Genomic DNA, 54,868 nt, shown 5'->3' with positions numbered 1-54,868 from the left:
CCCCAAGGTGCTGGCCACGCTCAAGAAGTACGACGTCAAGGCCACCTTCTGCATGATCGGCCCGCAGGCCGCGGCCCACCCGGACCTGGTCGAGCAGGTGGCGGCGGCCGGCCACAAGCTCTGCGACCACACCATCAGCCACAACACCGGCATGGACCACCGGCCCGAGGCGTACCAGTCGAAGCAGATACTCGACGCGCAGCAGATGATCGAGAAGGCGGCCGGCGGCCCGCGGGTCGACTACTACCGGGCGCCGGGCGGCGCGTTCACCCCGTACAGCAGGAAGCTGGCGGCGGAGCGGGGGATGCGCCCGCTCGGCTGGAACGTGGACAGCAAGGACTTCGAGCGGCCGGGCACCGACGCGATCGTGCGCACGGTGCGCAAGGAACTGCGCAACGGGCCGACCGTCCTCTTCCACGACGGCGGCGGCGACCGCAGCCAGACGGTCGCGGCGCTGGACCGGCTGCTGCCGTGGATGAAGCAGCAGGGCTACGGATTCGGGTTCCCGAAGCGCTGACGGGTGACGGGGAGCGGCGTCGGGGCCCCGGACACGGGGCCGGGGTCCGGGCGCCGGACAGGCCGGGGGCCGGGGTGCGGGCACCGGGCGGGCCGGAGGCCGGGCGCCGCTCCTCAGACGTCGCCGAGCAGTTCCGCGAGGCCCCGGTCCACGTCGAGGAGCTCCCGGCCCGCGGGCACGGCCTGGTACGTACGGTCCAGGAAGCGGCGCAGGTCGGCGGTGTCGACCTGCACCATCGCGACGCCGTCCTCGACGTGGAACTCCAGCACCGTGCGGCCCCGGCCCACCGGACGCACCCGTACGTCACCGGTGCCCGCCGGGGCCTGCAGACCCTCGGCGAGGAGTTCGCGGGCGAAGGCCCAGTCGACCGCGGCGCCGTCCAGCGAGATCTCCGGCGGGAAGGTGATCCGCACCGCGAGCGGGTCGGCCGGGTGGTAGTGCAGCACCGCGGGCACGGTCCGGGAGCCGGGCGCGGTCGCGATGAGACGTACCTGGACGGCTTGGTCGATGACACTCTGCACCGCGGCTGCTCCCTTGCGGATGTCGGGTCGGGACGTGGCTTTCACCGTGTAGGACGGTGTGCCCGCCCGAGCCGTGCACGTGACAGGGGTGTGATTTATGTCATGTCCAGGTCGTCATGGTTGGTGGGTAACGCGTGGGTTGACAAGGGTTTGTGATCAGCTCCGGTGCCGGCCGGTGCGCGACTCCGCGGGGCCGTGGGTCAAGAACTCCTCCAGGATCCCGGGTGCCGCGGCCGCCGCCAGGGCCGGAGCGTCGGCCGCCGGAATGTCGCGTAGGTGATAACCGTCCTCGCCCGCGGCGACCGCGGCGGTGAGAGTGACCAGACCGGCCCGCCGGCTGAACGGCGTACTGGAGAACGTCCAGGCCGCGACCGCCTCGCGCTGGAGCACCACGGTGTCCCGGCTGAACGTGCCGGAACGCGCGATCAGGTACCGCCCGTCGAGCCCGTGCCCCAGGTTGCGGTACGCGTCCCGGGCCAGCCACAGCACCACCGGCACCGACACCAGCGCGAACACCCAGGCGCAGTGCAGCAGTACGGGAGTCAGGAGAGCGCCCAGGACCGCGAGGGTGAGGGTGCCCGGGAGCGTCACCAGGAGCAGCCCGCGCGTCCGGCGGCGGCGCAGGGCCGCTCGCGGATGCCCGCGGAGACCGGCGTCCGGGAATCCGGCGCGGAGCGTCCCCGACGCGGTGCGCACTGCCTCGGCCCGCGGTGCGGGCGGCAGGATCACGCTGCGCTTGCGGTTCTCCTCCTTGTTGCCAAGACCGCCCGCGACCGCTCGGACGGTGGCCCCGCCCCCTGCCCGCAGCAGCAGCGGCTCGCGCAGGACCACGCCACGCAGCCGGGCCCGCTCGATGGTCACCGACCGGGTGGTGAGCAGGCCGTGATGCACCCGCAGCGTGCGCGCGTCGGTCCATTCGAGGCGGAACTTCCACCAGTCCTCGACGTAGAGAACGAGCGCGCCGATCGTGCCGAGAGCGACGACGGCCAGCAGCGCGAGCGGAATCGTCACCCAGAGCGCGCGGGCGCCGAACTCGTCGAACGCGCCGCGCACGATGCTCAGCTTCCACGGCTCGATACCGGCGCCGTCCAGGACGCGGTAGACGCCGCCGGCCGCGGCGAAGACCCCGCCGATCACCCAGAAGGTGAGCGGCGCGTAGCGCAGCCAGCGCCAGTTGATACGGGAGACGACCGGGTCCTCGTCCGTCGCCCGGACACCGGCGCGGGCGAGCAGTACGGTCCGCAGCCGCTCCGCGTCGGCCGCCGTCAGCGCCTCCAGCGAAAGTTCGCCGCCGCCGTCCGCCGAGCCCGCGGTACCGGCCCGCAGGACGGTGACGCCGAGCAGCCGGTGCAGCGGTGAGGCCGTCAGATCCACCGTACGGATGCGGTGCAGCGGCACGGACTTCAGCCGCCGGGTCAGCACCCCGCTGCGTACCTCGAAGGAGTCGTGGGTGACGCGGTAGTCCGTACGCGCCCAGCGGACCGACCCGATCGCGGTCAGGACCGCGAAGCTCGCCGCGATCGCGGCCAGCGTGATCCAGGCACCGGCCCCGATCCGGCCGCCGGTGGCCAGCGCGGTCAGCGCGAACGAGCCCAGCGGGGCGGCCAGCCAGCCGCAGTGCACCAGGAGGGTGCGCCGGTCCAGCCGGTGCCACCGGGGCGGCGCGCCGGTGACGGCAGGCGTGGTGGTGGTCATGCGGCATCACCCGGCACGGCCTGCGCGGCCTCGCCGATGCGCCGCGACAGCTCCTCGGCGTCCGCGTCGGACAGCCCGGCTATCTTCACGTCGCCCGCGGTGGAGGCGGTGGTGACGGTGACCGTCGCGAGCCCGAACCGCTGCTGTACCGGGCCGCGCACGGTGTCCACGGTCTGCACCCGCGACAGCGGCGCGATCCGCCGCGTCTGCCGGAACCAGCCGCTCGCCGCGTACACCGCGCGGCCGCCCAGCTCCCAGGCGTGCACGGAGTACCGCCACCGCGGCATGACCAGCGCGTAGCCGAGCGCCGGCAGGACCAGCGCGACCAGCAGGAGCGGCGCGAGCCAGGGCAGGGCGCCGGGGAAGAACAGCACCGAGCAGATTGCCAGGGCGAGCGCGGTGAGCAGCGCCGGACCGCTGACCGTCAGCAGCGCCTGGACGGTCCACCAGCGGCGGGCGCGGGGATCGACCCGGTTGCGGGGCGGCCGCAGCAGGGGAGTGGCGGGTGCGGACATGAGGGTTCCCCGTTCTTCGGCTTTGGCAAGTCACGTGTATTGAGTAGCGGTACGTTATAACGGTACGAGCGACTTGTAAAAAGAAGGCGAGGCCACGGTCACGTGCCGAAGAAGGTGGACCACGAAGCGCGGCGCCGGGAGATCTCCCAGGCGCTGTGGCGGATCGCGAGCACCCGGGGCCTGGAGGGCGCGAGCCTGCGGGACGTCGCCGCCGAGGCGGGCATCTCCCTCGGGCGGCTCCAGCACTACTTCCGCACCAAGGACGAGATGCTCGTCTTCGCGCTCCGCCACATCGAGACCCTGGCCCAGCAGCGCATCCGCGCCCGCATCGAAGCGCTGGACGGCGAGCCCACCCCGCGCGACATCCTGCGCGCCTGCCTGACGGGGATGCTGCCCCTGGACGAGCAGAGCCGCATCGGCTTCCTGGTGGGCGTGGCCCACTTCCACCGGGCCGTCCACGACCCCGCCCTGCGCACCGACATCCGCGACGGCATCCCCCAGCTGCGGGGCTTCTTCGCCGATCAGCTGCGGCAGGCGACGGAACGCGGCGAGGTGCGCCCCGGCCGGGACGCCGACGACGAGGCGATGGTGCTGATCAGCCTGGTCGACGGACTCTCGACGTACATCCTGCTGGACGTCCACACCCCCGAGAAGGCCGTCCAGCTTTTGGACATGCAGCTGGACCAGCTGTTCGACGGGCCGGGGCGGAGCGACGCCCGTACCTGCGAGTAGCGATGCGGTACGGCGCCGATGTGCATCCCCGTCAGGTGTGCATCCCCGTCAGGTGGAAGGCGCCCCGGCCGGTTCACCAGGGGGCGCGGGCGCCGGGCTGTGTCGGCGGGAGAAGCGCTGGGCCAACGGCCGTTCGACGAACCGGTGTGCCAGCAGGGCCGTGCCCTGCGCCAGGAGGGCACAGGCCGTGACAAGAACCAGCCCGGCGGGAACGCCGAAGGCGCGGTCCTCCCCCAGCAGCTGCCGGACGGTCAGCAGCAGGGGCCAGTGGAGGATGTACAGGGCGTACGAGGCTTCGCCCAGCCTGATCAGGGCCGGGCGGGCCGCCAGGCCGGACCGGCCCTCGGCGTCGGCACGCGCCAAGTGGGCGATCAGCAGGGTCAGGGGCACGGCTCCGAGGGCCCCGAAGCGGAACGGCGCCGGAAGGAACGGGGTCAGAGCGGCGGCCGCAGCGCAGGACAGCAGGAGCACGGTGCGCGGCACCCGCGGCCACCGGCCGGCGCGGAGCAGGCGTGCGGTGACGATGCCGAGCGCGAATTCCGCCAGCCGCGCCGGAGGGAAGAAGTAGCACAGCCAGACGCTCTCGGCCGACAAGGGGATGTCCCTGCCGAGAACGGGGCCGCCGACCGCCAGGGCGGGCAGGGGCAGTGACAGGACGGCGACCGCCAGGACCGTCCAGACCGCTCCGAGACGCCTGGCAGGGAGACGGCGCGCCGCGGCGATCAGCAAGGGGAACAGCGCGTAGAAGAACACCTCGCAGGAGATGGACCACGAGGGAGAGTTGAAGCACGCGTTCAGTGCCAGGTGCGGGGCCCAGCCCTGGAGGAGAAGGAGGCTGACCGCGCTGAATCCCGGTCCGCAGTGCAGCGGCAGGCCGTTCGGGAGCGCGGAGTCCGCGGCCAGGACGGCGAATGCCACCGCCCCCAGCCAGCCCAGCGCATGTGCGGGGCCGATGCGCCACAGGCGGCGGCGCCAGAACGCACCGGCCGGTTCGCCCGGCCGGTGCGTCCAGGCCAGCACGAACCCGGACAGGACGAAAAAGCCGCTGACCGCGCAGGCCGCGAGGGGATCCAGCGGAAGCACCGCCGTACGCAGACCGGGGTCGGCGAAGAACGCCGCGTCGATGAAGAGGTGGGTCGCCAGCACCGAGGCGGCCAGGAAGAACCGCAGGCCCGTCAACGACGGCAGCCGTTGCCCCGTCTCCACCATGTCCCTCCCCGGCCCCTCCGCCACCGTCCCTGCCGGGAACATGCCCACGTCGGTGCCGCCCGGGCACCGACGGAGCGGTGGTGCGACCCGAACGAGTGAACGCGTCCGCGGCGCCGGAGGGCGGCCTCAGTAACGGGTGCCCTCGGCCGCAGGCAGGGCGTCCAGCTCCGCCAGGGCGGCGGGCGGCAGGACGAGGTCCGCCGCGCCGACGTTGTCCGCCAGGTACTTCGGGGTCTTGGTGCCGGGGATCGGGACGACGTACCGCCCCTGGGCGAGCACCCACGCGAGGGCGACCTGCGCGGGGGAGGCGCCGTGCTGCCCGGCGATGGCGCGGACCTTGCCCACCAGCTCCAGGTTGGCCTTGAGCGCGTCCTGCTGGAAGCGCGGCAGGCGGCGGCGGAAGTCGTTACGCGGCAGCTCGTCGAAGGAGGTGATGCCGCCGGTCAGGAAGCCGCGGCCGAGCGGCGAGAACGGCAGGAAGGCGATGCCCTGCGCCTCGCAGTACGGCACGACCTCGTCCAGCGCCTCACGGGTCCACAGCGACAGTTCGGACTGCACGGAGGCGACCGGGTGCACGGCCTGCGCGCGCCGGATCTCCTCGACGGTCGTCTCCGACAGACCGATGTGCCGGGCCTTGCCCGCCTGGACGGCCTCGGCCAGCGCGCCCCAGCTCTCCTCGACCGGCACGTCCGGGTCCACCCGGTGCAGCTGGTAGAGGTCCACGTGATCGGTGCCGAGGCGGCGCAGGCTCGCGTCGATGGAGCGGCGGATGTGCTCGGGGCGGCCGTTGCGCACCAGCGCGGTGTGATCGCCCGGCTTGTCCGGCGAGCTCTCCAGCCCGACCTTCGTGGCCAGCACCACCCGCTCCCGGTACCCGCCCGCCAGCGCCCGGCCCACCAGTTCCTCGTTGGTGTACGGGCCGTAGACGTCGGCGGTGTCGATGAGCGTCGACCCGAGGTCGACCGCCTGCCGGAGCACGTCGACGGAGGTCGCCTCGTCGCGGCCGTCCGGGTCGTAGGCATGAGTCATGCCCATGCAGCCGAGGCCGACGACGCCGATCTCCGGTCCGGTGCTGCCGAGCGTGGTGGTGCGCATGACGGGGCTCCTCGGGACGAGTGCTGGATCGTTTCGCCGATCACTCTTCCTGTTGAAGCGCACTTGAAGTCAAGCGGGACGCTGGAGCGGGCGTCCGTCCGTGGGGAGGCAGGAGCGGACGGCGTCTTCGTGCCAGGGGTCGTGGACCCCCGCGACCGTACGGGAACCGGCCGCGGGCATTGCCCTCCCGTCGAACGTGATGGCGGGCCCCGGCGCGCCGACCGTCGCCGAACTCGGCGCGCCGGGCGCCGCCCGGGTCAGTGCCGGCTCGGGCATCGCGCAGGCTGCGCACGCCCTGGTGCGCGCCGCGGCCCGCGGACTGCTGACCACCGGCACGTACGGCACGCTGGCGGACGGTCTGGCACACGGCGAGCTGAACACCCTGCTCGGGCGTGACTGAGGCAGGACGGCCGCTCCCGGCGGTCTACGCCTCGCGCAGCAGGGCCGCGAGGTCGCCCTCGACGTCGAGGTGGCGGGCCTCGGCGCCCAGGGGCACCACGCCGTACGACCGCATCAGGAACCGGCGCAGGTCACGGGCCGGGAACTGCACCATGGCCAGGCCGTCGGCGGTGTGGAACTCCAGCATCGTGTGGTCCGGGCCGCACGGCCAGATGTGCACGTCACCCTGGCCGGACGGCTCCCGCAGGCCGTCCGCCAGCAGGTCGCGCGCGAAGGTCCACCCGACCTCCGCCCCGTCCAGCGACGCCACCGGCGGGAAGACGACGTGCACCGCCAGCGGGTCCTGGCTGTCGTAGCGCAGCCGGGCGGGGACCTTCCGCGACCGGGGCACGGTCGCGATCAGTCGGGCGTGTACGGCTTGGTCGATGACGTGGGGCATCGCCGGCTCCCTGGGTGCTCGTGCGGACGGGTCTCTGCCTCTACGACCCGTAGGACGCGCCGCGTATTACGCCAGTGCACCGAATCGCCGCGTGAGGTGCGTCACGAACTTTGATCGTGGCGATATGTGCTCCTTACGCTTGCGCAATCCAAGCAAGGCCGTCAGAACCGGAATGGGTCTGCCCGCGATTGAGAGCCTGTGACCGGACCAGGGCGCCCGGCCAGAGGCGCGGCGCAAGCTCCGGCGCTGGGGGGTGACACGTCAGGGGTTGGCCGTTCATGTCCGAAGCATCCTCAGGGTCCCCGGCGTCGGCTGCGGACGACTACACCCGGCTCTACGAGCGTGAGCACCCGCGCCTGGTCGCCTACGCACGGTCGCTGACGACCAGCGCCTGGCTCGCCGAGGACCTCGTCGCGGAAGCGCACTTCCGGGTCTGGCGCCGCATCCGGTCCGGGCACCGCATCGACAACGTCCCGGCCTACCTCCGCACCACCGTCCGCCACCTCGCCTCGGCCGTCGGCGCGGCCAACGCCCGGGAGATACCGCAGGACCCCGAGGACGGCCAGGTGTGGCCCGGCACCGGTCCGGCGGCCGAGCACGCCGACCCGGCGCAGCGCGTCGCCTACGTCGATCTGCTCGCCCGCGTCATGGGACGGCTCCCGCAGCGCTGGGTGACGGCGCTGTGGCTGGCGGAGGCCGAGGACCAGCCGCTGGAGGCGGTCGGCAAGGCGATCGGGGCGGGCAAGGGCGCGACGGCCGTGCTGCTGCACCGGGCCAGGGAGGGCATGCGGCAGGCGTTCCTCGGCTCGGTGCCCGGCGCCCCGGACGACCCGGCGTGCGAGGTGCACTGGCAGCGGATGCCCGCGTACGTACGGGGCGAGGCCACCGTGAAACAGGCCGACGGGGTCACGGGCCACCTCGCGGACTGCCCCGACTGCCGGGCCCGGATGGCGCTGCTCACCCGGGCCAACGACCGGCTGCCCGCGCTCACCGGCCCCGCGCTGCTGGTGCTGCTGGCGGGCGGTTCGGCGAAGTTCCTGCTGCCGCTCGCGGGGGCCGGGGCCGCCGCGGCCGGAGGCGCCCACGCGGCCGGGAGCGGCGCGGCCGCGTCCGTGCAGAATGCGCTCACCGCGGTTCAGAGATCCGTACGGCATCTGCTGCGCGGCCAGGTCGGGCAGGCCGGGCCGGTGGCCGCCACCGCCGCGGGCGTCGGCGTCGCAGTGGTCGCCGGGGTGGCGGTCGCCGCGGGCATCGCGCTGACCGGCGGCGAAGCGGCGCCGACGGCCGAGCGGACGGCGGCGGCGCCGGACGGGGCCGGGGGCGGCGCGCAGCCGGGCGACGCCGCGGGCCGGACGATGCCCGGTGCCACCGCGGAGCGGTCGGCGACCTCCGTACCCACCGGCGTTCCGGCCGCTCCGACGGCACCGGCGGAGCGCGGCACGGCGGGCGCGTCCCCGGCGCCCCGGGCGGGCGGGCCGGCCGCCTCGCCGGCTCCCGCGCCGTCGGGGCCGCCCGCACCCACGCCGACCCGCACGGGACCGGCGACGGGCCCCGCTCCGGACCCGACGGCGTCCGGACCGACCGCCACCCCCACGCCCGGACCGACCGCCACCCCCACGCCCGGACCGACCGGCAGCCCCACGCCCGGACCGACCGCCACCCCCACGGCACGGCCCACCCCCGTACCCACCCCCACCCGCACACCGCTTCCGACGGTCACGCCCACTCCGACGGTCACGCCCACTCCGACGTTCACGCCCACCCCCACTCCCGGCCCGACCCCGCCCGAGCACTGCCACTGGATCTGGCGCTGGGGCCCGGTCCGGGTCTGCCGTGTCGGCTGACGCCGCCGCGGCTTCAGTCCGTGACCGTGCTGCGGTTCTCGTAGGCGAGGTCGCCGTACTCGGGGTGCCGCGCCATCCAGCCCGCGACGAACGGGCACACGGCCAGCACCCGCAGCCCGTCCGCCCGCGCCGCGTCCAGCGCGTGCCGGGTCAGCGCCGAACCGACGCCGTTGCCCTCGTACACCGGGTCCACCTCGGTGTGCACGAGCGCGATGAGCCCTTCGGCGCGCAGATAGGCCGCCACGCCCGCCACTTCGCCGCCGAGCCTGGCCTCGTAGCGGTTCGCGGCGCGGTCGTCGGTCACCGTCACCGGGGCCGGCGCGTTCATGAGCGGATCTCCTGCCGGTCCATCGCCGTCTCCTCCCGCTTCGCCCCCCGGACGCTTGCGCACCCCCTGTTCAGCACAGTAGGAGCGGTGCCGGGCCGGCGCGAGGCGAGACGCGTACGCAGGCTCGTACGGGAATGTCTGGACGGGGCGTCCCGGCTGGGCTAGCTTCCAGCGTCATGAGGGTCATGGGGAAGCCGGGACAGCCAGGACAGCCGGGGCGCGGGAGACGTGGGCGCGGAGTGTGGGCGGTGGCCTGCGCCGCGGTGATCGGCGTCGCGGGCGCGGCTCCCGTATCGGCACAGCCGTCCGCCGCCGCACGGACCGCCACGGGGGCGCTGACGGTGTCCGGGGTGCTGGGCGGCGGCTGGGACGAGAAGGACAGCGACAGCGACGCGCGCTTCCGCGGCCTGGCCGCCGTCAGCCGCAGTACCGCCTGGGTCGCGGGCACGAACGGGACCGTGCTGCGCACCCGCGACGGCGGCGACCACTGGCGGGACGTCTCGCCGCCGGGCGCCGGGAAGCTGGAATTCCGCGACATCGAGGCGTTCGACGCGCGGCACGCCGTGGTGCTGTCGGCCGGCGAGGGCGCGGCGTCCCGGGTCTTCCGTACGGACGACGGCGGCGCCACCTGGACGGAGAGCTTCCGCAACACCGACCCGCGCGCCTTTTACGACTGCATGACGTTCTTCGACAGCAGCCACGGCATCGCGCTCGCCGACCCCGTCGACGGCACGTACCGCATCCTGTCCACCGCCGACGGCGGCCGGAACTGGCGGGTGCTGCCCACCCGCGGCATGCCGCCCGCCCAGCCCGGCGAGGCGTCCTTCGCGGCCAGCGGCCAGTGCCTGGTCAGCTCCGGCGCGTACGACGCGTGGTTCGCCACCGGCGGCGCGGCGAAGAGCCGCGTCCTGTACTCCCCGGACCGCGGCCGCAGCTGGACCGTCTCCGAGACGCCGGTCCCGGCGGGCGACCCGGCGCGCGGCGTCTTCGGCCTGGCCTTCCGCGACCGTACGCACGGGCTCGCGGTCGGCGGCGACCACCGCAGCGGCAGGCCCTCGCCCAAGGCCGCCGCGGTGAGCGCGGACGGCGGCGCGTCCTGGCAGGCGGCCGCCCGGCCGCCGAAGCGCTACCGGTCCGGTGTGGCCTGGTTCCCCCGCACCACGCGCGTCGCCCTGGCCGTCGGGCCGACGGGCAGCGACGTCACGCTCGACGGCGGCCGGTCCTGGCACACCTTCGACGACGAGTCGTACGACACCGTCGACTGCTCCGCCGACGTCGGCTGCTGGGCGGCGGGGGAGGACGGGCGCATCGCCCGCCTGGAGCCGTGACGTACCGGCGGACGGGTGCCCTGAGGCCGTCGTTCCCGGCCTCAGGGCACCCGCGCCGACACCGCCACGACGTGCGGCGCCGCCAGGTAGCGCGTGAACAGTGACGCGCTGCCCTCGGCGGCGGTGCGCGGCAGCTGCCAGGCGATGCCGGTGAAACCGGCCTCCGTCAGGGCCCGTTCGTGCGCTTCGCGGGACCAGTAGTAGGCAGTCACCTGGAACGTCTCCTCCTGGGCCCGGCCGTGCAGCCCGACGGGGTCGCCGTCCCGCAGGTGGGCGTCGGCCACGGTGAGGTCGAAGCCGTAGGGCCGGTAGTAGTGCGGGACCGTCGCGAGGTCCGGGTTGAGCGTGGCGGCCACGAAGCGGCCGCCCGGGACGAGTGTGTCGCGGGCGGCGGCGCACAGCCGGGTGAGCGCCGCCGGAGTGGCGGCGTGGGACAGCGCGTAGACGGCCACGGTCACGTCGAACGCCCCGTCGAGGGCGTCGGTGGTCGCCGTGTCGAGAACGCGGTACGACACGCCGAGGGGCTCCACCTCCTCCCGGTGCCGGGCGTGCGCGATCAGTCCGGGCGACCGGTCGACACCGAGCACCCGGCCCGCCCCGTTCCGGGCGAAGAAGCGGGTGTAGTGCCCCGTGCCGCAGCCGAGGTCCAGGACCCGCCGCCCCTCGACGCCGTCCGCCGCGGCGAGGACGGAGGGCATTTCGATGTGCCGTCGGAAGGGCAGCTCGTCGATGCTGCGCTCGTGCAGCGCGGCCATACCGTCGAAGGGGGAAGTCATGACACTGCCTCAGGGCTGCGGGTCGCCGGGCGACGGGGCGGGCGGTGGACGGGCGGGCCCGGGAGGCCCGCGGCCTGCGGAACGCATCATTCCGCAGTCGGCGGGCGTTCCCGGGGAGGCACCGGGCGAACGGCCGGTGCGCCACTCGCCCTGCCCAGACGGCGTACGGGGCCCGTGAGGCGCAGGGCGTGCGGAGGCCCGGGGTGCGCAGGGCGTACGGGTGGCGTCCTCGGGCGTACGGACAGCGCGCGGCCGGTGTGCCGCTCGGCGTCCCCCTCGCTTCTCCGCCCCTCGCCCCTGCGCCCTCTCGCGGCCGTCAGTCCAGCAGGCTCCCGAGCCGCCCCTCCAGCAGGACCAGCAACTCGGCCAGCCCCTCGGACAGTTCGGTCCGCCGTCTGCCGTCGATGCCCTCCAGCAGACCGGCCTCGTAGCGCAGTTGTTCGGGCAGCAGCCGGTCGATGACCGCCCGGCCCTCGTCGGTGAGCGAGAGGTGCGAGACCCGCCGGTCCCGCTCGTCGGGCCGTCGCGCGAGCAGCCCGCGGGTCTCCAACTGCCGTACCCGCTTGGTGACCGCGGCCCCGGAGGCGAACGTCTCGCGCGCGATCCGGCCCGGCGTCAGCTCGCGGTCCATCCGCCGCAGCGTCCCGAGGATGTCGAACTCCGGGCGGGTCAGGCCCTCCCGGCGCAGCGGCGCGTCGGCGGCCTGCTGGAGCAGCGCGGAGCAGCGGTTGAGCCGTCCGATCACCGCCATCGGGCCGGTGTCCAGCCCCGGGTGGACCTGCTGCCACTGCCGCAGCACCCCCGCGACGATGTCCTCGGTCACGCGCACCTCTACTTCCCGGGCTCTCCCGGCCCCCGTCGGCGTCCTGATTCGCGCACGGCGTGCCGCGGACCGCCGTACGGGCCCCGCGCCGCGCCGCGCCCGGCCAATTCTGCCTGGTGCCGCTTCCGGCGGCAGGGCGGGGCGGCACGGGTACGGGGACGGGCCGGACCAGGTACGGGCCGGACGGCGGGGGAGCGGCACGCGGCTGCGTGGGGGCACGGGGACGTGGGGTGCACGGCTACGCGGCCAGCGCCGGAGCGGACAGCCGGCGGACGAGCCGGGCCAGCGTGCGGTGCCCCTGCCGCTCGGCCAGGGCGACGCGCTCCTCGGGGACGGCGCGCTGCCACCACTCGCCGGCCGACACCTCCACCGCTTCCCGCAGCTCGACCAGGCCCGCGGCCAGGCGGTCGCGCGCCCAGCCCGTCTCGCGCGCGTCGTCGCCCCGGAGCCCCTCCGCCCGTACCCGTTCCGCCTCCGGATCGCCGTCGCCGTCCAGCAGCCGGAGCGCGGCGGCCTCGGCGGCCGCCACCCGGTCCAGTGCCGCTTCGATGCGGTCGGCGGCGCGGCGGTTGGTGACCAGGACGCAGCAGGCCAGGCCCACGGCCGCGCCCACGACGGTGTCGGTCCAGCGGTCGGTGACCAGCGTCCGGGCGGGCAGGTGGCTGCCGAACTCGGTCAGCAGCAGGGCCATCGGGGTGACCCAGACCGACCCGAGCCAGTAGTTGCGGGTGATGCTCGCCTCCGCGCAGAACTGGAAGGTGAGCGCCAGCAGGATCATCGCGAGGTGGCCGGTGTGGATGACCGGCAGCAGCGCGGTGAAGAGCAGCAGCCCGAGGAGGTTGCCGATGGTGCGTTGCAAGGCCCGCTGCCACGAGAGGGTGGTGTTGGCCTGGTAGATGGAGGCCGCGGTGACCACGGCCCAGTACGGGTGGCCGACACCGACTGCCATCGAGCCCCAGCCCGCCAGCGCGCAGCCGGCGGCCACCCGGGCGCCGATGGGCAGCAGCGGCGAGCCGGGCGCCAGACGGTGGAGCACGGCGCGGAAGCCGTGCGGGTGGCCGGGCGCGGGGCGGCGCGGCTCCAGGCCCGCGGCCCGTGCGTGGTGAACGCTCCCTTCACGGTCCGCGTGTTCCGCGGCGACCCCGGCCAGCTCACCGGCCTGTGCTCCGGTGAGCGCGACCTCCGGCAGCGCCCGGCCCCGCCGCAGATCGCGCGCCCACGCCGTGCAGCGCTCCGCCTCCTCCTCGTCGGCCTTCTTCGCGGCGAGGGCCGACTCGGCCCGTACTAGCAGCCGCTCCAGCCCCGAACGGTCGGCGGCCGCGGCAGGGGTGCGGCCCGGGACCTGGAAGAGCGTGTGCCAGGCGGCGTTCACGGCGGCGGCGGTGGCGTGCCGCGCGCGGTCCGGTGCGGCGGGGGAGCCGCCGGGCTCCGGGCCGGTGCGCAGCAGTGCGGCGGCGGCCTCCAGGGCCCGCGCCGTGGCGATGCGCTCCGGCCCGCGCGGCCGGAGCAGCGCGGGGGCCATGCACACCAGCCAGGCGAGCGCGCCGGCGCCCAGGGCCAAGGACAGATGAAAGGGCACCTGGCCGATCCGCTGCGGCACGAAGAAGGCGGACGCCGAGATGAAGGTGAAGATCAGGTTTCCCGGCGGCCCGACCCGTGTCGCGTCGCAGACCGTCTTGTGTACGGCTGCGACCAGTGAGGCGAGCAGGACGAGCAGCGGGACCGACGTGGTGAGTGAGGCGGCGGTCAGGGCGGCACCGAGGCTGGCGACCATGCCGAGCACCACCCATGCCAGCGTGCGCGCGCGGGCCGCGTACGGCAGGCCGTGCGCGTACAGGGCGCACATCGCGCCGGCCGAGGTGTACAGGACCAGGTCCAGACGGCCCAGCGCGAACAGGACGAACTCGGGGATGCCGAGGGCGACGACCGCGCTGAGCGCGGGCTTGTGCCAGATGTCCACAGGGCGGCGCAGCAGGACCGTGCTCCTGAGGGGCAGCGGGCGCGCGCGGACCGCGCCGGCGCTCCCGGAGAGGGCCGTTGCCTGCTTTCCCGTCGGTCTGGCGTGTTTCCCCATACCAAAAGCTTAACAGGTGTTTTACTCGTAAAGGATTCGCGTTCGTGTGCTCGGTGCGCTCACCGGCCCGGTGCGGGGGAGGCGAGCACCCGGGCCCGGCACTCCGCGGGCGTGCCCCAGGCGCCGCGCAGTGCCCGCGCCTTGCGTATCCACAGGGAGAGGTCCAGCTCGTCGGTGTAGCCCAGGGCGCCGTGCAGCTGAAGCGCGGCCCGCGCCGCGGCATGGGCGGCCTCGCTCGCGGCCACCTTTGCCATCGCGATGCCGGTGCCCGCCCCGGCCGGGCCCTCGCCGCCGTCCGCCGTCCCGCCCGCGAGTTCCACCGCGGCCCCGAGGACGAGCGGCCCGGCGAACTCCAGCGCCACCAGCACATCCGCCAGCCGGTGCTTCACCGCCTGGAACGAGCCGATCGCGACACCGAACTGGGTGCGCTGCCCGACGTACGCCACGGTGTCGTCCAGCAGCCGCCGGCCGACGCCGAGCGCCTGCGCCGCGGTGAGCAGCCGCGCGGTGTCCGCCGCGTACGCGGCAGCATCTCGCACGGCCGGCCCGCTCGCCAGGACGTCCCCGCCGTCCACCGTGCACCGGGACAGCAGCCGGGCCGGATCGACCGACGGCTGGGCCGCTCCGCCCCTGCCGGGCCTCCACAGCGTGTCGCCGCTCACGGCGAAGGCGGCGTCGGCGGCCGCCGCGTCGAGGGCGTACGGCCCGCGCGCCAGATCCGCGTACGACACCATCGCGTCCCCGGCCGCGACGGCGGGCAGCCAGTCCTCGGCCGTGACGGCGGGCAGCCGGCCCCCGGTCGCGCCCGCGTCGCCGAGCCGGTCGAGCAGTACGGCCGCGGCGGCCGTTTCCACCAGCGGCCCCGGGACGGCGTGCCGCCCCGCCTCGACGTACGCCACGACCAGTTCGACCGGCAAGAACCCCGAGCCCCCGTACTTCTCCGGTACGGCCAGCCCGAACACCCCGGCCTCTCCGAGCCGCCGCCACACCGTGCGCCCCGGACCCCGGTTCCCGGCGCCCCAGGCCCGTACGGCGGCCGGGGTGTCCGCCGTCGCCAGCATCCGGCCGAGCGTCCGGCCGAACTCCCGCTGCTCGTCGTCCAGAAGGAACCGCATCCCTCAACTCCCTCGCCACGCCCCTCACCGAACGCGCTCGCCGGTACGGGTCAGCGCCGCCCCTTCGGGAGGCCCAGCAGCCGTTCGGCGATGATGTCGCGCTGGATCTCGTTCGTACCGGCGTAGACCGGACCGGCCAGCGCGAAGATCCAGCCGTCGGCCCAGCTCCCGTGGTCCGGAGCCTCGGCGGCGTCAGCGGCCAGCTCGCCGTACGGGCCGAGGAGGTCGAGCGCCGTCTCGTGCAGGGCGATGTCCAGCTCGGACCAGAAGACCTTGGTGAGACTGGCCTCGGCGCCGGGGGTGCCGCCCGCCGCCCCCGACGCGCCGCCCGCCGCGAGCCGTGCGGCGTCGGCGTAGGCGGCCAGCTGGTAGGCGCGGGCGCCGATGACCGCGTCGGCCACCCGGTCGCGCAGCGCGGTGTCGGCCGGGTCGGCGGTGTCCCGCCACAGGGCGGCGAGGCGGGCGGCGGCGGCCGTGAAGCGCCCCGGACTGCGCAGCGTCAGCCCCCGTTCGTTGCCCGCCGTGCTCATCGCGACCCGCCAGCCCCGGCCCGGTTCGCCGATCACGTCCGCGTCCGGCACGAACACGTCGTCCAGGAACAGCTCGGCGAAGGCCGGCTTCCCGTCGAGACGGCCGATCGGCCGCACCGTCACGCCCGGCGCGGCCAGGTCGAACATCAGGTACGTGAGTCCGTGGTGCGGCCGGTCCGCGCCGGGATGGCTGCGGAACAGTCCGAAGGCCCGGTCCGCGAAGGCCGCCCGGGAGGACCACGTCTTGTGCCCGCGCAGCAGCCAGCCGCCCTCGGTCCGTACGGCGGCCGACCGCAGCGCGGCGAGATCGGAACCGGCGCCGGGCTCGGACCACGCCTGCGCCCAGACGGTCGCGCCGCTCGCCATCGCGGGCAGCACGCGCGCCAGCTGCTCGCCCGTACCGTGCTCGAAGAGGGTGGGGGCCAGCAGGCTGATGCCGTTCTGGGAGACCCGGCCGGGCGCCCGTGCCGCGTGGTACTCCTCCTCGAAGAGCAGCCGGCGGACCAGGGAGGCGCCGCGCCCGCCGTACTCCTCGGGCCAGGACACCACCGACCAGCGCCCTGAGTGCAGTTCGCGTTCCCACGCGCGGTGGGCGGCGAAACCCTCCGCCGTCTCCAGGGAGGGCAGGGGTACGGCGGGTACGTGGGCGGTCAGCCAGTCCCGTGCCGCGCGCCGGAACTCCTCGTCGTCCGCGCTGAGTTCGAGATCCATCGACGAGCGGCCTCCCCGGTGGCGGCGGGCTCCTGCGGGACCGTTCCCTAACAAGTGTTTGGTAGGTTAGCGTACCGCCATGACGCCCGAGAAGCCTCCGACGGCGCACCCGGCACCCCCGTACGTCCCCGGACACGGCCTGCTCGCCGGCCGCACGGCCGTCGTCACCGCCGCGGCGGGCACCGGCATCGGCGGCGCCACCGCGCGCAGGCTCCTGGAGGAAGGCGCGGACGTCCTCCTCTCCGACGCGCACGCCCGGCGCCTGAAGGAGTACGGGGCCGCGCTCGCCGCCGAGTTTGGCGCCGGGCGGGTCGCCGCGCAGCCCTGTGACGTCACCGACGAGGCGCAGGTCACCGCCCTCTTCGAGCACGCCGAGCGGCTGCACGGGCGGCTGGACGTCGTCGTCAACAACGCCGGACTCGGCGGCAGCGCCGACCTGGTGGCGATGACCGACGACCAGTGGACCGCCGTCCTCGACGTCACCCTCAACGGCACCTTCCGCTGCACCCGCGCCGCACTGCGCCGGATGCGCGCGGCCGGCCGGGGCGGCGTCGTCGTCAACAACGCCTCGGTGGTGGGCTGGCGCGCCCAGCGCGGCCAGGCGCACTACGCCGCAGCCAAGGCCGGGGTGATGGCACTGACCCGCTGCGCCGCCGTGGAGGCCGCCGCGTACGGGGTCCGGGTCAACGCCGTCTCGCCCAGCCTCGCCGTCCATCCGCACCTGGCGAAGGTCACCGGCGAGGAACTGCTGACCGAACTGACCGGCCGGGAGGCGTTCGGGCGCTCCGCCGAGCCGTGGGAGGTCGCCAACGTCATCGTCTTCCTCGCCAGCGACTACGCCTCGTACATGACCGGCGAGACGGTCCCGGTCAGCAGTCAGCGCGCGTGACCGGGGAGGGACAATGAGCCCGTGTCCACCGCAAAGAAGACCGCGAAACCGGCCGCCGTGACCCCGCCGCCACCCGCCCGCCGCCGTGCCCTGCTCGCCACCGCGGCCGAGGTGTTCGCCGCCCACGGCTACGACGCGACGACCGTACGCCGGATCGCCGACGAGGCCGGGCTGCTCGCGGGCAGCCTCTACTACCACTTCGACTCCAAGGAATCGATGCTGGACGAGATCCTCAGCACCTTCCTGGGCGAGCTGTGGGCCGGGTACGACGCGGTGCTCGCCGCCGGGCTCGGCCCACGGGAGACCATCGAGGCCCTGGTCACCGAGTCCTTCCGGGAGATCGACCGGCACCGGCCCGCGGTGGCCATCTACCAGAAGGAGTCCCAGCAGCTCGCCGGACGGCCCCGCTTCGGCTATCTCGCCGACTCGCAGCAGAAGTTCGAGAAGGCCTGGCTCGGCACGCTGGAACGCGGCGTCGCCGACGGCGTCTTCCGCCCCGACCTCGACGTCCGGCTCACCTACCGGTTCGTCCGCGACACCGTCTGGGTGGCCGCGAGCTGGTACCGGCCGGGCGGCCACCACGGCCCGGAGGAGATCGCCCGCCAGTACCTGTCGATGGTGCTGGACGGCATCGCGGTACGGGACTGACGCACCGCCGCGCCCCCGCACCGCCGTACCGAGCGCCGCCCCAGTACCGCGCACCGCACCCCGCACGCTCCGCCCGTCCCGACGACCCAGGAGCCGGCATGGCCGAGGCATACATCATCGACGCGCTGCGCACTCCGGTCGGCAGGCGCGGCGGCGGGCTCGCCGCCGCGCACCCGGCCGACCTCGGCGCGCACGTCCTCAAAGCGCTGATGGCGCGTACGGGCGTGGACCCGGCGGCCGTGGACGACGTGGTCTTCGGCTGCCTGGACGCCGTCGGCCCGCAGGCCGGGGACATCGCCCGTACCAGCTGGCTGGCGGCCGGACTCCCCGAGGAGGTGCCGGGCGTCACCGTCGACCGGCAGTGCGGCTCCTCCCAGCAAGCCGTCCACTTCGCCGCGCAGGCCGTGCTCTCCGGCACCCAGGACCTGGTCGTCGCGGGCGGCACCCAGAACATGTCGATGATCCCCATCGCCTTCGCGAGCCGCCGGGCCGCCGAGCCGCTCGGGCTGACCGAGGGGCCGTTCGCGGGGAGCGAGGGCTGGCGCGCCCGGTACGGCGACCAGCCGGTGGACCAGTTCCACGGCGCCGAACTGATCGCGGACAAGTGGGGCATCTCCCGTACGGACATGGAGGAGTACGCGCTGCGCTCGCACCGGCGGGCCGTCCGCGCCGCCGACGAGGGGCGCTTCGCGCGCGAGCTGGTCCCGTACGGGGACATGACGGCCGACGAGGGCCCGCGCCGTGACACCTCGGCGGCGAAGTTGGCCGCCCTCGCGCCGGTGGTGCCCGGCGGCCGGCTCACGGCCGCCGTCTCCTCCCAGGTGTCCGACGGCGCCGCGGCCCTGCTGCTGGCGGGCGAGCGAGCCGTACGGGACCACGGGCTGACGCCGCGCGCCCGCGTCCACCACCTGTCCGTACGCGGCGAGGACCCGGTCCGGATGCTGTCCGCGCCGATCCCGGCCACCGCCCACGCGCTGAAGAAGACCGGGCTCGGCATCGACGCCGTCGACCTGGTGGAGATCAACGAGGCGTTCGCGCCGGTGGTCCTCGCCTGGCTGGAGGAGACCGGCGCCGATCCCGCCCGGGTCAACGTCAACGGCGGCGCCATCGCCCTCGGCCACCCGCTCGGCGCGACCGGTTGCAGGCTCATGACCACGCTGCTGCACGAGCTGGAGCGCACCGGCGGACGCTACGGGCTCCAGACGATGTGCGAGGGCGGCGGCCAGGCCAATGTGACCGTGATCGAACGGCTGTGAGGCGGGCCGGGTGCCGGGCCCCCGGGACCGGCACCCGGCCCGGTGTCAGCAGGCCCGGTTCTTCACGTACAGGGCGCGCGGGCCCCGGTCCGTGCCGTACCGGACGTCCTTGGTCGTGCCCTTGGCGAGCCGGCCGTTCACCGCGGGCCGGGCCGGCACGACGATCGTGTAGCAGGCGGTGCGCTGCGCGCAGAGGTTCTTCAGGCGGACGAACCGCTTGTGGTCCTTGGTGAAGTACTTCATCACCTTGGCGCACTGCGGCGCCCGCGGGGCCGCCGCGGCCTGCGAGGCCGTGGCCAGGCCCAGTGTCGTGCTGAGCGCCGTCGCCGCGACGGCCGTGGCGAGGAACTTACGCATGTGATCTCCCCCGACGGAAACCTCCGCCCGCGGCGGGAGCCGGGGCGGCCTACAGTGTTCGGCCTCCACCGTAGTGGACGACATCCGGACCGGTGTTCGGGTCCTGCTCCGGTCCGGCCCGCTCACCCGGTGCCGCCCCGCTCCAGCCGGTCCAGCGTCGCCGCCGCCTCGGCCATGATCCGGCCGACCAGTTCCGCGCACGTCGGCAGGTCCTCGATGACCCCGGCCACCTGCCCGGACGCCATCACCCCGGCGTCCGTACGGCCCTCCACCAGCGCGGCCCGCAGCATCATCGGCGTGTTCGCGGCCAGCAGCACCTGGCTCCAGGTCAGCCCGGTGCCCCGTCTCATGGCCAGCCCGTCGCGCACCATACGGGCCCAGCCCGCCCCCGCCTCCTTCCGGAACGCGGCGGCGTGCCGAACGGCCCGCAGCAGCGCCGCCGGGCGCCCGGACCGCTCCAGGGCGGCCACCAGATCCGTCCGCAGCATCCGGTGCGGCAGCCCGTCCACCGCGCGCGTCACGGTGACATCCCCGACCGAGGCCGCCAGGTAACGCGCCTTGACCGCCTCCGGGACGGTGCTGTCGGACGTGAGCAGGAAGCGCGTCCCCATGGCCACGCCGGCCGCCCCGAAGGCCAGGGCGGCCACCAGCCCGCGCCCGTCGTGGAAGCCGCCGGCCGCCACGACCGGGATGTCCACCGCGTCCACGACCTGCGGCAGCAGCACGCTGGTCGCCACCTCGCCGGTGTGCCCGCCGCCTTCCGCCCCCTGGACGATCACCGCGTCGGCACCCCACGCGGCGACCTTCTCCGCGTGCCGCCGAGCCCCCACTGTCGGGATGACGACGACCCCCGCGTCCTTGAGGCGGGCGATCAGCTCCCGCGAGGGCGCCAGGGCGAACGAGGCGACCCGTACGCCCTCCTCCACGATGATGCGCACCCGCTCGGCCGCGTCCCCGGCGTCCGCCCGCAGATTGACGCCGAAGGGCCGGTCCGTACGGGAGGCGACCTCGCGGACCGCGGCCCGCAGCCGCTCGGCCGGCAGGGTGGCGGACGCCAGGATGCCGAGCGCCCCCGCCTCGGCGGTGGCGGAGACCAGGCGCGGCCCGGCGACCCACCCCATGCCGGTCTGCACGACGGGGTGGCGGACGCCCGTCAGCGCGGTGAGCGCGGTGGTCAGGGGCCGCACGGCGGCACCTCGCGGTCGCGCAGCCCGCCCGGGTCGACGACTTCGCGGAGCAGCCGCAGCTCGTCGGCGGCCGGTTCACGGGTGTACGGAACATCTCCGTCCGGCAGGCGCAGTGCGAACCCCGTCGCCGCGCGGACGTCCGCGAGCCGTACGCCAGGATGCAGCGACCGGACGCGCAGGGTGCGATCGGGCGTCTCGAAGTCGAACACGCCGAGGTCGCTGACGACCTCCGCGACGCGGTGGTAGCGGGTGGCGGACGGCCCGGCCGCCGCGGCCCGGTCGTACCCGACGCCGCACACCATGTCGACCCGCTCGACGAAGGTCCGAGGCGAGTGCTTCGGCACCCAGTAGCTGGTCGGGTTGTTGAGGGTGTTGACCGGAGCGCCCCGCACCCCGAGCAACTGGCGGGACGGGCGGGCCCAGTCCCCGATGCAGGAGATGTTCTGGTTGCCGTACCGGTCGATCTGGCTCGCGCCCATCATGACGTGGCGGCGGCCGGTGGCGACCAGTGCCAGGTGCCGGCGGTACGGGAGCCAGCCCTCGGGCAAGGCCGGCGGCGCCCCTGCCGTCGGTTCGCCGCCGACGAGCATCGCCTCGCCGTCCGTCAGCAGGAGGTCGGGGGAGAAGGTCAGCTTCGCCAGCCGCGCGCCGAGGGCGGGGACCGTGCCCATGGGGGAGGCGAGCACCTCGCCCGCGCCGCGCCACACCTCGGCGCAGGCGATCACGCAGTATTCGGCGCGGGTGACGGTCGTGGGCCCGGGGCGGACGGTCATCGGCGCTCCTCAGTGGCCGCAGTGGTCGCAGTGGTCGCTGCGGACTCTCTGCCCTCTCTGCTTCCGGCCTCTTCGGTGAAGGCCGCCACCGCCGCCCGGTAGTCGTCCTCGTCGCCCGACAGGAAGCGCTCGACGAACGCCGCCCAGGCGTCCGGGTCCGCCGCCGCCCGGACGTACGCCCGCTGGAACGCCTCGTCCCGCCCGTAGTCCGGCGCACAGGACGTGAAGTGGGCACCGAGCGGCGCCTCCACGACACCGCTGACGAACATCCGGCTGACCAGCAGCGTCTGCGGGCAGCCCACCCGTGCCAGCTCTTCGCCGTCCACGACGCGTTCGCACGAGACGTACGCCGTGTCCGCCGCCTCGCAGAAGAGGTCGTCGAAGTACGGGTCGGGCCCCAGATACTGGGCGTTGCCCCGGGCGTCCGCCCGGTTGAGGTGCACCAGCGCCGCGTCCAGCCGCAGCGCCGGGGCGGCGGCCAGCACCTCACCGTCGTCGTACGGCGAAGTGACCGTACGCAGCTGGGGGTTGACCCGCAGTACGTCGGAGCCGAGTCCGGCCCGTACCGGCATGAACGGCAGCCGCTGGCCCGCCGCGGTCAGCCCCCACAGGAACATCGCCTCGTCCAGCTCGGTCAGTTCCAGGGTGCCGCGCTCGCGGGCGGCGCGGAAGTGCGGTTCCAGGGGGACCGAGTCCAGCGTGACGAAGGGCGTGACCAGCCGGCGGATCTTCCCGGCGGCCGCCAGCAGGCCGACGTCGGGGCCGCCGCAGGAGACGACGGTCAGATCCGTCAGGCCGGACCGCAGCAGGGCGCGGACCAGCGCCATCGGCTTGCGGCGCGATCCCCAGCCGCCGATGCCGAGCGTCATTCCGCTCTCCAGCCGCGCCACCACGCCGTCGGCGGTCATCCTCTTGTCGCTCAACTCGGCTTCCCTCCGGGGGCGTCGGTTCCGGGCGTGTCGGCTCGGGGTGGGTGGGCTCCGGGTGTGCCGGCTCCGGTTGTGCTGGTCCCGGGCGTGTCGGCACTGCGTCCGCGCTCCGGTCCGTCCGCCGGCGTGCTGTTCCGCCGGTTCCCCCTGTTCCGCGCGAAGGCGTCCCGGTGCCGGTCGGCGACGCCGCTGAGGTTGGCCTCGAACGTGAAGCCCTGTTCGAAGCGGTAGCTGCGGTGCACGTCGACCGGGTCGATGCCGTTGATGGCGGCCTTGGCCAGCCGCAGCAGGTAGCCGTCCTTCGCGGCGATCTCCCCGGCCAGCGCCAGCGCCGTGGTCAGCACCTCGTCGCGCGGCACCACGGCCCAGACGGAGCCGTGCCGGTGGAGTTCGGCGGCGGTCACGGTGCGCGAGGTGTAGTAGAGGGTGCGCATCAGGTGCGGCGGGACGAGCCGGGCGAGGTGGGTGGCCGCGCCGAGCGCGCCGCGGTCCAGTTCGGGCAGGCCGAACGTCGCGTCGTCACTCGCCACGATTGCGTCCGCGTTGCCCACCAGCCCGATGCCGCCGCCCAGGCAGTGACCCTGTACAGCGGCGACGACCGGCACCTCGCAGTCGTAGACGGCCGCAAACGCCTCGTAGCAGCCCCGGTTGGCGCCCAGTAGCGCGGCGTGCCCCGGCGTCCGCCGCATCTCCTTGATGTCCACGCCCGCGTTGAAGCCGCGGCCCGCCGCGGCGAGCACCACACAGCGGACGCCGGGGTCGCGGCCGGCCGCGCGGACCGCGTCGGCCAGGTCGAACCAGTCCTGTACGGGCAGGGCGTTGACCGGCGGCCGGTCGACGGTGACCAGCGCGGTGCCGTCCTCGGGGCGGGACACGGTGACGGTGGTGGAGACACCCATGGGCGGATCAGCTACCTTTCCACCAAACGTTTGTTAGGTGCAGGCTGTTTGCGAAGGTAGCAGCGCGCGGCCCGCAACGGGAGGGCGGAGGTGGCCTTTTGGCACTCGACATCGACCTGTCCGGGCGCGTCGCGGTCGTCACGGGCGGCACCCGGGGCGTCGGCGCCGGTGTCGTCCGGGCCCTGCTCGCGGCCGGAGCCGAGGTCGTCGCCTGCGCCCGCCGCCCGCCGGAACGGCCGGTCACGGCGGCGGACGGGCGCGCAGCCGCCTTCGTACCGGTGGACGTGCGCGACCCCGAAGCGGTCGCCGCCTGCTTCGACCGGGTACGGGCCCGCCACGGACGCCTCGACATCCTCGTCAACAACGCGGGCGGCACCCCGTACCGGCTCCTCGACGACTCCTCGCCGCAGCAGGCCGCCCGGGTCGTCGAACTGAACCTCGTCGCGCCGCTGACCGCCTCCCTCGCCGCGCGGGCCGTCATGGCGCGGCAGCCGGGCGGCGGCTCGATCATCATGATCGGCAGCGTCAGCGGCACCCGGCCGTCCCCCGGTTCCGCCGCCTACGGGGCAGCGAAGGCCGGCCTGGAGAACCTCGCCCGCACCATGGCCGTCGAATGGGCGCCGCACATCCGCGTCAACACCCTCGTCGTCGGCATGGTCCGTACCGAACTCTCCCACCTGCACTACGGCGACGAGGCGGGCGTCGCCGCCGTCGGCCGTACCGTCCCGCTCGGCAGGCTCGCGACCCCCGACGAGATCGGCGAACTCTGCGCCTTTCTCGCCTGCGACCGGTGCGCCTACGTGAGCGGGGCGAGCCTGGCCGTCCACGGCGGGGGCGAACGGCCGGCCTTCCTGGAGGCGTCCGGACAACCGCCCGTCGCACCGGACCCGTCCCCGTCCCCACTCCCGTCTTCGGCGGCCGGTACGGCCGCCACCGCCGACCCGGAGGGCAGCGATGACCGATGACCACCCGACCGGAAGCGCCGATGCCCGCCCGACCGGGAGCACCGCCGCCGGTCTCTGCGCCGGCCGTGTGGTGGCCGTCACCGGCGCGGGCCGCGGTCTCGGCCGTGCCCACGCCTTGGCGTTCGCCGCCGAAGGCGCCCGGGTCGTCGTCAACGACCTGGGGGTACGGCCGGACGGCAGCCCGGCCGAGGACGCCGAAGGCCCCGCCGACGCGGTGGCCGCGGAGATCCGCGCGGCGGGCGGCGAAGCGGTCGCCCTCGGCGGTGACGTCGCCACGCCCGCCGGGGCCGCCTCGCTCGTCGCCACCGCGCTGGGCACGTACGGGCGCCTGGACACCCTGGTCAACAACGCGGGCTTCGTACGCGACCGGATGCTGGTGAACCTGACGGAGGACGAGTGGGACACCGTCCTGCGCGTCCACCTCAAAGGCCACTTCCTGCCGCTCCAGCACGCGGCGGCGCACTGGCGCGCGCAGGCCAAGGCGGGCACTCCGCCGCGGGCCCGCGTCATCAACACCAGCTCGGGGGCGGGGCTGCTGGGCAGCGTCGGCCAGGCCAACTACTCCGCCGCGAAGGCAGGTGTCCTGGGCCTCACCCTCGTGGCCGCCGCCGAACTGGGCCGGTACGGCGTACAGGTCAACGCCGTCGCCCCGGCCGCCCGTACCAGGATGACCGAACGGACCTTCGCCGAGACCATGGCGGCACCGGCGGACGGCGCCTTCGACGCGATGGCCCCCGAGAACGTCTCCCCGCTCGTCGTCTGGCTCGGCTCCGCCGCCTCCGAAGGCGTCACCGGCCGGGTCTTCGCGGCCGAAGGCGGGCGCATCACGGTCATGGAGGGCTGGCGCCCGGGCCCCACCGCCGACCGGCAGGCCCGCTTCACCCCGGCCGAGGCGGGCGACGCGGCGCGCGGACTGCTCGAAGAGGCGACCGCGCCGGAACCGGTGTACGGGGCACCGAGGTAGGTTGGCGACGCACCACCCACTGATCGCCACGCCCGGCGCATCGGTACGCCCGGCGCATCGTCAGGCCCGCCGAACCGTCAGCCTGGCGCATCGTCGGGTCCGGCGCATCGACTGGATGGGCGTATCGCTTGGCTTGGCGCGTCGTCTGGCTCGGCGTCTGGCGCGTCGTCTGGCTCGGCGCGTCGGCCGGATTGGCGTATCGCCTGGCGCGGCGCGTCGACTGGCTCGGCGCGTCGTCGGCCCGGCGACCCGTCATGTCCGTCGCGTCGTCGGCCTTGCGGTCCGTCACGTCCGTCGCGTCGTCAGGCCCGGTGATCGCCATGCTCGCGATCCGCGAGGCCCGCCGAGTCGTCGTGCCTGCCGCATCGCCCTGCCCGCCGAGGAGCACTCCATGTCGTCGTCGTCCCGTACCTGCCTCGTCACCGGAGCGGCCTCCGGCATAGGCAAGGCCACTGCCGCCCGCCTCCGCGCGCAGGGCTGCACCGTGATCGGAGCCGACCTCGACGGCGCCGACATCCGCGCGGACCTGGCCACTCCCGAAGGCCGTTCGGAACTGGTGGAGCGGGCCCGGGAACTGACCGGCGGCCGGCTCGACGCGGTGATCGCCTGTGCCGGAGTCGCCGGCTTCGACCCGCTGACCGTGAAGGTGAACTACTTCGGGGCAGTGGCCACCCTGGAGGGCCTGCGCCCGCTGCTCGCCGCGGGCACCGACCCGCGCGCGGTCGTCGTCTCCTCGGTGGCGTCCGTGCACCCCTGCGACACCGCCGTCGTCGACGCCGCGCTGGCCGGTGACGAGCCCGCCGCGGTCGCCGCCGCTCAGGCGGCCGTCGACCGCGGCGAGGGCTACCTCCTGTACGGGTCCTCGAAGGCCGCCGTCGCGCGCTGGGTCCGCAGCAACGCCACGACCGCCGACTGGGCGGGCGCCGGCATCCCGCTCAACGCCGTCGCACCGGGCACCGTCGTCACCCCCATGACCGCGCCCATGCTCGCCGACCCGGAGACGCGCCGGGTCGTGGACACGAGCGTGCCGATGCCGCTGCACGGCCACGCCCGCCCGGAACAGGTTGCCCCGCTCCTCACCTGGCTGACGTCACCCGAGAACACGCACGTCACCGGCCAGGTCGTCTTCCTCGACGGCGGCGCCGACGCCGTACTGCGCGGTGACCGTACCTGGTGAGGCGGCGTCAGCCCGCCACCGGAGCGGCCCGGCGCGGCCGGGTCCGGTAAGTGCCGCCGGGCCGGGCGCCGTCGGGCCGGGGGCGGCCGGCCCGGGTGCCGTCGGACCGCGCGCCGTCGGACCGCGCGCCGTCGGACCGCGCGCCGCCGGGCCGGGTGCCGCCGGGCCGGGTGCCGTCGGGCCGCGCGCCACCGGACCGGGCGCGGCCGGACCGGGGGTGCCGCCTGACCGCGCGCCGCCGGACCGGGGCCGTTACGGTTCGGGGCCGTTACGGTTCGGGGGACTCGGCGGGCTCCCACACCGAACCGTCGTGGGCGAACATCACCCGCCGCGGCTCGAACGCGCTGAGCCGCTCCAGCCACGGCGGGTGACCGGGCAGCGGGGCGGCGACCCCTTCGAGGGCGGCGTGCCGGGCCAGCTGGTTCGATGCGAAGTCCGAGGCGAAGTCACAGGCCTGGCCCGCCAGGACCACCGTGCCGTCCGGCTGCTCCACCACCAGGGACTGGTGCCCCGCGGTGTGCCCCGGCGTGGGGACGATGTGGACGCCGGGCCACACCTCGGCCTCGCCGCGCAGCTCCTCGTACACGACGCCCGGGAAGTCGACCAGGGCGTCCACCGTGTACCCGCCCGCGCGGGCTTCGGCCAGCTCCGTCTCCTGGACCAGGACGGGCCGCCCCGCGAGCAGCGGATTGCCGCCGCAGTGGTCGAAGTGCAGATGACAGTTGACCACCACGGACACGTCGTCGAGCCGGTGCCCAGCGGCGGCCAGCGCGGCTTCCAAGGGCCGGCGCCGGGGACGGTAGTGCGCCTCGGTCTCCGGATCGGCGTCCCCTATCCCCGTGTCGAACAGCAGTAACCCGGCGTCGTGCCGCACCAGGTACGCGAGCACCGGCTCCACCCGCGGCTCCGGCCCACCGGTCTCCGACGTGGGACGCACGAAGTAGCCGAGATCGATCCTGCGCACGCTCCGCACGGGAGAGTGGTGCGCCGTACGCCTGTTGACCTTCACCTTCTGATCCAGAGCATCCATCGGGCCATCGTGACAGTGGCCGCCGGACGCCGCCAGGTGCCGATCACGCCGGGGTGCGCGCGACGGCGTGCCGGACGGCGCGCCAACGCGGGGTCCGGAGCACGGCGCGCCAGGTGCAGGGCCGGATGGGGTCGGGGGATGGGGTCGGGGGTGGGTGTGCCTGATGTGTGGCTCGGCGTGCGGGGGCGCGACCTGCCGTGCGGGAGGCGTCGGGTGCGACCCGCCGGACGGGAGGCGCGAGGCGCGGCTTCGGACGCGCGGCTTCGCACACGCGGCTTCGCACACGCGGCTTCGGACGCGCTGCTCCGCACACGCGGCTTCGCACACGCGGCTTCGGACGCGCGCCGGAGGATCTTCGCGTGGCTGCCGGTCAGTCGTCGGCGGCGGGCCGGGCGGCCACCACGCGCAGGCCCCGCTCGCCGAACTCCCGCCGGACGGCCTCCCGCGCGCCACTGTCCGTGATGAGGGTGTCGAAGACGTCCGCGCCGCCGACCCGGGCGAAGCAGCGCGCGCCGATCTTCGAGGAGTCCGCGACGACCACGGCGCGCCGCGCCCGTTCGGCCATCAGCCGGTTGATCCGGGCCTCCGCCTCGTCGTGCACGGTCGCCCCCATCACCGGTTCTATGCCGTTGGCGCCGATGAAGGCGATGTCCACGGAGATCTGCTGGAGGACCAGCTCACTGAACGGACCGACCAGTTCGAACGACCTGGAGTGCGCCACACCGCCGGTCAGCACGATCTTGATCTGCGGCCGTACGGCCAGTTCGTTGGCGATGTTCAGTGAGTTGGTGACGATGGTCAGATGCGGCTGCGGTCCCGCCTCGGCGAACTCCGGCCGGGTGGCCAGCACCCGGGCGATCTCCGTGGTCGTGGTGCCGCCGCTGAGGCCGACCACGTCACCGCGCTCGACCAGCTTCGCCGCGGCCTGGGCCACCGCTTCCTTCTCCGCGGCGTGGTGCGCCCGCTTGTAACGGATGGGCAGGTCGTACGCCACCGAACTGAGCACCGCGCCGCCCCGGGTGCGGGTCAGCAGCTGCTGGTCGGCCAGGGCGTCCATGTCGCGCCGCATCGTCGCGGCCGACACCTCCAGCTGGGACGCGGCCTCCTCGACCTCCACCCGGCCGCGTTCGCCGAGCAGCTCAAGGAGGGCGTTCATCCGTTCATGGCGGTTCATGGCGCGAGCCTAAGTCCTCTCCGGCGGCCTGCGTGATATCGGGAAGCCCTTCGGCGGCCGGGGGCGAGGGAGCCAGGCGCCACGTACACCCCCTGGTGGGAGGGTACGCAAGCGTTTTCGCGACCGTCGCCGAGGGGACCCCGCCCGGCGCCGCCCACCCACCGGAGCACACACCGCATCGGAGCACACACTCCGTCGGCACTCCGCCGGAGCCGCGCGCCCCCGACGCACGCGTCTCACTGCTGCACGGGTCACTTCTGACACGGATCACTTCTGCACGGGCGCCTCCGCGGCTGCCGACTGGCCCGGTACCGCGGCCGGAGCGCCGAGCAGTGCCAGGAGCCGGGCGGCCTCCTGGGCCACGGCCTCGCGTGCCGGTTTCACGTACTTGCGCGAGTCGACGAGGGTGAGGTCGGCGTCCAGGGTGTCCCGGATGCTGCGGGTGAAGACGGAGACCAGATGGGTGGAGATGTTGATCTTCGTCATGCCGGCCGCGACGGCCCGGCGCAGTTCGTCGTCGGGCACGCCGGAGGAGCCGTGCAGCACCAGCGGCACCGGCAGCTTCCCGGCCAGCGCCCCGATCAGCTCCTTGTCCAGGACAGCGGTGCGTTCGTGCATCGCGTGGGAGGAGCCGACGGCGACGGCCAGCGCGTCCACCCCGGTCGACCGGACGAACGCCAGCGCCTCGTCGGGGTCTGTACGGGCACCGGGCGCGTGCACACCGTCCTTGCCCCCGACCTCGCCCAGCTCGGCCTCGACATAGGCGCCGCGCTGGTGACACCAGGCGGTCAGCTCCGCCGTGGCGGCGACGTTCTCCTCGTACGGCAGGGCCGAGGCGTCCACCATCACCGACCGCACCCCGGCCTCGACCCCCGCCCGCACCAGGTCCGGTTCGGTGATGTGGTCCAGGTGCACGGCGACCCGGGCGGGGGACGCCTCGGCCAGCGCGAGGGTGGCGCGGACGATGGGCAGCAGGCTGCCGTGGTAGCGGATGCAGTTCTCGCTGATGCCGAGGATGACCGGGAAGCCGCTGCGCTCGGCGGCCGTGACGAGCGCCTCGGCGGTCTCCAGGTGGATGACGTTGAACGCCGCGGCGCCGGCCCGCGCCTCACGGGCGGCGGTGACGATCGACGAGGTGGGGACGAGGGGCATGGGGTCCTGACTCCCTTGCGGAACACGGAACACGGAACACGGAACACGGAACACGGAAGGCGGAACACGGAAGGCGGAACACGGAAGGCGGAACGGAACGCGGGGCACGGCCGTTTCCGGCGGTTCGTGGACGGGACGGGTGCGGGCGTGCACGGTGCGGGGTGGCGAAGGCGGAGGGCAGGGGAGCGGGTGGGCGGGCCCCGGACTCCCGGGCGGAACCCGCACGGTGCATCCGGCCCGTACAGCCACCCGCCCCGCTGTCCGGCCTCCTGCCCCGCAACCTGGCCTCCCGCCCCGCTACCTGGCCTCCCGCCCCGCAACCTGGCCTCCCGCCCCGCTACCTGGCCACCTGCCCCGCTACCCGGCCGCCGGTTCCGGCGCCGTGAGCATCACCGACCGGGTCAGGCTGCGCGGGTTGTCGGGGTCCAGGCCGCGGGCGCGGGCCCGCTCCAGGGCGATCCGCTGCACCAGCACCAGATCGGCCAGCGGGTCGCGCCCGTGCCGCACGAACCCGGCGCCGGTCCGGGCGACCTCCGCCTCCAGGCCTTCCGGCACCGGGCCGAACACCCAGGTCACGCGGCCCGGTGCCGCTATGGAGATGGGGCCGTGGCGGTACTCCATCGCGGGGTAGGACTCCGTCCAGCTCTGCGAGGCCTCCCGCATCTTCAGCGCCGCCTCGTTGGCCAGCCCGTACGTCCAGCCCGTGCCGAGGAAGGAGAACTGCTCGGCGTCCAGCCACTCCTTCTCCACGGGCGCGGTCAGCGCCTCCTCCGCGTCGCGCACCGCGCCGGACAGGTCCTCGCCGAGGTGGGCCCGCAGCAGCGCGAGCGCGGTCGTCGCGAACCGGGTCTGCACCACGGACTGCTCGTCGGCGAACGGCAGGGTGACCGTCGCGTCCGACAGCGCGGTCGCCGGGGTGTCGGGGTCACCGAGCACGGTCACCGTCGGGATGCGCCCCTTCACCTGTTCCAGCAGGCGCAGCACCTCGGTCGTGGTCCCGGAGCGGGTGATCGCCACGACGGCGTCGTAGCCCCGGTCGGCGCCGAGGAACGCCTCCGAGGCGGCGAAGGCGTCCGTCACTCCCAGCCCGGCATCCTCCCGCAGGGCGGCGTACGCCTGCGCCATGAACCAGGAGGTGCCGCAGCCCACCACCGCGACCCGCTCGCCGGCGCCGGGCAGCGGGGTGTCCGCGCCGCCGATCCGTGCCGCCTCCCGCCAGGTGTCCGGCTGGCTGCGCAGCTCCTGCTCCATGTACGAGGTCCCGCTCACGACGCCCTCCAGTTGTCTGCGTGAACTTGCAACATCATGCTCGATTGCAAGCAACTCTACGCACGCACTGCGGCGTAATCCATCCCTCGAAAGGGTGGGCGTGCCCGTATGGCGGGAAGGGATAGGCAGTGAACTGGCGCTCCGTACAGGAGGTATGCGAGGGACCCGGCCGCCCCCGGTGACTGTTGACACATGACTGAAGGGAGTCGAATACTCGCAAGATCACTCATGCAGCCGCAGTGGAGCGGCGGCCGTCGGACAGTGCTGCCGGCGCCGGCTCCGGGCGGTACGCCCGCTCACCGGCCGTCCACCGGCAGCTGCCGCGGTGATCGTCACGCAGCAAGGCCGTTCCGCCGACAGTCGTCACAAAGGACTCCCCATGTCCGTTGCAACGCGCTCCACGCAGTCACCGTCCTCGCCGCCGGGCCCCGAGGGCCCGCCACCCCGGCGCACCGGCCGGCTCTTCGCCCTCACCGGAGCCGTCGTCGGCGTCATCTACGGCTACGACACCGGCAGCATCTCCGGTGCCCTGGTGTTCCTGAGCGAGGACTTCCACCTCAGCGACACCGAGAAGGGCCTGGTCAACAGCATCCTGGTGCTGGGGTCGATCCTGGGCGCGCTGATCGGCGGCAAGCTGGCCGACGCGCTGGGCCGCAAGGCCGCCATGCTGATCGTCGCCGGGTCCTACACGGTCTTCGTGGCGCTCTCCGCGCTCGCCCCGAACGTCGTCGTCCTGGACACGGTACGGTTCCTGCTCGGCGTCGCCATCGGCATCTCGATCGTGGCCGCACCGCTGTACATCGCCGAGTCGTCACCGGCGCGCACCCGCGGTGCCTCGGTGGCCGCGTACCAGGTCGCCACGGTCGCCGGCATCTGCCTCACGTACTTCGTGAACTGGGGACTGTCCGACGGCGGCCACTGGCGGCTGATGCTGGGCCTGTCCGCGGTCCCCGCCGCCCTCGTGCTGATCCCGCTGTTCCGGCTCCCCGACACGCCCCGCTGGTACGTCCTCAAGGGCCGGACCGACAAGGCCGTCGAGGTCATGACGCTGACCGACCCCGACGTCGACCCGCACGCCGAGACCGAGGCGGTCCGGGCCGCCCTGGCCGAGGAGAGCGGCGGGTCGCTGCGCTCGCTGCTGCGCAAGCCGTACGCGCGCGCCGCGCTCTTCGTCCTCGGGCTCGGCTTCTTCTGCCAGATCACCGGCATCAACGCGGTGACGTACTACAGCCCGCAGATCTTCGAGGAGATGGGCTTCACCGGCGACGGCCAGAACTTCCTGCTGCCCTCCTTCGTACAGCTGGCCTCCCTGGCCGCGACGGTCCTCGCCATCCTCATCATCGACCGGCTCGGCCGCCGCGTCGTCCTGCTCTCCGGCATCGCCACGATGACGGCCATGCTCGGCGTCCTGACCGCCGTGTTCGGCTTCGGGGACCTCAAGGGCTCCGGCACGTGGATCGGCTTCGGCGCCATCCTGCTCTTCACCGCCGCCTTCAACTTCGGCTTCGGCTCGCTGATCTGGGTGTACGCCAGCGAGGCGTTCCCCGCCCAGCTGCGCTCCACCGGCGCGTCGGCGATGCTGACCGCCGACCTCGTCGCGAACCTCCTCATCGCGCAGTTCTTCCCGTCCCTGATGTCCTGGGCGGGAGCCGCGACGACCTTCGCGGGCCTCGGCGTCCTCGCGCTCGGCGCGCTGGTCTTCGCCGCGTGCACCGCCCCCGAGACCAAGGGGCGGCAACTGGAGGAGATCCAGGGATTCTGGCTCAACGGGGGCCGCTGGCCCACCCCGGCCCCGTAGGACCGGGGGCCGGCCGCGCGACACCGCGGAAAACCGCTGGCCCCGCTCCGGTCACGGCCGTACGATCCGGCCCATGGGCATTTTCATCTGAGCAGACGGACGTGAGTCCAGGACCACCGGTCCGGCGGGTGCCGCCGGACCGGTGGTGTCCGTCCGTATGCCCGTACACCTGCTCAGGAGACACCACCCATGCCGCACACCCCCGTTTCGCCCTGCCCTGAACTCGACCGCCGCATCGCGCGCCTGCGCGAGCTGGCCGCGGCCGAGCCCCGGCTGGAGGGCGTCCTGCTCTACGGCTCGTGGACCCTCGGTGAGGCCGACGCCCACTCCGACATCGAGGCGTACCTGTACGTCCGTGACGCGCACGCCGGCACCTTCGACGGCCGGGAGTTCGTGGGGCGCATCGCCCCGCTGAAGCTGGCCTGCACCAACATGTACGGCATCCTGGCCGTCGTCTTCGACGACCTGATGCGCGGCGAGTTCCACCTCGTGGCCGCCGGTCCGGGCATCGACGAGGTGCCCACCTGGCGTGGCATGGTCCACCTGCCGGACCCCGGCGCCGCCGTCCTGCTGGACCGGGACGGACGGCTGACCGCCGCGGCCCGCCACCTCGCCGACCCCTGCCCGCCCGAGCCGGCCCCGACCGCTCAGCAGCTCACCGACGAGCTCACCAACTGGACGCTGATGCTCGCCCACGTCCTGGAACGCGGCGAGACGGCCCGCGCACACGCCCTGATGCACACGGTCGTCGCCCCGCAGCAGCTCCAGCTGTGCCGCCTGCTGCGCGGGTCCACCACACACTGGCTCACCCCCAGCCGCGCCCTGGAACAGGACCTGCCGGCCGCCGACCGCGACCGTTACACGGCGACCACCGCTCCCGCCGTGCTCCCGGCCGTAAGGACGGCGGCGCGGGCCGGCTGGCAGTGGAGCCGGGAGCTGGCAGGCGAGGCGGCGGCGCGCTGGGGGACCGAGGTGCCGACCGCGCTGCATGAGGAGATCAGCGCGCTGCTCGCTCAGGACGGCGGCAGCTGTTCCCGGTAAGGCTCCAGCTCCGGCGCCGTCGTGGTGGCCACGAACTCGGTGATCCGGTAGTCGCAGACGCCCGCGATCGTGAAGGGGTCCTCCGCCACGATCCGCTCGGCCGTCGCCCGGTCGGCGACGGAGGCGAGGATGACGCCGCCGTCGCGCGGCACCTTGCGCCCGGCGGCCAGGAAGTGCCCGGCCGCGTAGTGCTTCTTCAGCCATGCCACGTGGTCGGGCAGGGCGGCGTCGACGCGCTCCAGCGGCGCGGTGTAGGTCAGCTCCAGTACGAACATGAGTGCCATCGTATGCGGCGGTGATCACCATGCGGCCCGGACTGCGCCGGAAGCCCGCAGCTTGCGGCCCGCAGCCCGTGCCCGGCTACCGCCGCGTGCCCCGGTACTGCCGAGTGCCCCGGTACTGCCGCGTGCCCCGGTATGGCCGCCGCCCCCGTCCGGCACATGCCCGGGCCGCTGTGCCCCGCCGGGCCGGGAGGTGGGGACCCGGCACGGGCACAGCGGCCCCAGCGCCGTGGAACAAATGGAACCGGTGGAGCGGGCCGTCAGGACTGGTGGTTCTGGCGGCGGCGCAGGAAGTAGGTGCCACCGACCGCCGCGGTGGCCAGGACCGCGGCACCGGCGACGATCTCCGTGGTGTTGGAGTCCTTGCTGGTGCTGCCGACGCCCGTGTGCACCTTGCCGTGCGGCAGCCTGGCGTCCGTCTTGAAGGTGGTCATCCACTGCTTGCCGTCCGGGCAGTTCCCGTTCACGCCCCAGGTCGAGTAGCGGCCCAGGTGGTTCGGTCCGCCGGTCAGCTGGGACGCCACCCGGGCGGTCCCCCGGTACGTCTTGCCGTGCTTGTGGGTGCGGTGGAGCCAGATCGTGCCGCTGCGGAAGCCCTGCGAGGAGGCGGCGATGCGCTGGGCCTTGCCCGTGTCGCAGGTGACGGTGACGGTGACGGCTCCGCCGGGGCCGACGAGCTTCGGGCTGGTGGAGGCCACCGGCTTGGCGAGCGCGGCGCCGGTCGACAGGCCCAGCGCGGCGATGGTCAGGCCGGAAGCGGCGATGATGCGGGTGGGACGCATGGTTGATCCTCCGGCAGCGCGGAGGCGGCACGGGTGCGCCGCGGTGGATCGGATGGATCCGCGCTGACGCATTCGAGATAAGCCTCGGCGCGCCGTCCCCGCCCGGTGAGGCTTCGTCAGGTATGGTGCCGCCCTCCGGCGTGTCGGTCCGTGCCGGGTGGCGTTGCGGCAGGTCACTGCGCCGACACGCGGTCGGCGATTTGCCCGCGCCGGGCGGGGACAGACGGGTGAGGGGCGGCCGTACCGGCATAGGCCGTTCGGGGGCGACCCGCCGGCCACGCATCCGCCCCGCCTCACCCGCACCTCACGCCCGCCCCGGCACGCCGAGCCCGTCACGCCGAGCCCGTCACGGCCGCGGCCCCACCACCGTGTCACCGTCCTGGATCAGGATCGCCATGGCCGGACAGGAGTCGGCCGCGTCCAGCGCGTCCTCGTCCTCGGGAATCTCCTCCTTCAGCGGCCGGGCGTGCGGCCCGTCCAGGACGAAGATGCCGGGGGCGATGCCGGCGCACATCCCCGACGCCATGCACTGCTGCCCGTCGATCGAGGCCTTCCAGGTCATCCGGCTCACCACCCCACCGGCATCTCGCGCGGCCCGCGGACCAGCATCTGGTCCTTCCACACCACGTCCCCCGCGAGATGCAGCCCGGGGAAGCGGGTGAGCAGGGCGACCAGCGCCTCCTGGAGCTCCAGCCGGGCCAGCGGCGCGCCGAGGCAGTGGTGCACCCCGTGCCCGAAGCCGAGGTGCTGGTTGCCGTCGCGGGCGATGTTGAGGGTGCCCGGCTCGTCGAAGCGCAGCGCGTCCCGGTTGGCCGCGCCCACGGCGACCAGGACCGGTTCACCCGCCCGGACGAGCGTGCCGCCCACCTCGATGTCCTCGGTGGCGTAGCGGGGGAAGCCCGCGCCGCTGCCCAGCGGTACAAAGCGCAGCAGCTCCTCGACGGCGCTCTTGACGAGCGCGGGCTCCGCGCGCAGCCGCGCCAGCTCGCCGGGGTGGTCCAGGAGCGAGAGCACGAAGTTGGGGATCTGGGTGGCGGTGGTCTCGTGTCCGGCGACCAGGATGCCGACGCACAGGTCGATCAGTTCCAGCTCGCTGAGCCGGTCGCCGACGTCCCGGGCCTCGATCAGCCGCGTCATGATGTCGTCCCGCGGCGTGACGCGGTGATCCTCGATCAACTTCGCCATGTAGGCGCGCAGTTCCTCCCGGTTGGCCTCGAACTCCTCGGCCGTCAGGGAGCTGGTGGACAGCGCCGCGTCGCTCCACGCACGGAACTTGGGCCGGTCCTCCTCGGGTACGCCGAGCATCCGGCAGATGACCGCGACCGGGATGGGCAGGGCGTAGCGGTCCACGAGGTCGACGGGCGGTCCCGCGGCCTCCAGCTCGTCGATCAGCTGGTGCGTCAGCTCCCGTACCCACGGCCGCAGCTTCTCCACCTGGTGGACGGTGAACGCCTTGGCGACGAGGGTGCGCAGCCGGGTGTGGTCGGGCGGGTCCATGCTCAGGATCCCGCTGTTGCGCTGGCCTTCGGCCTGCCGCGGTTCGTCGTGGTTGAGCCCTTCCGCGCGGCTGAAGCGCCGGTCGCCGAGGACCAGCCGCGCGTCGGCGTAGCGGGTGGCGAGCCAGGCGGGTTCGCCGTACGCCATCTGCACCCGCAGCAGTCCGGGTTGGTCGCGGATCTGTTCGTAGGTGTCGGACAGGGCCAGTCCGTCGGGTTCGTTGAACGGGTAGGCAAGGGGCATCGTGTCGGCTGTGGTCACCGGGGGCCTCCCTCGTGTAAGCAACTGCTTACAAAGTAGAGGGGTGTTCTTGGTACGGTCAACGGCCTTGCGCGATCTTCGGCTTGGCGGGGCGTCGGGCCCCGCGGACGCGGAAAGGGACGAGAGGAGTACGCCGATGGACGGGAGCGAGCCGGTGGCCGGGCCGGTACCCGGTACGGACCGCGCGCCGCACGTGCCCGGTACGGAACCGGCGGCCGACGCGCCCGGTACGGACCGCGTATCGGACGAGCCGGGTACGGACCGCGCGCCGGGCGAGCCCGCCCCGGCGCCGGGCACGGGCGGCGCCACCCGGCGCCGTGGGGCCCAGGGCACCCGTCTGCTGCTTCTGGAGGCGGCGGCCGCGCTGTTCGCCGAGCGGGGCTACGAGCGGGCGACCGTACGCGACATCGCGGAACGGGCCGGGGTCAACCAGGCCCTGCTCTTCCGCTACTTCGGGTCGAAGAAGGCCCTGTTCGGCGAGGTGGTGGCGCTCGGCGGCCAGGAGCAGCTGCACAGCACCCCACCCGGCGAACTGTTCGAGGCGGCGCTGCGCGGAATGCTCGGCCACCGGGGTGCGGACGCGGGTGACCGTGCCCTGGAGACGTTCCTGCGCTCCATCGGGGACAGTGACGAGATCACCACCGCCGTACGGGAGATGGGGGACGACTACGCGCGGGTGCTCGCCACGCTCAGCGCGGCCGACGACCGCGGGCTGCGCGCCGACCTCGCCCTGTCGTGGATGCTCGGCATCGGCCTGATGCGGGTGGTCGTCGGCAAGCAGCCGCTGGCCGACGCCGACCCGGACGCCGTCTGCGCGCTGGTCACCGGCGCGCTCGGCACCCTGCTGGAGGACCTGCCGAGGTCGGCGCCGCCCCCATGACCGCTCCCGGTACGGCGCGCCCGGCGGGCGCGCCCCAGGTCACCGTTCGGCCGCCCGCAGCTTGCGCCACTCCGGGGCCAGCACCGACCAGACCTCCATGTCGTGGCGTACGCCGCGCAGCGGGTAGCTCTCCCGCAGGACTCCTTCGCGTACCAGCCCGAGCCGCTCGGCCAGCTTGCTGCTCGCCGTGTTCCCTGCGGCCGCCCGCCACTCCACACGGTGGATAGCGCGGTCCTCGACCGCCCAGTCGAGGATCACCCGCATCGCCCGCGTCACGAGCCCGCGCCCGACGGCCGTCTCCTCCAGCCAGCAGCCGACCTCGCAGATCCCGGCGGCGGTGTCGAACGAGCTGAACAGGACGCCGCCGACGAGCGTGCCGTCCACCCAGATCCCGTACAGCCGCCCCCGGTCGGCGGCCGCCCGGTCCGCATACGACTGGAGGAACGCACGGGCCGAGGAGAGATCGGTGCTGGCATCGGCCAGGAGGATCCAGCGGCCGATGTACTCCCGGCCGCGCTCGATGTGCGCCAGGTACTCCTCCGCGTGGTACGGCTCCAGGGGCCGCAGTTCGGCACCGTCGTCGCCCAGCGATATCGCGAACATTCCCGCTCCACAGCACTTGTGCTTCCGCGCTCCTGTGCGCCTGCACGGACCGGGCTCCGTCGCGCGGGCCACCGGTCGCGACCGGCCGCGCGCCGCGCGCATCATCACACACGGCCGCCGCCGCCCACAGCGAATTTCCCGTCCACCCTTTCGATACCGTTGCCCCACCATGACGAACGACGCCACGCTCTCCCTCGAAGACGAACTGGCCCACTGGCCCACCGACGAGGCCGCGGCGCTCGCGACCCAGGACCGGTTGCGCGCCCGGGTACGGACCGCGCAGTCCGGGCCCGAGCCGGGGTTCGCCGGAACGGTCGTCGGCGTGGACGTCGCCTACGACGACGAACGCGACCTGGTGGCCGCGGCGGCCGTCGCCCTGGACGGCGTCACCCTCGCGGTCGTGGAGGAGGCCACCGCCGTGGGCCGGGTCGCCTTCCCGTACGTGCCGGGACTGCTGGCCTTCCGGGAGATCCCCACCGTGGTCGACGCCCTCCGCCGCCTCGGCCGCACACCGGACCTGGTGGTCTGCGACGGCTACGGGCTCGCCCACCCGCGCCGCTTCGGCCTCGCCAGCCACCTGGGCGTGCTCACCGGCCTGCCCACCATCGGCGTCGCCAAGAACCCCTTCACCTCGCGCTACGAACTGCCGGGCGAGGAACGCGGCGCGTCCTCACCCCTGCTCGACGGCACCGCCGACGGCCGCGACGAGGTGGTCGGACGGGCACTGCGTACGCAGAAGGGCGTCAAGCCGGTCTTCGTGTCCGTGGGCCACCGCATCGACCTCGACCGGGCCTGCGCGCACACCCTCCATCTGTCGCCCCGGTACCGCATCCCCGAGACGACCCGGGCCGCCGACGCGCTGTGCCGGCGCGCCCTGTCGGAGGCGCGCGCCGGCTGAGGGCGCGCCGGGCGGCCGGAGAGCAGAAGCGGCCACGGGCCACTCGGCTGCCCGCCGCCCGTCAGAGCACCCCGCTCGCCCCCGACATGGACTCGGCGACCACCCGGAACGTGATGCCCGCCCGCCGCAGCCGCCCGGTCAGCGCGTCACCCATCGCGACCGCCGTGGTCACCTGCCCGGCCGTCGCGGGCAGATCGTCGAAGGCCAGGCTCAGCGCCGACTCCGCGAGGATCTTCGCCGTCTCGTCGTACCCCGGGTCGCCGCCCGAGACCTCCGTCAGGACGCGCCGTCCACCGCCCTCACCGACGAACCGCACGGAGAACGTACTGCGCGCCCGGCGCTCCTCGTCCGGCCCCGCGCCCGGCGCCAGCCGCCCCGACAGCCAGCGGCGCGCGGGCGGCACCTGCGCGACCGCGCACGCGGCGCCCGCGCCCAGCACACCGCCCACGGCGACCGGCAGCCACTTGACGGCGGCGAAGTGGCGGTAGGTGAAGTCGGGCCCGTACCGCTCCAGTCCGGCCGCCGAGCGCGCGACCACCTGGGGGTCGAGCGTCGGCAGCGGCAGGGCCCAGGCCCGTACGACGCCGTTGCGGTACGGCCGTCCGAGCGGCGCCCGTACGGTGCGGTCCGCGGGCCGCCCTTCCAGACGCTGCCGATCGCGGGCGGCGCGCACCATGCCGAGCGGGCGCGAGGCCGCCGTCAGGGCGGAGGCCAGTGTTCCTCCGGAGATGGCGCCGTTGCTCCGTACGAAGCCGTCGACGCGCAGCGGGACGCCGGCCGGCAACTGGCCGACCGTGAAGTGCACGCCGAGGTCGGGCGGTACGCAGTCGAAACCGCAGGCGTGCACCAGTCGCGCGCCCGACGCACGCGCCGCCGCGTCGTAGCGCACATACGTCCGGTCGACGAACTCCGCCTCACCGGTCAGGTCGGCGTAGTCCGTACCCGCCTCCGCGCAGGCGGCGACCAGCGCGTCCCCGTAACTGAGGTACGGGCCGACGGTCGTGGCGAGCACGCGGGTGCTCGCGGCGAGCGTGCGCAGCGAGCCGGGGTCCTCGGTGTCGGCGCACAGCAGGGGCAGGTCCGCGCAGGCCGGATCGGTCCGCGCCAGCTCGTCCCGCAGCCGGGCGAGCTTTCCGCGGTCGCGGCCGGCCAGCGCCCAGCGGCAGCCCTCGGGGGCGTGCCGGGCCAGGTACGCGGCGGTCAGCCGCCCCACGAATCCGGTGGCGCCGAACAGCACCAGGTCGTGGGGTCGTGCTGCGGTGTCCTGCCGTGCGCTCACGCCTGCCTCCGCATCGGTTTCCCGGCCGTGGCGCCGGCCGGTGCGGCGCCACGCTAGGCAGCGGCCGGCCGGCCGTCAACGAGGGGGCCTGCGCAGGCGGTCTTGACACGCCTGGGCGGCTGGTCCACATTCACCCGCACGTCCGCCAACATGGGACGTCCGACGTCCGGAATGTTCCTGGCCGGGCGGCCGGCCGCGACGCCCCCGGCCGACCGGGCCGCACCCGGTCCCCCCGCCCGGCACGCGGCACGAGCAGAAAGCTGGTCACCGATGCTCCCGTCCGCGCCGCACTCCGGACCCCGCTCCGTACGGCTCCCCGCGCCGCTCACCGGCGTCGTCCCGCCGCTGTGCACCCCGCTGACCCCGGACGGCCGGGTCGACACCCGCTCGCTGGCCGCGCTCACCACCCGCCTGGCCGGCGCCGGGGTGAGCGGGCTGTTCGTCCTCGGCTCCAGCGGCGAGGCCGCCTACCTGACCGACGCGCAGCGCCGCACCGTCGTCGAGACGGTGATCGAGGCGGCCGGAGGGCGGCTGCCCGTACTGGCCGGAGCCATCGACATGACGACCGCCCGGGTCCTGGAACACGCCCGCACCGCCCGGAGCCTGGGCGCCGACGCGATCGTGGCCACCGCGCCCTTCTACACCCGCACCCACCCCGCCGAGATCGCCGACCACTTCACCCGGGTACGGGACGGCGCGGACCTGCCGCTGTTCGCGTACGACATCCCGATGGCCGTGCACACCAAACTCCCGCTCGACACGGTGCTCACGCTCGCCCGCGACGGCGTGCTGGCCGGTCTGAAGGACAGCAGCGGCGAGGACGGGGCGCTGCGGCGCCTGCTGGTGCGCGTCCGCGCCCAGGCGCCGGTCTTCTCCGTGCTCACGGGGTCGGAACTGACTGTGGACGGCGCCCTGCTGGCGGGCGCCCACGGAGTCGTCCCCGGCCTCGGCAACGTCGATCCGCACGGTTACGTACGCCTCTACGAGCACGCCGCGGCGGGCCGCTGGCGCGAGGCCGCCGCCGAACAGGGCCGGCTCGCCGCCCTCTTCGCCCTCACCGACGCGGGCGACCCGGCGGTGATGGGCCGCAACTCCTCCGCCCTGGGCGCCTTCAAGGCGGCCCTGCATCTCCAGGGTGTGATCGACTGCCCGGCCACCGCGCCGCCGCAGCTCCCGCTGGACGAAGCCGCCGTCGGCACGGTCCGGCGGTGCCTGGAAGAAGCCGGACTGCTGTGAGGGCGCGCCGCGCGAAGGGCCCCCGGGACCGGTATCCGCCCTGGTACCGGCAGGTGACGCCCCGCCAGTGGAAGTCGATGTTCGCGGCCTGGGTGGGCTACCTCCTGGACGGCTTCGACTTCGTCCTGATCACCCTCGTGCTGACCGAGATCGCCGGCACGTTCGGACTGAGCACGGCCGGTGCGGCCTCCCTGGTGTCCGGCGCGTTCATCACCCGCTGGCTCGGCGGAGCGCTCCTGGGCGCGGCGGGCGACCGGTACGGGCGCAAGGCCGCGATGATCGCCAGCATCCTGCTGTACTCCCTCGGCACCTTCGCCTGCGGCTTCGCCTGGGACTACACCAGCCTGTTCGCCGCCCGGCTGGTGATCGGCATGGGCATGGCGGGGGAGTACAGCGCCAGCGCCACGTACGTCCTGGAGAGCTGGCCCGCCCCCGTGCGCAACCGGGCCTCCGGCTTCCTCATATCCGGCTACGCGGGCGGCACGGTGCTCGCCGCCCAGCTGTACCAGTGGGTCGTGCCCCACTGGGGCTGGCGCTGGATGTTCTGGATCGGGGTGCTGCCGGTACTGGTGGCGCTCTGGGTCCGCAGATCGCTCCCGGAGGCGGGCGACTGGAGCGCGGAGGTCGAAGCGGCCGGAGCGCGTCCCCGCCCCTTCGGCCCGCTGTTCGCCGGACGTGCCAGGCGGCGGCTCAACGTCCTGCTCGCGGCGGTCGCGTCCGCCGCCCTCTTCTGCGTCTTCACTCCGGCCGGTGCGGGACACACACCCTGGCTCGCGGCGCTCGCCGCGCTCTGCCTGACCGCCTTCGCCGTCCAGCTCGGCGGGCGGCGCGGCTGGGTGCTGTACGTGTCCCTGACGCTCACCGTGTTCTGCGCGTTCCTCTACAGCTGGCCCGTCCAGGCCCTGTTGCCCACCTATCTCAAGACCGAACTGGGGTACGCGCCCGCCCAGGTCGCGGACGTGATGTACTACGCCGGATTCGGCACGATGGCGGGCTGCTGGCTGGCCGGTTTCGTGGGGGACCGGTTCGGCACCCGCCGCGCGTACGCCGGGACGCTGCTGCTCTCCCTCGTGTTCGTCTTCCCGGTGTTCGCCGTCCAGGACAGCCTGGTCGCCCTGGGCGTCCTGCTCTTCGGGCTGCTCGCCCTCGGCCAGGGCATCTCGGGCATCCTGCCCAAGTACATCGCCGGGCACTTCCCGACCGCGGTCCGCGCGGCGTCACTCGGCTTCGTCTACAACGTCGGCGCGCTCGGCGGGGCGGTCGCCCCGGTGCTCGGCGCCCGGCTCGCCGAGGGCATGACACTGGGCCGGGCGCTGGCCCTCCTCACCTTCGGGCTGACGCTGGTCGTCATCGTCCTGGTGGGCGGCGACGTACCGGTGCGGCTCGCGCGCCTGCTGAACCGCGAGGCGGTGGGGGACCACCTGGTGCCCGCCGAGGCCGGGGGCGAAGCCGGGGCCGGGGCGGGCACGGCGGGCGAGTCCGGCCGTCAGCGCCCGAAGTGACGGACGTAGCGCCGCTGCCAGGGCGTCTCGACGGCGCGGTGGTCGTAGGCGCCGCGGACGAAGTCCACCGCCTGCCCGGCCGGTACCCCGTCCAGGACGGCGATACAGGCCAGCGCCGTACCCGTACGGCCGCGGCCGCCACCGCAGGCGACCTCGACCCGTTCCGTCTTCGCGCGTTCCCAGACCTCGCCGAAGAGTTCCCGGGCCCGGGCGCGGTCGCTCGGCAGGCGGAAGTCCGGCCAGCGCAGCCAGCGGGCCTCCCAGGGCACCTCGGGCGGCTCCTTGCCGAGCAGGTACACGGCGAAGTCAGGTGCCGGACCCGGCGGCAGCGGGCGGCGCAGGCCGCGGCCCCGGACCGTGCGTCCGGAGGGCAGCCGCAGCACCCCCGCGTCGGTGTCCTGCCAGACCGTGCTCACCACGCCGCCTCCCCTGCTCTCCTGCTTCCTGATTTCCTGCCCCGGACCGTCACTCCGTACGGGCCGACGCCCTGTTCCCGTCCGTCACTCCGTACGGGCCGACGCCCTGTTCCCGTCCGTCACTCCGTACGGTCCGACTCCCGCCCCAGGGACACCCCGCGCACGCCGTCCAGCTCCGTCAGCTGTTCCACGAGCGCGTGCGCCGAGCCCGGACCCTCCAGCCGGAGCAGCACCTCGGCCGGCACCTGGTCGTCCGAGCCCGTCTCCACCTGGACGTCGGTCACCTGGAAGCCGCTGCTGGTGCACATCTCCAGCATCCGGCCCAGCAGACCGTGCTGAGCACGGTAGCTCAGGCGCAGTTCGACGCGCTCGACGAACGGCGCACGCCGCCGCTCCGAGAACAGCTTCGGGAACCCGCGGACCACGAGGAAGTGGACGAGCGTCGCGCCCAGGGCCAGCAGGGGCAGGCCGCCGCCGCAGGCCATACCGATGGCGCAGGTCAGCCAGATCGTCGCGGCGGTCGTCAGGCCCCGTACCGCGTCCTTCTTCACGAAGATCAGGCCGCCGCCGATGAAGCCGATGCCCGAGACGATCTGCGCGGCCACCCGGGACGGGTCCAGCGCGACGCCGTCCGCGCCCAGCAGCGCGTAGAAGCCGTGGACCGACACCTCCATGAAGAGCGCGCTGCCCACGCCGACGAGGGTGTGGGTCCGCAGTCCCGCGCTCTTCTGCTGGACCTGCCGCTCCAGCCCGATGAGGGAGGACAGGACCAGCGCCAGGGCCAGTTCGGCGAACTGGCGGAGGCCCTGACCGTGGCTGATGTCGAACAACGGGGATGCGAGGTGCGTGTGAGGCATTCGGCCATTGTCCCTCCATGATCGGCTTGCGGGCCGTTGTCAGTGGTCGCCGCTAGCGTGGTTCTCGTGGCGATCGACGGACGGTCGCCCGGTGACCGGCGGACGGCCGGTCCGGCGCGGGAGGGGTGATGGCGATGGTGTGGCGGTCCATATCCGTGTGCGGGGCCATCGCCGGTTCCGACGGGGGAGCGCGCCACTGGTGAGGTGGCGCGTGAAGGCCCGTGGCGGCGGTGGGAGTTGACCACCGCCGCCACGGGCTTTTTCCGTACCGGTCCGGTGTCGTGGGGGCTTGTGGAAAGTGGAACACGTTCTTAACATCGCGAGTGTTACATCAGAAGTGTCACAGTGCTGCGGAGCTCAGGGGGCCCGATGGCAGGGACAGGGAACGGCCCGATGAGCGGGGTGCGCGTGGTGGAGCTGGCCGGCATCGGGCCCGGTCCGTTCGCCGCGATGCTCCTGGCCGACCTCGGCGCCGATGTGGTGCGCGTCGACCGGCCCGGCGGCTCCGGCCTCGGCGTCGACCCGGCGTACGACCTCACCAACCGCAACAAACGCTCCGTGCTGGTGGATCTGAAGTCCGCCGAAGGGCCCGGCCAGGTGCTCGACCTCGCCGAGCGCGCCGACGTCCTGATCGAGGGGTACCGCCCCGGCGTCGCCGAGCGCCTGGGCATCGGCCCGGACGCCTGCCTGGAGCGCAACCCGCGGCTGGTGTACGGCCGGATGACCGGCTGGGGCCAGCAAGGGCCGCTGGCCGCGACCGCCGGACACGACATCGGCTACATCGCCGTCACCGGCGCGCTCGGCATGATCGGCCCGCCCGGAGGCCCGCCCGCCGTCCCCGCCAACCTGCTCGGCGACTACGCGGGCGGCTCCCTCTACCTGGTCGTCGGTGTATTGGCCGCGCTCCGGCACGCCCAGGCCGAGGGCGGCCGCGGCCAGGTCGTGGACGCGGCCGTCGTCGACGGCACCGCCCACCTCACCGCGATGATTCACGCCATGCTCGCGGCAGGCGGCTGGCAGGACCGCCGCGGTGCCAACCTCCTCGACGGCGCGGCACCCTTCTACGGCACGTACGAGACCGCCGACGGCGGCCACATGGCGGTCGGCGCCCTGGAACAGCGCTTCTACGACGAGTTCGTCCGGCTGCTCGGCATCGAGGACGAGGCGCCCGCCCGCGACGACCTGGCCGCCTGGGAAGACCTGCGGGCCGCCATCGCCGCCCGCTTCAAGACCCGTACGCGCGCGCAGTGGACGGCCGTCTTCGAGGCGTCCGACGCCTGCGTGGCGCCGGTGCTCTCGCTGCGGGAGGCCCCCGGCCACCCGCATCTCGCCGCCCGCGGCACCTTCGCCGACCACGGCGGTATCACCCAGCCCGCACCGGCCCCACGCTTCTCCGCCACTCCCGGCACGATCCGCCGGCCGCCCGCCCAGCCCGGCGCCGACACCGTCGACGTGGCCCGCGACTGGGAGGTCCCGGCGCTCACCGACCGCCGCGATCCGGCTTCCGGAGCGGGTCGCGGGACGGCCTGGCCGGACGGCACCCGGGCAGCGGACGCCCGCCCCCGGCCCCCGGGACCGGACCGCTGATGGGCACCCCCGACCCCGCACCCGACCCCCACCGGCCTTCCGGCCGGACCCTGCCGGACCCGAGGAGGCACCCCGCGATGACCGCGCAGCTGGAGCGCCGGATCTTCACCGAGGACCACGAGGCTTTCCGCCGCACCGTACGGACCTTCCTCGACCGGGAGGTCCTGCCGCACTACGACCGGTGGGAGAAGGACGGCATCGTCAGCCGCGACGCCTGGCGCGCGGCGGGCAAGCAGGGCCTGCTGGGCCTGGCCGTTGCCGAGGAGTACGGAGGCGGCGGCAGCCCCGACTTCCGCTACGCCGCCGTTTTGGCCGAGGAGTTCACCCGGGCCGGCGCCGCCGGGCTCGCCGTCGGCCTGCACAACGACATCGTCGGCCCGTACCTGACCCAGCTCGCCACCGAGGAGCAGAAGCGGCGCTGGCTGCCCGGCTTCTGCAGCGGCGAGACGATCACCGCCATCGCCATGACCGAGCCGGGCGCCGGCTCCGACCTCCAGGGCATCCGCACCACCGCCGAGGACCGCGGCGACCACTGGCTGCTGAACGGCTCCAAGACCTTCATCTCCAACGGCATCCTCGCCGACCTGGTCGTCGTCGTCGCCAAAACCACGCCCGAGGGTGGCGCGCACGGACTGAGCCTGCTGGTCGTCGAGCGCGGCGCGGAGGGCTTCGAGCGTGGCCGCAACCTGGACAAGATCGGCCAGAAGTCGCAGGACACCGCCGAGCTGTTCTTCACCGATGTACGGGTGCCCAAGGAGAACCTCCTCGGCGAGCTGAACGGCGCGTTCGTCCACCTGATGACCAACCTCGCCCAGGAGCGGATGGGCATCGCGGTGGCCGGGATCGCCGCCGCCGAACACCTGCTGGAGATCACCACCCGGTACGTGAAGGAGCGGGAGGCGTTCGGCCGGCCGCTCGCCAAGCTCCAGCACATCCGGTTCGAGATCGCCGAGATGGCCACCGAGTGCGCCGTCACCCGCGAGTTCCTGGACCGCTGCATCGTGGACCACTCCGACGGGACCCTCTCCGCCGTGCACGCCTCGATGGCCAAGTGGTGGGCCACCGAACTCCAGAAGCGCGTCGCCGACCGCTGTCTGCAACTGCACGGCGGCTACGGCTACATGAGCGAGTACCCGGTCGCCAGGGCCTTCACCGACGGCCGCATCCAGACCATCTACGGAGGCACCACCGAGATCATGAAGGAGATCATCGGCCGCTCGATACTCGGCTGACCGGACCGGACCGGACCGGACCGGCTAGGCCCGGCCAGGCCCGGCCATGCCCGACCCGGCCCGACCCGGCCATGCCCGGACCGGACCCCGGAGCCCGGCCCGCGCCCGCCCGCCCCCGAACCCGCCCCGGACCCCACCCTCACCCCCACCCCCGCCGCACCCGAAACGCCAGCTGGAAAGGCTGCTCACCGTGACTTCCGAAGCGTACGTGTACGACGCGATCCGCACCCCGCGCGGCCGCGGCAAGGCCAACGGCGCGCTGCACGGCACCAAGCCGATCGACCTCGTCGTCGGCCTCATCCACGAGGTGCGCAGCCGCTTCCCGGACCTCGACCCGGCCGCCGTCGACGACATCGTGCTCGGCGTCGTCGGACCGGTCGGCGACCAGGGCTCGGACATCGCCCGGATCGCGGCCATCGCCGCCGGGCTGCCCGACACCGTCGCGGGCGTCCAGGAGAACCGCTTCTGTGCCTCCGGCCTCGAAGCGGTCAACATGGCCGCCGCCAAGGTCCGCTCCGGCTGGGAGGACCTGGTGCTCGCGGGCGGCGTCGAGTCGATGTCGCGGGTCCCGATGGCCTCCGACGGAGGCGCCTGGTTCGCCGACCCGATGACCAACTTCGACACCGGCTTCGTCCCGCAGGGCATCGGCGCCGACCTCATCGCCACCATCGAGGGCTACTCCCGCCGCGACGTCGACGAGTACGCCGCCCTCTCCCAGGAGCGTGCCGCCGCGGCCTGGAAGGACGGCCGCTTCGCGCGCTCCGTCGTGCCCGTCACCGACCGCAACGGCCTGGTCGTCCTCGACCACGACGAGCACCTGCGGCCCGGCACCACCGCCGACTCGCTGGCCGGCCTCAAGCCGTCCTTCGCCACCATCGGTGACATGGGCGGCTTTGACGCGGTGGCCCTGCAGAAGTACCACTGGATCGAGAAGATCGACCACGTCCACCACGCGGGCAACGCCTCCGGCATCGTGGACGGTGCCGCGCTGGTCGCCATCGGCTCCCGCGAGGTCGGCGAGCGCTACGGACTCACCCCGCGCGCCCGCATCGTCTCCGCCGCGGTCTCCGGCTCCGAGCCCACGATCATGCTCACCGGCCCCGCGCCCGCCTCCCGCAAGGCGCTGGCCAAGGCCGGACTGACCATCGACGACATCGACCTGGTCGAGATCAACGAGGCGTTCGCCGCGGTGGTGCTGCGCTTCGTGGCGGACATGGGCCTGAGCCTGGACAAGGTCAACGTCAACGGCGGCGCCATCGCCCTGGGCCACCCCCTCGGCGCCACCGGCGCGATGATCCTGGGCACCCTCGTCGACGAACTGGAGCGCCAGGACAAGCGGTACGGCCTGGCCACCCTCTGCGTCGGCGGCGGCATGGGCATCGCCACCGTCGTCGAGCGCGTCTGACTCTCGTCCGCACCCACTACGGAGTACACACCCCATGAGTGAATCCACCACCATCCGCTGGGAACAGGACGAGACCGGCGTCGTCACCCTCGTCCTCGACGACCCGGACCAGTCGGCCAACACGATGAACGCGGCCTTCAAGGCGTCGCTGACCGCCGTCGCCGACCGCCTGGAGGCCGAGCGGGACACCGTACGCGGCGTCATCTTCACCTCCGCCAAGAAGACCTTCTTCGCCGGCGGCGACCTGCGCGACCTGATCGCCGTCACGCCCGAGCACGCCCAGCAGGCGTTCGAGACGGGGCAGGGCATCAAGCGCGACCTGCGCCGTATCGAAACCCTCGGCAAGCCCGTCGTCGCGGCCATCAACGGCGCGGCCCTGGGCGGTGGTTACGAGCTGGCACTCGCCTGCCACCACCGCGTCGCGCTCGACACCCGCGCCACCAGGATCGGTCTGCCCGAGGTGACCCTCGGCCTGCTCCCGGCGGCCGGCGGCGTGGTCCGTACGGTCCGGCTGCTGGGCATCGCCGACGCGCTGCTGAAGGTGCTGCTCCAGGGCACTCGGTACAACGCCGCGCGAGCCCTGGAGAACGGCCTGATCCACGAGGTCGCGGCCACCCCCGAGGAGCTGACCGAGAAGGCGCGCGCGTTCATCGACGCCCACCCCGAGGCCCAGCAGCCCTGGGACGTCAAGGGGTACAGGATCCCCGGCGGCACCCCGGCGCACCCGAAGTTCGCCGCCAATCTCCCCGCCTTCCCGGCCAACCTGAAGAAGCAGCTGAACGGCGCCCCCTACCCGGCCCCGCGCAACATCCTCGCGGCGGCCGTCGAGGGCTCCCAGGTCGACTTCGAGACCGCGCAGACCATCGAGGCGCGGTACTTCGTCGAGCTGGTCACCGGCCAGGTCTCCAAGAACATGATCCAGGCGTTCTTCTTCGACCTCCAGGCCGTCAACTCCGGGGCCAGCCGCCCCAAGGACATCGCGCCGCGCACGGTGGAGAAGGTCGCCGTCCTCGGCGCCGGCATGATGGGCGCCGGTATCGCGTACTCCTGCGCCAGGGCCGGGATCGAGGTCGTCCTCAAGGACGTGTCCCTGACGGCGGCCGAGAAGGGCAAGGCGTACTCGGAAGGGCTGCTCGCCAAGGCGCTCAGCCGCGGCCGGACCACCGAGGCCGAGCGGGACGAACTCCTCGCCCGCATCACCCCCACCGCCGACCCGCAGGACCTGGCCGGCTGCGACGCCGTCATCGAGGCGGTCTTCGAGGACACGGCCCTCAAGCACAAGGTGTTCCAGGAGATCCAGCACATCGTCGCCCCCGACGCGCTGCTGTGTTCCAACACCTCCACCCTGCCCATCACCGGCCTCGCCACAGGCGTCGAGCGGGCGGCCGACTTCATCGGCCTGCACTTCTTCTCGCCCGTCGACAAGATGCCGCTGGTCGAGATCATCAAGGGCGGGAAGACCGGCGACGAGGCGCTGGCCCGCGCCTTCGACCTGGTACGCCAGATCCGCAAGACCCCCATCGTCGTCAACGACTCGCGCGGCTTCTTCACCTCCCGCGTCATCGGCCACTTCATCAACGAGGGCGTGGCGATGGTCGGTGAGGGCATCGAACCGGCCTCCGTGGAACAGGCCGCGGCCCAGGCGGGCTACCCGGCCAAGGTGCTGTCCCTGATGGACGAGCTGACCCTCACCCTCCCGCGCAAGATCCGCGACGAGACCCGGCGGGCCGTCGAGGCGGCCGGCGGCACCTGGCCGGAGCACCCGGCCGACGCCGTCATCGACCGCATGGTGGACGAGTTCGGGCGGCCGGGCCGCAGCGGCGGCGGGGGCTTCTACGAGTACGGCGACGACGGGAAGCGGGGCGGCCTGTGGCCGGGCCTGCGCGAGCACTTCACGAAGGCCGGCGCCGCGATCCCCTTCCGGGACATGCAGGAGCGGATGCTGTTCGCCGAGGCGCTGGACACCGTCCGCTGCTTCGAGGAAGGCGTACTGACCTCCGTCGCGGACGCTAACATCGGCTCCATCCTGGGCATCGGCTTCCCCGGCTGGACCGGCGGCGTCATCCAGTACATCAACGGCTACGAGGGCGGGCTGCCCGGATTCGTCGCCCGAGCCCGCGAGCTCCAGGCGGCGTACGGGGAGCGGTTCGCGCCGTCCGCGCTGCTGGTGGAGAAGGCGGAGAGGGGGGAGAAGTTCAGCGACGCGTAAGACGCGTGAGACGCGCGGTGGTGCGGCCCGGCCGGAACCGGTCCGCGCCACCACCGACCCGGCCGGTCCCGCCCGGCCGGTCAGCGCCCGGCCGGGGCGACGACACCGGCTCTCAGTCCCGCTTGAGCCGCCACGCCGCACGGGACCCGGCCCGGTCCGGCACCGGCTCGATCTGCCCGGCGTCCCGCAGCCGGTGGAAGACCCGCTTCATCCGGTTCTCGGAGGCGATGCCGGTGATCCGGCGCGCGATCCGGTTGGGGATCTCCGGGTTGGACCGCAGGTACTGCAGCACCAGTTCCTCGGGCCGGGCCAGCGGCGTGTGCTCCAGCACCACGACGAACGCGTTGTCCTCCACGAAGAACCGCGGCTCCCTGAGCTTGGCCGCCTTCATCGTGCTCAGTACGGTGTCCAGCCCTTCGCCGATGTCCTTGTTCGGCGGGTCCGGGTACTTGTTCAGTAACCGCACGATCGTCGGGTTGCGCGCGAAGCGGTCCGTGAACAGGGTGTCCGGCGTCATGTGGCCGGGCAGCCGGCCCGGACTGCGGACCTCCACCCGGTTGTCGAAGACCGAGATCAGGATGTCGTCGGAGAGGTTGTAGTCCCGGTGGATCACCGCGTTGACGATGATCTCCTTCAGCGCCTCCGGCGGGTAGGCCATCGGCGACAGGGCGCCGTCCGGGCCCAGTACCGGCACCGACTGGATGATCCGGGTGACCGCCGCCAGCGTCCGGTCGATCAGCAGCCGGGCCGGCCCGTCCACCGTCGTCGGCGCCGACTTCAGGTGCCGGCGGTCCGGGACCTGCTCCCCGGTCTCGTACCGGGCGATCTTCACCGAGCACTTCTTCGGTACGACGACGGGCGGCTCGGCGGCGAACAGGACGGCGCCCGCCACGGTCGCCGGCGACCCGCCGCGGTCCACCAGGCGCTGGCGGCGCAGGAACCGTTCGGCGGAGGTGCTCGGGCTGTACCGGCCGAGGAAGACGTGCAGCTCGTCCTCGTCCCGCAGCTCCTCCAGGGTGTAGTCGCGCAGCAGCTGGTCCTCGTAGGAGCGGGCGCCCTTGGACAGCGACAGATCGGTGATCTGCGTCCCCTTCAGGCGCCGTGACTGGGCACCCCGGCGCTGCGGCACCTCGCCGCGCGCCGTCCGGTGCACGTCCGGGCTCTTGTGGACCGTGACCAGGCAGGCCCACCCCAGCTCCGGGTGCCCGTCCACCCGCAGGAACTCGATGTCGTACGGAACCGGCGGCTCCACCTGGTCGACCATGGCCTGCTGGACGAAGTTGGCGTCCTCCAGCGCGGCGAAGCCGCGCCACCGCGTCAGCCCGTGCCCGCTGCGCGGGTCCTCGATGCCGACGATGAACTCCCCGCCCTCGGCGTTGGCCAGCGCGGCCGCGATGACCTGCACGACCGCCCCGCCGCTGCGGCCGCTCTTGAACTCCCAGAAGTGGCTCTCCTGCCGGGCGAGGATGTCCGCCGCCTCGGCCCGGGAAATGCTGCGCCCCTCCACCCACGGCCTCGTCTCGCTCGTCAGGTCACCAGCCGCACCACCGGCCGCACCCCGCGGACCGGTAACCACGTCATGCCCGCCGGGCGCGGGATCACTCCTCGGCGTAGGTCGCCCGCAGCTCCTCGCGCATCGACCGCTGGAAGGCCGTGACCAGCGCCTGCACCACCATCGGCTGCATGTGCGCGGAGAGCGACTTCATCGACTCCACCTGTTCGGGGTCCGACTCGCGTTCGCGGTACGGGCCCCACACCTCGTCATGGAAGAGCCGGGTCAGCTCGCGCGCCGCCGAGCGGGTGTGCTCCTGCACGACGGTACGGGCGGCGAGCAGCGTCTCCAGTGCGACCGGTACGTCCAGCAGCCGGATGCCCAGGTGGAGGACGGCCGGGTCGACCCGGAACGCGTCGGGGTCCCCGGTGCGCTCCAGGACGTCCATCGCCGCCAGCCGGTCGATGTCGTCCTCGCTCAGCGCCCGGCCCGCGCGGCGCTCCAGATGGGCCCGGGTCGCCTCCTCGGCGGAGTCCGGCGACCAGGAGGCGACCAGCGCGCGGTGGATGGCGAGGTCGTGGGCGCTGAGGTCGTCGGGCAGCCGGGCGAGGTAGCGCTCGATGGCGGCCAGCGTCATGCCGTGGTGCTGGAGTTCCTCGATCAGGGCGAGCCGGGACAGGTGGGCGGCGCCGTACCGGCCGACGCGGCGCGGGCCGATCGCGGGCGGGGGCAGCAGCCCCCGGGTGCTGTAGAAACGGACGGTGCGCACGGTCACGCCCGCACGGGCGGCCAACTCGTCGACGGTGAGTGTCGGTTCTTCCCCGGCCCCGTTGGCCATGCCGCGCCTCACTTCCCTCGCTGCGTCCGCGCGGGTGCCCGCGCCCCCTGCGCCCGCCGCGTCCGTGCCGCGGGGACTGTGTTCAACAGTATTGCTGTCTCACCAATCCTGTGAAACCTTCCGGGACCGGTGGGTGCGAGGTGAAGGCGAGGCGGGCGCCGGCCGGTCCCGCGCCCGCTGTCGCGGTGCGACGCGACGTGGCGACGGTTTCCAGCCAGTGAAGACCGGAACTCGACGGCGTGCGCCGTTCTTCTGGGTGAGGGGTGATGACCGGAGCGTGGCGGAATACTGGGCTCATCGACATGACCCCGACAAGCTATTCCGGGCATAACCGGACGGATTATTGATGGCTCATACATGCTGTGATCCAGCACACAGACGAGGGGGCGGCTCTGGGGGAAGGTGTGCCGTCGGCCGGACTCGCGTGACCCGTGGGACCGGCGACGGCTCCATCGCCTGCCCGAAAGCGAGATGAACCAGCTGTGAGCACGGAAACCGTCCAGGAAGACGCCCACAGGCCACCGGACGGGGGGAAGGCGTCGGCCGCCCAGGACGCGGGGGACGCCGGATACAGCAAGGGCCTCAAGGGCCGGCACATCAACATGATCGCGATCGGCGGGGCGATCGGCACCGGCCTGTTCCTGGGCGCCGGCGGCCGGCTCGCCTCCGCCGGACCCGCGCTCGCCGTCGCGTACGCGGTCTGCGGCCTGTTCGCGTTCTTCGTCGTACGGGCCCTGGGCGAACTGGTGCTGCACCGCCCGTCCTCGGGCTCCTTCGTCTCGTACGCGCGGGAGTTCCTGGGGGAGAAGGGCGCCTACGTCGCGGGCTGGATGTACGTCGTCAACTGGTCCACGACCGGCATCGCCGACATCACCGCGATCGCCCTCTACACCCACTACTGGAGCCTGTTCACCGCCGTACCGCAGTGGGCCATGGCGCTGATCGCGCTCGCGGTGGTGCTGGCGATCAACCTCATCTCGGTGAAGATCTTCGGCGAGATGGAGTTCTGGTTCGCGATCATCAAGGTCGCGGCCCTGGTCGTCTTCATGTTCATCGGGATCTTCCTGCTCACCACCCAGCACCCGGTGGGCGGCGAGACCCCCGGCCTGAATCTGATCACCGACCACGGCGGCTTCTTCCCGAGCGGCTTGCTGCCCGTGGTGGTCGTGCTGCAGGGCGTGGTCTTCGCCTACTCCGCCGTCGAACTGGTCGGCGTCACCGCGGGCGAGACCAGCGAGCCGGAGAAGGTCGTGCCCAAGGCCGTGAATTCGATCATGTGGCGGGTCGGTGTCTTCTACGTCGGTTCGGTCATCCTGCTCGCGCTGCTGCTGCCGTGGAACAAGTACACCGGCTCCGAGAGCCCCTTCGTGACCGTACTGTCCAACGTGGGCGTGCCGGCCGCGGGCGACGTGATGAACCTCGTGGTGCTCACTGCCGCCATGTCCAGCCTGAAC

At 73.8% G+C, this 54,868-nt stretch carries 52 protein-coding genes and 1 pseudogene (2 of these 53 only partly in view); 22 read left to right on the top strand and 31 right to left on the bottom strand.

Annotated features, from left to right (window positions below; all coding sequences use genetic code 11):
• A protein-coding gene (locus OEIGOIKO_RS05720) for a polysaccharide deacetylase family protein (protein WP_125052431.1) crosses the window boundary here: on the top strand, positions 1-517 show its 3' portion. It extends 236 nt beyond the left edge of the window; only the last 517 of its 753 coding nucleotides appear in the window; its start codon lies beyond the left edge, outside the window; the stop codon is at positions 515-517.
• Positions 518-630: 113 nt separating this feature from the next.
• Here OEIGOIKO_RS05720 and ssgD (OEIGOIKO_RS05715) read toward each other — a convergent pair whose 3' ends face one another.
• The 3 genes from ssgD (OEIGOIKO_RS05715) to OEIGOIKO_RS05705 form a co-directional block, all read right to left on the bottom strand.
• Positions 631-1,038, bottom strand: a complete 408-nt coding sequence (gene ssgD, locus OEIGOIKO_RS05715) for a spore wall synthesis regulator SsgD (RefSeq protein WP_125058473.1) — start codon at positions 1,036-1,038, stop codon at positions 631-633.
• 156 nt (positions 1,039-1,194) lie between these two features.
• Positions 1,195-2,733 (bottom strand): PH domain-containing protein, encoded by a 1,539-nt coding sequence (locus OEIGOIKO_RS05710; RefSeq protein WP_125052429.1) that lies wholly within the window; start codon positions 2,731-2,733, stop codon positions 1,195-1,197.
• Positions 2,730-3,248, bottom strand: coding sequence for a PH domain-containing protein (locus OEIGOIKO_RS05705; RefSeq protein WP_125052427.1), 519 nt, complete (start codon positions 3,246-3,248; stop codon positions 2,730-2,732). The genes OEIGOIKO_RS05710 and OEIGOIKO_RS05705 overlap by 4 nt, the downstream gene beginning before the upstream one ends.
• 102 nt (positions 3,249-3,350) lie before the next feature.
• Here OEIGOIKO_RS05705 and OEIGOIKO_RS05700 point away from each other — a divergent pair, with 102 nt between their 5' ends.
• Positions 3,351-3,980, top strand: a complete 630-nt coding sequence (locus tag OEIGOIKO_RS05700) for a TetR/AcrR family transcriptional regulator (protein WP_125052425.1) — start codon at positions 3,351-3,353, stop codon at positions 3,978-3,980.
• 48 nt (positions 3,981-4,028) lie between these two features.
• On the opposite strand, the gene OEIGOIKO_RS05695 is transcribed toward OEIGOIKO_RS05700, so the two are convergent.
• Both OEIGOIKO_RS05695 and OEIGOIKO_RS05690 read right to left on the bottom strand, forming a co-directional pair.
• A complete protein-coding gene (locus OEIGOIKO_RS05695) occupies positions 4,029-5,189 on the bottom strand; it encodes an acyltransferase family protein (protein WP_170251571.1) in 1,161 nt (386 codons plus the stop codon).
• Positions 5,190-5,315: 126 nt separating this feature from the next.
• Positions 5,316-6,284 carry an aldo/keto reductase gene (locus OEIGOIKO_RS05690; protein WP_125052421.1) on the bottom strand — a complete coding sequence of 323 codons (969 nt, stop codon included), beginning with the start codon at positions 6,282-6,284 and terminating at the stop codon, positions 5,316-5,318.
• Positions 6,285-6,483: 199 nt separating this feature from the next.
• Here OEIGOIKO_RS05690 and OEIGOIKO_RS43730 point away from each other — a divergent pair, with 199 nt between their 5' ends.
• Positions 6,484-6,684, top strand: a complete 201-nt coding sequence (locus OEIGOIKO_RS43730; protein ID WP_307721216.1) for a hypothetical protein — start codon at positions 6,484-6,486, stop codon at positions 6,682-6,684.
• A 24-nt stretch (positions 6,685-6,708) separates the two neighbouring features.
• Here the strand turns inward: OEIGOIKO_RS43730 and ssgD (OEIGOIKO_RS05680) are convergent, their stop codons facing one another.
• A complete protein-coding gene (gene ssgD, locus OEIGOIKO_RS05680; protein ID WP_125052419.1) occupies positions 6,709-7,122 on the bottom strand; it encodes a spore wall synthesis regulator SsgD in 414 nt (137 codons plus the stop codon).
• Between the two features lie 278 nt (positions 7,123-7,400).
• Here ssgD (OEIGOIKO_RS05680) and OEIGOIKO_RS05675 point away from each other — a divergent pair, with 278 nt between their 5' ends.
• The gene (locus OEIGOIKO_RS05675; protein ID WP_125052417.1) at positions 7,401-8,966 is read left to right on the top strand and encodes a sigma factor; all 1,566 of its coding nucleotides are present in this window, start codon (positions 7,401-7,403) and stop codon (positions 8,964-8,966) included.
• Between the two features lie 13 nt (positions 8,967-8,979).
• Here the strand turns inward: OEIGOIKO_RS05675 and OEIGOIKO_RS05670 are convergent, their stop codons facing one another.
• The gene (locus OEIGOIKO_RS05670) at positions 8,980-9,294 is read right to left on the bottom strand and encodes a GNAT family N-acetyltransferase (protein ID WP_031002494.1); all 315 of its coding nucleotides are present in this window, start codon (positions 9,292-9,294) and stop codon (positions 8,980-8,982) included.
• A 185-nt stretch (positions 9,295-9,479) separates the two neighbouring features.
• On the opposite strand from OEIGOIKO_RS05670, the gene OEIGOIKO_RS05665 reads away from it, so the two are divergent.
• A complete protein-coding gene (locus OEIGOIKO_RS05665; RefSeq protein WP_125058472.1) occupies positions 9,480-10,622 on the top strand; it encodes a WD40/YVTN/BNR-like repeat-containing protein in 1,143 nt (380 codons plus the stop codon).
• A gap of 41 nt (positions 10,623-10,663) precedes the next feature.
• Here the strand turns inward: OEIGOIKO_RS05665 and OEIGOIKO_RS05660 are convergent, their stop codons facing one another.
• From OEIGOIKO_RS05660 to OEIGOIKO_RS05640, 5 genes are all read right to left on the bottom strand, one after another.
• Entirely contained in the window at positions 10,664-11,398 is a 735-nt protein-coding gene (locus OEIGOIKO_RS05660; protein ID WP_125052415.1) for a class I SAM-dependent methyltransferase, read from the bottom strand.
• A gap of 316 nt (positions 11,399-11,714) precedes the next feature.
• Complete coding sequence (locus tag OEIGOIKO_RS05655) at positions 11,715-12,221, bottom strand: MarR family winged helix-turn-helix transcriptional regulator (protein ID WP_125052413.1); 507 nt, start codon at positions 12,219-12,221, stop codon at positions 11,715-11,717.
• A gap of 238 nt (positions 12,222-12,459) precedes the next feature.
• Positions 12,460-14,295, bottom strand: a complete 1,836-nt coding sequence (locus OEIGOIKO_RS05650; protein WP_125052411.1) for an FUSC family protein — start codon at positions 14,293-14,295, stop codon at positions 12,460-12,462.
• A 59-nt stretch (positions 14,296-14,354) separates the two neighbouring features.
• Positions 14,355-15,410, bottom strand: coding sequence for an acyl-CoA dehydrogenase family protein (locus tag OEIGOIKO_RS05645; RefSeq protein ID WP_125052409.1), 1,056 nt, complete (start codon positions 15,408-15,410; stop codon positions 14,355-14,357).
• 50 nt (positions 15,411-15,460) lie between these two features.
• Positions 15,461-16,651: an acyl-CoA dehydrogenase family protein gene (locus OEIGOIKO_RS05640; RefSeq protein WP_125052407.1), complete on the bottom strand. Its 1,191-nt coding sequence runs from the start codon at positions 16,649-16,651 to the stop codon at positions 15,461-15,463.
• A gap of 79 nt (positions 16,652-16,730) precedes the next feature.
• On the opposite strand from OEIGOIKO_RS05640, the gene OEIGOIKO_RS05635 reads away from it, so the two are divergent.
• From OEIGOIKO_RS05635 to OEIGOIKO_RS05625, 3 genes are all read left to right on the top strand, one after another.
• A complete protein-coding gene (locus OEIGOIKO_RS05635; protein WP_125052405.1) occupies positions 16,731-17,540 on the top strand; it encodes an SDR family oxidoreductase in 810 nt (269 codons plus the stop codon).
• A 21-nt stretch (positions 17,541-17,561) separates the two neighbouring features.
• Complete coding sequence (locus tag OEIGOIKO_RS05630) at positions 17,562-18,188, top strand: TetR/AcrR family transcriptional regulator (RefSeq protein WP_371858890.1); 627 nt, start codon at positions 17,562-17,564, stop codon at positions 18,186-18,188.
• Between the two features lie 98 nt (positions 18,189-18,286).
• Positions 18,287-19,444, top strand: a complete 1,158-nt coding sequence (locus OEIGOIKO_RS05625; RefSeq protein ID WP_125052403.1) for an acetyl-CoA C-acetyltransferase — start codon at positions 18,287-18,289, stop codon at positions 19,442-19,444.
• A 45-nt stretch (positions 19,445-19,489) separates the two neighbouring features.
• Here OEIGOIKO_RS05625 and OEIGOIKO_RS05620 read toward each other — a convergent pair whose 3' ends face one another.
• The 5 genes and pseudogenes from OEIGOIKO_RS05620 to OEIGOIKO_RS05600 form a co-directional block, all read right to left on the bottom strand.
• Positions 19,490-19,801 carry a hypothetical protein gene (locus OEIGOIKO_RS05620; RefSeq protein WP_125052401.1) on the bottom strand — a complete coding sequence of 104 codons (312 nt, stop codon included), beginning with the start codon at positions 19,799-19,801 and terminating at the stop codon, positions 19,490-19,492.
• A gap of 122 nt (positions 19,802-19,923) precedes the next feature.
• Entirely contained in the window at positions 19,924-20,979 is a 1,056-nt protein-coding gene (locus OEIGOIKO_RS05615) for an NAD(P)H-dependent flavin oxidoreductase (RefSeq protein WP_125058470.1), read from the bottom strand.
• Entirely contained in the window at positions 20,976-21,761 is a 786-nt protein-coding gene (locus OEIGOIKO_RS05610) for a CoA-transferase subunit beta (RefSeq protein ID WP_125052399.1), read from the bottom strand. The genes OEIGOIKO_RS05615 and OEIGOIKO_RS05610 overlap by 4 nt, the downstream gene beginning before the upstream one ends.
• Positions 21,758-22,684 carry a CoA transferase subunit A gene (locus tag OEIGOIKO_RS05605; protein WP_371858889.1) on the bottom strand — a complete coding sequence of 309 codons (927 nt, stop codon included), beginning with the start codon at positions 22,682-22,684 and terminating at the stop codon, positions 21,758-21,760. The genes OEIGOIKO_RS05610 and OEIGOIKO_RS05605 overlap by 4 nt, the downstream gene beginning before the upstream one ends.
• 152 nt (positions 22,685-22,836) lie before the next feature.
• Positions 22,837-23,589 (bottom strand): annotated as a pseudogene (locus tag OEIGOIKO_RS05600) (enoyl-CoA hydratase family protein); the annotation flags it as partial.
• Between the two features lie 98 nt (positions 23,590-23,687).
• Here OEIGOIKO_RS05600 and OEIGOIKO_RS05595 point away from each other — a divergent pair.
• From OEIGOIKO_RS05595 to OEIGOIKO_RS05585, 3 genes are all read left to right on the top strand, one after another.
• Entirely contained in the window at positions 23,688-24,554 is an 867-nt protein-coding gene (locus tag OEIGOIKO_RS05595) for an SDR family oxidoreductase (protein WP_125052397.1), read from the top strand.
• A complete protein-coding gene (locus tag OEIGOIKO_RS05590; RefSeq protein WP_125052395.1) occupies positions 24,544-25,518 on the top strand; it encodes an SDR family oxidoreductase in 975 nt (324 codons plus the stop codon). The genes OEIGOIKO_RS05595 and OEIGOIKO_RS05590 overlap by 11 nt, the downstream gene beginning before the upstream one ends.
• 391 nt (positions 25,519-25,909) lie before the next feature.
• The gene (locus tag OEIGOIKO_RS05585) at positions 25,910-26,695 is read left to right on the top strand and encodes an SDR family oxidoreductase (RefSeq protein ID WP_125052393.1); all 786 of its coding nucleotides are present in this window, start codon (positions 25,910-25,912) and stop codon (positions 26,693-26,695) included.
• Between the two features lie 268 nt (positions 26,696-26,963).
• On the opposite strand, the gene OEIGOIKO_RS05580 is transcribed toward OEIGOIKO_RS05585, so the two are convergent.
• From OEIGOIKO_RS05580 to OEIGOIKO_RS05565, 4 genes are all read right to left on the bottom strand, one after another.
• On the bottom strand, positions 26,964-27,725 hold the full coding sequence (locus OEIGOIKO_RS05580) for an N-acyl homoserine lactonase family protein (RefSeq protein ID WP_125052391.1): 762 nt from the start codon (positions 27,723-27,725) through the stop codon (positions 26,964-26,966).
• 370 nt (positions 27,726-28,095) lie between these two features.
• A complete protein-coding gene (locus OEIGOIKO_RS05575; RefSeq protein WP_125052389.1) occupies positions 28,096-28,899 on the bottom strand; it encodes a DeoR/GlpR family DNA-binding transcription regulator in 804 nt (267 codons plus the stop codon).
• A gap of 267 nt (positions 28,900-29,166) precedes the next feature.
• Entirely contained in the window at positions 29,167-30,051 is an 885-nt protein-coding gene (locus tag OEIGOIKO_RS05570) for a class II fructose-bisphosphate aldolase (RefSeq protein WP_031002529.1), read from the bottom strand.
• A gap of 357 nt (positions 30,052-30,408) precedes the next feature.
• On the bottom strand, positions 30,409-31,320 hold the full coding sequence (locus tag OEIGOIKO_RS05565) for an SIS domain-containing protein (RefSeq protein WP_125052387.1): 912 nt from the start codon (positions 31,318-31,320) through the stop codon (positions 30,409-30,411).
• Between the two features lie 379 nt (positions 31,321-31,699).
• Between OEIGOIKO_RS05565 and OEIGOIKO_RS05560 the strand changes: the two genes are divergently transcribed.
• On the top strand, positions 31,700-33,118 hold the full coding sequence (locus tag OEIGOIKO_RS05560) for a sugar porter family MFS transporter (protein ID WP_125052385.1): 1,419 nt from the start codon (positions 31,700-31,702) through the stop codon (positions 33,116-33,118).
• Positions 33,119-33,307: 189 nt separating this feature from the next.
• On the top strand, positions 33,308-34,159 hold the full coding sequence (locus OEIGOIKO_RS05555) for a nucleotidyltransferase domain-containing protein (RefSeq protein ID WP_125052383.1): 852 nt from the start codon (positions 33,308-33,310) through the stop codon (positions 34,157-34,159).
• Here OEIGOIKO_RS05555 and OEIGOIKO_RS05550 read toward each other — a convergent pair.
• The 4 genes from OEIGOIKO_RS05550 to OEIGOIKO_RS05535 all read right to left on the bottom strand — a co-directional run bounded on the left by OEIGOIKO_RS05550 (position 34,132) and on the right by OEIGOIKO_RS05535 (position 36,980).
• Positions 34,132-34,434: a YciI family protein gene (locus OEIGOIKO_RS05550; protein WP_125052381.1), complete on the bottom strand. Its 303-nt coding sequence runs from the start codon at positions 34,432-34,434 to the stop codon at positions 34,132-34,134. The two genes, OEIGOIKO_RS05555 and OEIGOIKO_RS05550, sit on opposite strands and share 28 nt — an antisense overlap.
• A 266-nt stretch (positions 34,435-34,700) precedes the next feature.
• A complete protein-coding gene (locus OEIGOIKO_RS05545) occupies positions 34,701-35,222 on the bottom strand; it encodes a hypothetical protein (RefSeq protein ID WP_125052379.1) in 522 nt (173 codons plus the stop codon).
• Positions 35,223-35,568: 346 nt separating this feature from the next.
• Positions 35,569-35,784 (bottom strand): ferredoxin, encoded by a 216-nt coding sequence (locus OEIGOIKO_RS05540; protein WP_125043972.1) that lies wholly within the window; start codon positions 35,782-35,784, stop codon positions 35,569-35,571.
• A gap of 5 nt (positions 35,785-35,789) precedes the next feature.
• Entirely contained in the window at positions 35,790-36,980 is a 1,191-nt protein-coding gene (locus OEIGOIKO_RS05535) for a cytochrome P450 (RefSeq protein WP_125052377.1), read from the bottom strand.
• A gap of 136 nt (positions 36,981-37,116) precedes the next feature.
• On the opposite strand from OEIGOIKO_RS05535, the gene OEIGOIKO_RS05530 reads away from it, so the two are divergent.
• A complete protein-coding gene (locus OEIGOIKO_RS05530; protein WP_246177217.1) occupies positions 37,117-37,860 on the top strand; it encodes a TetR/AcrR family transcriptional regulator in 744 nt (247 codons plus the stop codon).
• 39 nt (positions 37,861-37,899) lie between these two features.
• Here the strand turns inward: OEIGOIKO_RS05530 and OEIGOIKO_RS05525 are convergent, their stop codons facing one another.
• Complete coding sequence (locus tag OEIGOIKO_RS05525) at positions 37,900-38,463, bottom strand: GNAT family N-acetyltransferase (RefSeq protein ID WP_125052375.1); 564 nt, start codon at positions 38,461-38,463, stop codon at positions 37,900-37,902.
• Positions 38,464-38,632: 169 nt separating this feature from the next.
• Here OEIGOIKO_RS05525 and OEIGOIKO_RS05520 point away from each other — a divergent pair, with 169 nt between their 5' ends.
• Positions 38,633-39,361, top strand: a complete 729-nt coding sequence (locus OEIGOIKO_RS05520; protein ID WP_125052373.1) for an endonuclease V — start codon at positions 38,633-38,635, stop codon at positions 39,359-39,361.
• Positions 39,362-39,422: 61 nt separating this feature from the next.
• Here OEIGOIKO_RS05520 and OEIGOIKO_RS05515 read toward each other — a convergent pair whose 3' ends face one another.
• Positions 39,423-40,640 carry a saccharopine dehydrogenase family protein gene (locus tag OEIGOIKO_RS05515; RefSeq protein ID WP_125052371.1) on the bottom strand — a complete coding sequence of 406 codons (1,218 nt, stop codon included), beginning with the start codon at positions 40,638-40,640 and terminating at the stop codon, positions 39,423-39,425.
• 270 nt (positions 40,641-40,910) lie between these two features.
• Here OEIGOIKO_RS05515 and OEIGOIKO_RS05510 point away from each other — a divergent pair, with 270 nt between their 5' ends.
• Complete coding sequence (locus OEIGOIKO_RS05510; protein WP_125058467.1) at positions 40,911-41,876, top strand: dihydrodipicolinate synthase family protein; 966 nt, start codon at positions 40,911-40,913, stop codon at positions 41,874-41,876.
• A 77-nt stretch (positions 41,877-41,953) separates the two neighbouring features.
• The gene (locus OEIGOIKO_RS05505; protein WP_125058465.1) at positions 41,954-43,378 is read left to right on the top strand and encodes a sialate:H+ symport family MFS transporter; all 1,425 of its coding nucleotides are present in this window, start codon (positions 41,954-41,956) and stop codon (positions 43,376-43,378) included.
• Here OEIGOIKO_RS05505 and OEIGOIKO_RS05500 read toward each other — a convergent pair.
• Together OEIGOIKO_RS05500 and OEIGOIKO_RS05495 are read right to left on the bottom strand one after the other, a co-directional pair.
• On the bottom strand, positions 43,363-43,794 hold the full coding sequence (locus tag OEIGOIKO_RS05500) for a phosphatase domain-containing protein (RefSeq protein ID WP_125058466.1): 432 nt from the start codon (positions 43,792-43,794) through the stop codon (positions 43,363-43,365). The genes OEIGOIKO_RS05505 and OEIGOIKO_RS05500 overlap by 16 nt on opposite strands.
• A gap of 119 nt (positions 43,795-43,913) precedes the next feature.
• Positions 43,914-44,651 (bottom strand): MgtC/SapB family protein, encoded by a 738-nt coding sequence (locus tag OEIGOIKO_RS05495; RefSeq protein WP_125052369.1) that lies wholly within the window; start codon positions 44,649-44,651, stop codon positions 43,914-43,916.
• A 369-nt stretch (positions 44,652-45,020) separates the two neighbouring features.
• On the opposite strand from OEIGOIKO_RS05495, the gene OEIGOIKO_RS05490 reads away from it, so the two are divergent.
• The 4 genes from OEIGOIKO_RS05490 to OEIGOIKO_RS05475 all read left to right on the top strand — a co-directional run bounded on the left by OEIGOIKO_RS05490 (position 45,021) and on the right by OEIGOIKO_RS05475 (position 51,084).
• Positions 45,021-46,238: a CaiB/BaiF CoA transferase family protein gene (locus OEIGOIKO_RS05490; RefSeq protein ID WP_125052367.1), complete on the top strand. Its 1,218-nt coding sequence runs from the start codon at positions 45,021-45,023 to the stop codon at positions 46,236-46,238.
• 89 nt (positions 46,239-46,327) lie between these two features.
• Positions 46,328-47,470 carry an acyl-CoA dehydrogenase family protein gene (locus OEIGOIKO_RS05485; protein WP_125058464.1) on the top strand — a complete coding sequence of 381 codons (1,143 nt, stop codon included), beginning with the start codon at positions 46,328-46,330 and terminating at the stop codon, positions 47,468-47,470.
• A gap of 190 nt (positions 47,471-47,660) precedes the next feature.
• The gene (locus tag OEIGOIKO_RS05480; protein WP_125052365.1) at positions 47,661-48,875 is read left to right on the top strand and encodes an acetyl-CoA C-acetyltransferase; all 1,215 of its coding nucleotides are present in this window, start codon (positions 47,661-47,663) and stop codon (positions 48,873-48,875) included.
• A 34-nt stretch (positions 48,876-48,909) separates the two neighbouring features.
• A complete protein-coding gene (locus tag OEIGOIKO_RS05475; protein WP_125052363.1) occupies positions 48,910-51,084 on the top strand; it encodes a 3-hydroxyacyl-CoA dehydrogenase NAD-binding domain-containing protein in 2,175 nt (724 codons plus the stop codon).
• 112 nt (positions 51,085-51,196) lie between these two features.
• On the opposite strand, the gene OEIGOIKO_RS05470 is transcribed toward OEIGOIKO_RS05475, so the two are convergent.
• Both OEIGOIKO_RS05470 and OEIGOIKO_RS05465 read right to left on the bottom strand, forming a co-directional pair.
• On the bottom strand, positions 51,197-52,591 hold the full coding sequence (locus OEIGOIKO_RS05470; protein ID WP_170251569.1) for an ATP-binding protein: 1,395 nt from the start codon (positions 52,589-52,591) through the stop codon (positions 51,197-51,199).
• A 91-nt stretch (positions 52,592-52,682) separates the two neighbouring features.
• Positions 52,683-53,414, bottom strand: a complete 732-nt coding sequence (locus tag OEIGOIKO_RS05465) for a MerR family transcriptional regulator (RefSeq protein ID WP_125052359.1) — start codon at positions 53,412-53,414, stop codon at positions 52,683-52,685.
• Between the two features lie 482 nt (positions 53,415-53,896).
• Here OEIGOIKO_RS05465 and OEIGOIKO_RS05460 point away from each other — a divergent pair, with 482 nt between their 5' ends.
• Positions 53,897-54,868 carry the 5' portion of an amino acid permease gene (locus OEIGOIKO_RS05460; RefSeq protein WP_125052357.1) on the top strand. It continues 519 nt past the right edge of the window, so 972 of the gene's 1,491 nt are visible here — the first part of the coding sequence; it begins with the start codon at positions 53,897-53,899; its stop codon lies off the right edge, out of view.

Origin of the sequence: Streptomyces paromomycinus (assembly GCF_003865155.1) — a bacterium.
Lineage (GTDB): Bacteria > Actinomycetota > Actinomycetes > Streptomycetales > Streptomycetaceae > Streptomyces > Streptomyces chrestomyceticus.
The sequence above is the reverse complement of the archived record's forward strand: the minus strand, read 5'-3'. Positions and strand labels throughout refer to the sequence as shown.

What these genes read in the sequence shown, in the direction of transcription:
- OEIGOIKO_RS05505 (WP_125058465.1), top strand. Translation starts at nt 41,954, where the DNA reads ATGTTCGCGGCCTGGGTGGGCTACCTCCTGGACGGCTTCGACTTCGTC.
- OEIGOIKO_RS05570 (WP_031002529.1), bottom strand. Translation starts at nt 30,051, where the DNA reads ATGCCCCTCGTCCCCACCTCGTCGATCGTCACCGCCGCCCGTGAGGCG.
- OEIGOIKO_RS05710 (WP_125052429.1), bottom strand. Translation starts at nt 2,733, where the DNA reads ATGACCACCACCACGCCTGCCGTCACCGGCGCGCCGCCCCGGTGGCAC.
- OEIGOIKO_RS05610 (WP_125052399.1), bottom strand. Translation starts at nt 21,761, where the DNA reads ATGACCGTCCGCCCCGGGCCCACGACCGTCACCCGCGCCGAATACTGC.
- OEIGOIKO_RS05705 (WP_125052427.1), bottom strand. Translation starts at nt 3,248, where the DNA reads ATGTCCGCACCCGCCACTCCCCTGCTGCGGCCGCCCCGCAACCGGGTC.
- OEIGOIKO_RS05640 (WP_125052407.1), bottom strand. Translation starts at nt 16,651, where the DNA reads ATGGATCTCGAACTCAGCGCGGACGACGAGGAGTTCCGGCGCGCGGCA.
- OEIGOIKO_RS05545 (WP_125052379.1), bottom strand. Translation starts at nt 35,222, where the DNA reads ATGCGTCCCACCCGCATCATCGCCGCTTCCGGCCTGACCATCGCCGCG.
- ssgD (WP_125052419.1), bottom strand. Translation starts at nt 7,122, where the DNA reads ATGCCCCACGTCATCGACCAAGCCGTACACGCCCGACTGATCGCGACC.
- OEIGOIKO_RS05620 (WP_125052401.1), bottom strand. Translation starts at nt 19,801, where the DNA reads ATGCGTAAGTTCCTCGCCACGGCCGTCGCGGCGACGGCGCTCAGCACG.
- OEIGOIKO_RS05555 (WP_125052383.1), top strand. Translation starts at nt 33,308, where the DNA reads ATGCCGCACACCCCCGTTTCGCCCTGCCCTGAACTCGACCGCCGCATC.
- OEIGOIKO_RS05625 (WP_125052403.1), top strand. Translation starts at nt 18,287, where the DNA reads ATGGCCGAGGCATACATCATCGACGCGCTGCGCACTCCGGTCGGCAGG.
- OEIGOIKO_RS05665 (WP_125058472.1), top strand. Translation starts at nt 9,480, where the DNA reads ATGGGGAAGCCGGGACAGCCAGGACAGCCGGGGCGCGGGAGACGTGGG.
- OEIGOIKO_RS05670 (WP_031002494.1), bottom strand. Translation starts at nt 9,294, where the DNA reads ATGAACGCGCCGGCCCCGGTGACGGTGACCGACGACCGCGCCGCGAAC.
- OEIGOIKO_RS05585 (WP_125052393.1), top strand. Translation starts at nt 25,910, where the DNA reads ATGTCGTCGTCGTCCCGTACCTGCCTCGTCACCGGAGCGGCCTCCGGC.
- OEIGOIKO_RS05560 (WP_125052385.1), top strand. Translation starts at nt 31,700, where the DNA reads ATGTCCGTTGCAACGCGCTCCACGCAGTCACCGTCCTCGCCGCCGGGC.
- OEIGOIKO_RS43730 (WP_307721216.1), top strand. Translation starts at nt 6,484, where the DNA reads ATGGCGGGCCCCGGCGCGCCGACCGTCGCCGAACTCGGCGCGCCGGGC.
- OEIGOIKO_RS05520 (WP_125052373.1), top strand. Translation starts at nt 38,633, where the DNA reads ATGACGAACGACGCCACGCTCTCCCTCGAAGACGAACTGGCCCACTGG.
- OEIGOIKO_RS05510 (WP_125058467.1), top strand. Translation starts at nt 40,911, where the DNA reads ATGCTCCCGTCCGCGCCGCACTCCGGACCCCGCTCCGTACGGCTCCCC.
- OEIGOIKO_RS05675 (WP_125052417.1), top strand. Translation starts at nt 7,401, where the DNA reads ATGTCCGAAGCATCCTCAGGGTCCCCGGCGTCGGCTGCGGACGACTAC.
- OEIGOIKO_RS05645 (WP_125052409.1), bottom strand. Translation starts at nt 15,410, where the DNA reads ATGCGGTTCCTTCTGGACGACGAGCAGCGGGAGTTCGGCCGGACGCTC.
- OEIGOIKO_RS05465 (WP_125052359.1), bottom strand. Translation starts at nt 53,414, where the DNA reads ATGGCCAACGGGGCCGGGGAAGAACCGACACTCACCGTCGACGAGTTG.
- OEIGOIKO_RS05540 (WP_125043972.1), bottom strand. Translation starts at nt 35,784, where the DNA reads ATGACCTGGAAGGCCTCGATCGACGGGCAGCAGTGCATGGCGTCGGGG.
- OEIGOIKO_RS05650 (WP_125052411.1), bottom strand. Translation starts at nt 14,295, where the DNA reads ATGGGGAAACACGCCAGACCGACGGGAAAGCAGGCAACGGCCCTCTCC.
- OEIGOIKO_RS05525 (WP_125052375.1), bottom strand. Translation starts at nt 38,463, where the DNA reads ATGTTCGCGATATCGCTGGGCGACGACGGTGCCGAACTGCGGCCCCTG.
- OEIGOIKO_RS05660 (WP_125052415.1), bottom strand. Translation starts at nt 11,398, where the DNA reads ATGACTTCCCCCTTCGACGGTATGGCCGCGCTGCACGAGCGCAGCATC.
- OEIGOIKO_RS05580 (WP_125052391.1), bottom strand. Translation starts at nt 27,725, where the DNA reads ATGGATGCTCTGGATCAGAAGGTGAAGGTCAACAGGCGTACGGCGCAC.
- OEIGOIKO_RS05495 (WP_125052369.1), bottom strand. Translation starts at nt 44,651, where the DNA reads ATGCCTCACACGCACCTCGCATCCCCGTTGTTCGACATCAGCCACGGT.
- OEIGOIKO_RS05475 (WP_125052363.1), top strand. Translation starts at nt 48,910, where the DNA reads ATGAGTGAATCCACCACCATCCGCTGGGAACAGGACGAGACCGGCGTC.
- OEIGOIKO_RS05530 (WP_246177217.1), top strand. Translation starts at nt 37,117, where the DNA reads ATGGACGGGAGCGAGCCGGTGGCCGGGCCGGTACCCGGTACGGACCGC.
- OEIGOIKO_RS05690 (WP_125052421.1), bottom strand. Translation starts at nt 6,284, where the DNA reads ATGCGCACCACCACGCTCGGCAGCACCGGACCGGAGATCGGCGTCGTC.
- OEIGOIKO_RS05490 (WP_125052367.1), top strand. Translation starts at nt 45,021, where the DNA reads ATGGCAGGGACAGGGAACGGCCCGATGAGCGGGGTGCGCGTGGTGGAG.
- OEIGOIKO_RS05575 (WP_125052389.1), bottom strand. Translation starts at nt 28,899, where the DNA reads ATGAACCGCCATGAACGGATGAACGCCCTCCTTGAGCTGCTCGGCGAA.
- OEIGOIKO_RS05695 (WP_170251571.1), bottom strand. Translation starts at nt 5,189, where the DNA reads ATGGTGGAGACGGGGCAACGGCTGCCGTCGTTGACGGGCCTGCGGTTC.
- OEIGOIKO_RS05550 (WP_125052381.1), bottom strand. Translation starts at nt 34,434, where the DNA reads ATGTTCGTACTGGAGCTGACCTACACCGCGCCGCTGGAGCGCGTCGAC.
- OEIGOIKO_RS05635 (WP_125052405.1), top strand. Translation starts at nt 16,731, where the DNA reads ATGACGCCCGAGAAGCCTCCGACGGCGCACCCGGCACCCCCGTACGTC.
- OEIGOIKO_RS05590 (WP_125052395.1), top strand. Translation starts at nt 24,544, where the DNA reads ATGACCGATGACCACCCGACCGGAAGCGCCGATGCCCGCCCGACCGGG.